Annotated in this window: 59 protein-coding genes, 1 pseudogene and 1 riboswitch; of the genes and pseudogenes, 32 read left to right on the top strand and 28 right to left on the bottom strand. The window is 76.0% G+C overall.

Annotated features, from left to right (window positions below):
• Positions 1-222: 222 nt before the first annotated feature.
• Positions 223-972, bottom strand: coding sequence for a hypothetical protein (locus GSF02_RS03860; RefSeq protein WP_159792925.1), 750 nt, complete (start codon positions 970-972; stop codon positions 223-225).
• A 481-nt stretch (positions 973-1,453) separates the two neighbouring features.
• On the opposite strand from GSF02_RS03860, the gene GSF02_RS03855 reads away from it, so the two are divergent.
• Positions 1,454-1,879: an arsenate reductase ArsC gene (locus GSF02_RS03855; protein ID WP_159792923.1), complete on the top strand. Its 426-nt coding sequence runs from the start codon at positions 1,454-1,456 to the stop codon at positions 1,877-1,879.
• A gap of 89 nt (positions 1,880-1,968) precedes the next feature.
• Here GSF02_RS03855 and GSF02_RS03850 read toward each other — a convergent pair whose 3' ends face one another.
• The 3 genes from GSF02_RS03850 to GSF02_RS03840 are packed head-to-tail and all read right to left on the bottom strand — an operon-like array spanning position 1,969 to position 4,186.
• On the bottom strand, positions 1,969-2,181 hold the full coding sequence (locus tag GSF02_RS03850) for a hypothetical protein (RefSeq protein WP_159792921.1): 213 nt from the start codon (positions 2,179-2,181) through the stop codon (positions 1,969-1,971).
• A gap of 53 nt (positions 2,182-2,234) precedes the next feature.
• A complete protein-coding gene (locus GSF02_RS03845; RefSeq protein WP_159792919.1) occupies positions 2,235-2,735 on the bottom strand; it encodes a GNAT family N-acetyltransferase in 501 nt (166 codons plus the stop codon).
• Positions 2,732-4,186, bottom strand: a complete 1,455-nt coding sequence (locus tag GSF02_RS03840; RefSeq protein ID WP_159792917.1) for an FAD-dependent oxidoreductase — start codon at positions 4,184-4,186, stop codon at positions 2,732-2,734. Before GSF02_RS03840 ends, GSF02_RS03845 begins: the two co-directional genes overlap by 4 nt.
• An 83-nt stretch (positions 4,187-4,269) precedes the next feature.
• On the opposite strand from GSF02_RS03840, the gene GSF02_RS03835 reads away from it, so the two are divergent.
• The 3 genes from GSF02_RS03835 (at position 4,270) to GSF02_RS03825 (ending at position 6,353) form a co-directional block, all read left to right on the top strand.
• Positions 4,270-4,647, top strand: coding sequence for an ArsR/SmtB family transcription factor (locus tag GSF02_RS03835; RefSeq protein ID WP_159792915.1), 378 nt, complete (start codon positions 4,270-4,272; stop codon positions 4,645-4,647).
• A gap of 156 nt (positions 4,648-4,803) precedes the next feature.
• Entirely contained in the window at positions 4,804-5,370 is a 567-nt protein-coding gene (locus GSF02_RS03830) for an RNA polymerase sigma factor (RefSeq protein WP_201308780.1), read from the top strand.
• Entirely contained in the window at positions 5,367-6,353 is a 987-nt protein-coding gene (locus GSF02_RS03825; protein WP_159792913.1) for a CU044_5270 family protein, read from the top strand. The genes GSF02_RS03830 and GSF02_RS03825 overlap by 4 nt, the downstream gene beginning before the upstream one ends.
• A gap of 269 nt (positions 6,354-6,622) precedes the next feature.
• Here GSF02_RS03825 and GSF02_RS03820 read toward each other — a convergent pair whose 3' ends face one another.
• Entirely contained in the window at positions 6,623-7,099 is a 477-nt protein-coding gene (locus tag GSF02_RS03820; RefSeq protein WP_159792912.1) for a MarR family winged helix-turn-helix transcriptional regulator, read from the bottom strand.
• Between the two features lie 81 nt (positions 7,100-7,180).
• Between GSF02_RS03820 and GSF02_RS18515 the strand changes: the two genes are divergently transcribed.
• Positions 7,181-8,428: a Bcr/CflA family efflux MFS transporter gene (locus tag GSF02_RS18515; protein ID WP_201308779.1), complete on the top strand. Its 1,248-nt coding sequence runs from the start codon at positions 7,181-7,183 to the stop codon at positions 8,426-8,428.
• A 36-nt stretch (positions 8,429-8,464) separates the two neighbouring features.
• Here the strand turns inward: GSF02_RS18515 and GSF02_RS18510 are convergent, their stop codons facing one another.
• The 3 genes from GSF02_RS18510 to GSF02_RS03805 form a co-directional block, all read right to left on the bottom strand.
• Positions 8,465-9,007 carry a putative glycolipid-binding domain-containing protein gene (locus tag GSF02_RS18510; RefSeq protein ID WP_201308778.1) on the bottom strand — a complete coding sequence of 181 codons (543 nt, stop codon included), beginning with the start codon at positions 9,005-9,007 and terminating at the stop codon, positions 8,465-8,467.
• A 103-nt stretch (positions 9,008-9,110) separates the two neighbouring features.
• Complete coding sequence (locus GSF02_RS03810; RefSeq protein ID WP_159792911.1) at positions 9,111-9,830, bottom strand: DUF1345 domain-containing protein; 720 nt, start codon at positions 9,828-9,830, stop codon at positions 9,111-9,113.
• A gap of 24 nt (positions 9,831-9,854) precedes the next feature.
• Positions 9,855-10,439, bottom strand: coding sequence for a DUF1269 domain-containing protein (locus GSF02_RS03805; RefSeq protein ID WP_159792910.1), 585 nt, complete (start codon positions 10,437-10,439; stop codon positions 9,855-9,857).
• Positions 10,440-10,584: 145 nt separating this feature from the next.
• On the opposite strand from GSF02_RS03805, the gene GSF02_RS03800 reads away from it, so the two are divergent.
• Together GSF02_RS03800 and GSF02_RS03795 are read left to right on the top strand one after the other, a co-directional pair.
• Positions 10,585-10,992 carry a DUF1232 domain-containing protein gene (locus GSF02_RS03800; RefSeq protein ID WP_235915341.1) on the top strand — a complete coding sequence of 136 codons (408 nt, stop codon included), beginning with the start codon at positions 10,585-10,587 and terminating at the stop codon, positions 10,990-10,992.
• 56 nt (positions 10,993-11,048) lie between these two features.
• Positions 11,049-11,585, top strand: a complete 537-nt coding sequence (locus tag GSF02_RS03795; protein ID WP_159792908.1) for a putative immunity protein — start codon at positions 11,049-11,051, stop codon at positions 11,583-11,585.
• Positions 11,586-11,603: 18 nt separating this feature from the next.
• Here the strand turns inward: GSF02_RS03795 and GSF02_RS03790 are convergent, their stop codons facing one another.
• Positions 11,604-11,993: an SRPBCC family protein gene (locus GSF02_RS03790; protein ID WP_159792907.1), complete on the bottom strand. Its 390-nt coding sequence runs from the start codon at positions 11,991-11,993 to the stop codon at positions 11,604-11,606.
• Positions 11,994-12,079: 86 nt separating this feature from the next.
• Here GSF02_RS03790 and GSF02_RS03785 point away from each other — a divergent pair, with 86 nt between their 5' ends.
• Positions 12,080-13,435, top strand: coding sequence for an L-serine ammonia-lyase (locus GSF02_RS03785; RefSeq protein WP_159792906.1), 1,356 nt, complete (start codon positions 12,080-12,082; stop codon positions 13,433-13,435).
• Between the two features lie 29 nt (positions 13,436-13,464).
• Here GSF02_RS03785 and GSF02_RS03780 read toward each other — a convergent pair whose 3' ends face one another.
• The gene (locus GSF02_RS03780) at positions 13,465-14,397 is read right to left on the bottom strand and encodes an LLM class flavin-dependent oxidoreductase (RefSeq protein WP_159792905.1); all 933 of its coding nucleotides are present in this window, start codon (positions 14,395-14,397) and stop codon (positions 13,465-13,467) included.
• 83 nt (positions 14,398-14,480) lie between these two features.
• Between GSF02_RS03780 and GSF02_RS03775 the strand changes: the two genes are divergently transcribed.
• A complete protein-coding gene (locus tag GSF02_RS03775; protein ID WP_159792904.1) occupies positions 14,481-14,945 on the top strand; it encodes a hypothetical protein in 465 nt (154 codons plus the stop codon).
• Between the two features lie 23 nt (positions 14,946-14,968).
• On the opposite strand, the gene GSF02_RS03770 is transcribed toward GSF02_RS03775, so the two are convergent.
• Positions 14,969-15,967, bottom strand: coding sequence for a DMT family transporter (locus GSF02_RS03770; RefSeq protein WP_201308777.1), 999 nt, complete (start codon positions 15,965-15,967; stop codon positions 14,969-14,971).
• A gap of 32 nt (positions 15,968-15,999) precedes the next feature.
• Here GSF02_RS03770 and GSF02_RS03765 point away from each other — a divergent pair, with 32 nt between their 5' ends.
• Positions 16,000-16,590: a helix-turn-helix domain-containing protein gene (locus GSF02_RS03765; protein WP_159792903.1), complete on the top strand. Its 591-nt coding sequence runs from the start codon at positions 16,000-16,002 to the stop codon at positions 16,588-16,590.
• A 44-nt stretch (positions 16,591-16,634) separates the two neighbouring features.
• Here GSF02_RS03765 and GSF02_RS03760 read toward each other — a convergent pair whose 3' ends face one another.
• From GSF02_RS03760 to GSF02_RS03750, 3 genes are read right to left on the bottom strand one after another with little or no spacing between them, the layout of a single operon-like run.
• Positions 16,635-16,937 carry a putative quinol monooxygenase gene (locus tag GSF02_RS03760; RefSeq protein WP_159792902.1) on the bottom strand — a complete coding sequence of 101 codons (303 nt, stop codon included), beginning with the start codon at positions 16,935-16,937 and terminating at the stop codon, positions 16,635-16,637.
• A 10-nt stretch (positions 16,938-16,947) separates the two neighbouring features.
• Complete coding sequence (locus GSF02_RS03755; protein WP_159792901.1) at positions 16,948-18,681, bottom strand: tetratricopeptide repeat protein; 1,734 nt, start codon at positions 18,679-18,681, stop codon at positions 16,948-16,950.
• A complete protein-coding gene (locus GSF02_RS03750; protein ID WP_159792900.1) occupies positions 18,678-20,144 on the bottom strand; it encodes an ATP-binding protein in 1,467 nt (488 codons plus the stop codon). The genes GSF02_RS03755 and GSF02_RS03750 overlap by 4 nt, the downstream gene beginning before the upstream one ends.
• Positions 20,145-20,382: 238 nt before the next feature.
• On the opposite strand from GSF02_RS03750, the gene GSF02_RS03745 reads away from it, so the two are divergent.
• Complete coding sequence (locus tag GSF02_RS03745; RefSeq protein WP_159792899.1) at positions 20,383-21,960, top strand: helix-turn-helix transcriptional regulator; 1,578 nt, start codon at positions 20,383-20,385, stop codon at positions 21,958-21,960.
• A gap of 70 nt (positions 21,961-22,030) precedes the next feature.
• Here the strand turns inward: GSF02_RS03745 and GSF02_RS03740 are convergent, their stop codons facing one another.
• Complete coding sequence (locus tag GSF02_RS03740; RefSeq protein WP_159792898.1) at positions 22,031-22,516, bottom strand: DUF2000 domain-containing protein; 486 nt, start codon at positions 22,514-22,516, stop codon at positions 22,031-22,033.
• A 142-nt stretch (positions 22,517-22,658) separates the two neighbouring features.
• Between GSF02_RS03740 and GSF02_RS03735 the strand changes: the two genes are divergently transcribed.
• The 4 genes from GSF02_RS03735 to GSF02_RS03720 all read left to right on the top strand — a co-directional run bounded on the left by GSF02_RS03735 (position 22,659) and on the right by GSF02_RS03720 (position 25,841).
• A complete protein-coding gene (locus tag GSF02_RS03735) occupies positions 22,659-23,144 on the top strand; it encodes an Lrp/AsnC family transcriptional regulator (RefSeq protein ID WP_159792897.1) in 486 nt (161 codons plus the stop codon).
• A 79-nt stretch (positions 23,145-23,223) separates the two neighbouring features.
• On the top strand, positions 23,224-23,487 hold the full coding sequence (locus GSF02_RS03730) for a hypothetical protein (RefSeq protein ID WP_159792896.1): 264 nt from the start codon (positions 23,224-23,226) through the stop codon (positions 23,485-23,487).
• A gap of 190 nt (positions 23,488-23,677) precedes the next feature.
• A complete protein-coding gene (locus GSF02_RS03725; RefSeq protein ID WP_235915340.1) occupies positions 23,678-24,982 on the top strand; it encodes an alkaline phosphatase in 1,305 nt (434 codons plus the stop codon).
• Between the two features lie 121 nt (positions 24,983-25,103).
• Positions 25,104-25,841: a response regulator gene (locus tag GSF02_RS03720; RefSeq protein ID WP_159792895.1), complete on the top strand. Its 738-nt coding sequence runs from the start codon at positions 25,104-25,106 to the stop codon at positions 25,839-25,841.
• Here the strand turns inward: GSF02_RS03720 and GSF02_RS03715 are convergent.
• From GSF02_RS03715 to GSF02_RS03705, 3 genes are all read right to left on the bottom strand, one after another.
• Positions 25,838-27,676, bottom strand: a complete 1,839-nt coding sequence (locus GSF02_RS03715; protein ID WP_159792893.1) for a sensor histidine kinase — start codon at positions 27,674-27,676, stop codon at positions 25,838-25,840. The genes GSF02_RS03720 and GSF02_RS03715 overlap by 4 nt on opposite strands.
• Before the next feature lie 280 nt (positions 27,677-27,956).
• Entirely contained in the window at positions 27,957-28,259 is a 303-nt protein-coding gene (locus GSF02_RS03710) for a 2TM domain-containing protein (protein WP_159792891.1), read from the bottom strand.
• A 90-nt stretch (positions 28,260-28,349) separates the two neighbouring features.
• Entirely contained in the window at positions 28,350-29,528 is a 1,179-nt protein-coding gene (locus GSF02_RS03705; RefSeq protein WP_328798993.1) for an alpha/beta fold hydrolase, read from the bottom strand.
• 263 nt (positions 29,529-29,791) lie between these two features.
• Between GSF02_RS03705 and GSF02_RS03700 the strand changes: the two genes are divergently transcribed.
• Both GSF02_RS03700 and GSF02_RS03695 read left to right on the top strand, forming a co-directional pair.
• Entirely contained in the window at positions 29,792-30,121 is a 330-nt protein-coding gene (locus tag GSF02_RS03700; RefSeq protein WP_159792889.1) for a GyrI-like domain-containing protein, read from the top strand.
• 177 nt (positions 30,122-30,298) lie between these two features.
• Entirely contained in the window at positions 30,299-31,171 is an 873-nt protein-coding gene (locus GSF02_RS03695; protein WP_159792887.1) for a universal stress protein, read from the top strand.
• Positions 31,172-31,227: 56 nt separating this feature from the next.
• Here the strand turns inward: GSF02_RS03695 and GSF02_RS03690 are convergent, their stop codons facing one another.
• On the bottom strand, positions 31,228-31,548 hold the full coding sequence (locus GSF02_RS03690; RefSeq protein ID WP_159792885.1) for an STAS domain-containing protein: 321 nt from the start codon (positions 31,546-31,548) through the stop codon (positions 31,228-31,230).
• A gap of 233 nt (positions 31,549-31,781) precedes the next feature.
• Between GSF02_RS03690 and GSF02_RS03685 the strand changes: the two genes are divergently transcribed.
• The 4 genes and pseudogenes from GSF02_RS03685 (at position 31,782) to GSF02_RS03675 (ending at position 34,829) form a co-directional block, all read left to right on the top strand.
• Entirely contained in the window at positions 31,782-32,537 is a 756-nt protein-coding gene (locus tag GSF02_RS03685; protein ID WP_159792883.1) for a ZIP family metal transporter, read from the top strand.
• 198 nt (positions 32,538-32,735) lie between these two features.
• Positions 32,736-33,068 (top strand): annotated as a pseudogene (locus tag GSF02_RS19125) (alcohol dehydrogenase catalytic domain-containing protein); the annotation flags it as partial.
• Between the two features lie 79 nt (positions 33,069-33,147).
• Positions 33,148-33,720, top strand: a complete 573-nt coding sequence (locus tag GSF02_RS18500) for a zinc-binding dehydrogenase (protein WP_201308775.1) — start codon at positions 33,148-33,150, stop codon at positions 33,718-33,720.
• A gap of 122 nt (positions 33,721-33,842) precedes the next feature.
• Positions 33,843-34,829 (top strand): IS481 family transposase, encoded by a 987-nt coding sequence (locus tag GSF02_RS03675; protein ID WP_159792881.1) that lies wholly within the window; start codon positions 33,843-33,845, stop codon positions 34,827-34,829.
• 160 nt (positions 34,830-34,989) lie between these two features.
• On the opposite strand, the gene GSF02_RS03670 is transcribed toward GSF02_RS03675, so the two are convergent.
• Complete coding sequence (locus GSF02_RS03670) at positions 34,990-35,214, bottom strand: hypothetical protein (RefSeq protein WP_159792879.1); 225 nt, start codon at positions 35,212-35,214, stop codon at positions 34,990-34,992.
• A 294-nt stretch (positions 35,215-35,508) separates the two neighbouring features.
• On the opposite strand from GSF02_RS03670, the gene GSF02_RS03665 reads away from it, so the two are divergent.
• The 3 genes from GSF02_RS03665 (at position 35,509) to GSF02_RS03655 (ending at position 41,335) form a co-directional block, all read left to right on the top strand.
• On the top strand, positions 35,509-37,830 hold the full coding sequence (locus GSF02_RS03665; RefSeq protein ID WP_159792877.1) for an aryl-beta-d-glycosidase: 2,322 nt from the start codon (positions 35,509-35,511) through the stop codon (positions 37,828-37,830).
• Positions 37,831-38,105: 275 nt separating this feature from the next.
• The gene (locus tag GSF02_RS03660) at positions 38,106-39,446 is read left to right on the top strand and encodes an MFS transporter (RefSeq protein ID WP_159792875.1); all 1,341 of its coding nucleotides are present in this window, start codon (positions 38,106-38,108) and stop codon (positions 39,444-39,446) included.
• The gene (locus GSF02_RS03655; RefSeq protein WP_408003853.1) at positions 39,443-41,335 is read left to right on the top strand and encodes a glycoside hydrolase family 3 protein; all 1,893 of its coding nucleotides are present in this window, start codon (positions 39,443-39,445) and stop codon (positions 41,333-41,335) included. The genes GSF02_RS03660 and GSF02_RS03655 overlap by 4 nt, the downstream gene beginning before the upstream one ends.
• A 111-nt stretch (positions 41,336-41,446) precedes the next feature.
• Here GSF02_RS03655 and GSF02_RS03650 read toward each other — a convergent pair whose 3' ends face one another.
• Positions 41,447-42,331: a LysR family transcriptional regulator gene (locus GSF02_RS03650; RefSeq protein ID WP_159792873.1), complete on the bottom strand. Its 885-nt coding sequence runs from the start codon at positions 42,329-42,331 to the stop codon at positions 41,447-41,449.
• A 124-nt stretch (positions 42,332-42,455) separates the two neighbouring features.
• Between GSF02_RS03650 and GSF02_RS03645 the strand changes: the two genes are divergently transcribed.
• The 6 genes from GSF02_RS03645 to GSF02_RS03620 all read left to right on the top strand — a co-directional run bounded on the left by GSF02_RS03645 (position 42,456) and on the right by GSF02_RS03620 (position 47,049).
• Positions 42,456-43,169, top strand: a complete 714-nt coding sequence (locus GSF02_RS03645) for an SDR family oxidoreductase (RefSeq protein WP_159792871.1) — start codon at positions 42,456-42,458, stop codon at positions 43,167-43,169.
• Positions 43,166-44,182: an SLAC1 family transporter gene (locus GSF02_RS03640; protein WP_159792869.1), complete on the top strand. Its 1,017-nt coding sequence runs from the start codon at positions 43,166-43,168 to the stop codon at positions 44,180-44,182. The genes GSF02_RS03645 and GSF02_RS03640 overlap by 4 nt, the downstream gene beginning before the upstream one ends.
• Positions 44,183-44,220: 38 nt before the next feature.
• The gene (locus GSF02_RS03635) at positions 44,221-45,237 is read left to right on the top strand and encodes a zinc-binding alcohol dehydrogenase family protein (RefSeq protein ID WP_159792867.1); all 1,017 of its coding nucleotides are present in this window, start codon (positions 44,221-44,223) and stop codon (positions 45,235-45,237) included.
• A gap of 206 nt (positions 45,238-45,443) precedes the next feature.
• Positions 45,444-46,088, top strand: a complete 645-nt coding sequence (locus tag GSF02_RS03630; RefSeq protein WP_159792865.1) for a TetR/AcrR family transcriptional regulator — start codon at positions 45,444-45,446, stop codon at positions 46,086-46,088.
• 171 nt (positions 46,089-46,259) lie between these two features.
• Complete coding sequence (locus tag GSF02_RS03625) at positions 46,260-46,442, top strand: hypothetical protein (protein WP_159792863.1); 183 nt, start codon at positions 46,260-46,262, stop codon at positions 46,440-46,442.
• A 211-nt stretch (positions 46,443-46,653) separates the two neighbouring features.
• A riboswitch (guanidine-III (ykkC-III) riboswitch) is annotated at positions 46,654-46,722 on the top strand.
• 12 nt (positions 46,723-46,734) lie between these two features.
• Positions 46,735-47,049, top strand: coding sequence for a DMT family transporter (locus tag GSF02_RS03620; protein WP_159792861.1), 315 nt, complete (start codon positions 46,735-46,737; stop codon positions 47,047-47,049).
• Between the two features lie 72 nt (positions 47,050-47,121).
• On the opposite strand, the gene GSF02_RS03615 is transcribed toward GSF02_RS03620, so the two are convergent.
• From GSF02_RS03615 to GSF02_RS03585, 7 genes are all read right to left on the bottom strand, one after another.
• Complete coding sequence (locus tag GSF02_RS03615; RefSeq protein WP_159792859.1) at positions 47,122-47,445, bottom strand: DUF5808 domain-containing protein; 324 nt, start codon at positions 47,443-47,445, stop codon at positions 47,122-47,124.
• Positions 47,446-47,527: 82 nt separating this feature from the next.
• Complete coding sequence (locus GSF02_RS03610; RefSeq protein ID WP_159792857.1) at positions 47,528-48,112, bottom strand: hypothetical protein; 585 nt, start codon at positions 48,110-48,112, stop codon at positions 47,528-47,530.
• A gap of 44 nt (positions 48,113-48,156) precedes the next feature.
• On the bottom strand, positions 48,157-49,095 hold the full coding sequence (locus tag GSF02_RS03605; protein ID WP_159792856.1) for a cation diffusion facilitator family transporter: 939 nt from the start codon (positions 49,093-49,095) through the stop codon (positions 48,157-48,159).
• A gap of 99 nt (positions 49,096-49,194) precedes the next feature.
• A complete protein-coding gene (locus GSF02_RS03600; protein ID WP_159792854.1) occupies positions 49,195-49,923 on the bottom strand; it encodes a copper resistance CopC family protein in 729 nt (242 codons plus the stop codon).
• The gene (locus tag GSF02_RS03595) at positions 49,920-50,801 is read right to left on the bottom strand and encodes a YcnI family copper-binding membrane protein (protein WP_159792852.1); all 882 of its coding nucleotides are present in this window, start codon (positions 50,799-50,801) and stop codon (positions 49,920-49,922) included. The genes GSF02_RS03600 and GSF02_RS03595 overlap by 4 nt, the downstream gene beginning before the upstream one ends.
• Positions 50,802-50,860: 59 nt before the next feature.
• Complete coding sequence (locus GSF02_RS03590; RefSeq protein WP_159792850.1) at positions 50,861-51,559, bottom strand: hypothetical protein; 699 nt, start codon at positions 51,557-51,559, stop codon at positions 50,861-50,863.
• Between the two features lie 163 nt (positions 51,560-51,722).
• Complete coding sequence (locus GSF02_RS03585; RefSeq protein ID WP_235915352.1) at positions 51,723-52,103, bottom strand: winged helix-turn-helix transcriptional regulator; 381 nt, start codon at positions 52,101-52,103, stop codon at positions 51,723-51,725.
• Positions 52,104-52,302: 199 nt separating this feature from the next.
• Between GSF02_RS03585 and GSF02_RS03580 the strand changes: the two genes are divergently transcribed.
• Together GSF02_RS03580 and GSF02_RS03575 are read left to right on the top strand one after the other, a co-directional pair.
• On the top strand, positions 52,303-52,944 hold the full coding sequence (locus GSF02_RS03580; RefSeq protein WP_159792846.1) for an NAD(P)-dependent oxidoreductase: 642 nt from the start codon (positions 52,303-52,305) through the stop codon (positions 52,942-52,944).
• 185 nt (positions 52,945-53,129) lie between these two features.
• Positions 53,130-54,298: YibE/F family protein (locus tag GSF02_RS03575; protein WP_159792844.1), on the top strand; the 1,169-nt coding region annotated here is incomplete at its 3' end.

Genomic DNA, 54,298 nt, shown 5'->3' with positions numbered 1-54,298 from the left:
CCTTCGTAGCGAACGACCATGAGGGCGCTGGCGACGTAGCTGGGCGGGTCTGTGCTCACCTGCGTCACGTGATGGCTGACGGATACGACCTCGAAGTGCTGGCTGACTACGCGAGGTTCTCCGGTGCGCAGCTCGATCTCCGAGTGAAGGCTGCGCATTGCGGCCTCGATCGAGTCGCGTGCTTCGCCGGCGGGGGCGAGGACGTCATCCCTCATTGCATCCTCACGCGTCCTGGAACGTGCATGAGTAGTCCACTTTGACGCAATCGAAGCGAGGCGACTGGTGGTGGGTCAGATCCACTACTTGGAACCTCGCTCCTGAGAATGCGTCGACGAGGGTGATGTCGTGAATTTCAGTGAAGAAGGTGCCGAGGGTGCCGTCGGTGCTGAGGGTCATGCTGGCACCCCATCCCCCTTCGGAGTAGGCCCCGCCGCTCGTGAATGCCGCCGTATCTGTCGTGATGTCGGGAGAGAGGGCGACATGCTTTCGCATGCGAACGGGCACGTTGAACTGGGTCAGCCTGGGAATACCATCCTCAGCGAGGATCATGAAATCGAACGCCATGTGGTGGTGTTGGAACTGCAGGCTTAGCGAATGCCGCACGTACCCCTCCTGGGACCAGGCCACTGCATTGGTCGCGGGGTCGACCTGTCCCCACCACAGGCACGTGCGTGAGTCGGCGGTGTACTCCGTTCGGACGATCTGGTAGCTGCTGCACTCCATGGCGTTCGCCATCGTGTAGGTAGCGGGCGCAGGAGTCGGCTCGAGCTCGCTGCGCGCGGCATCTTCGCGCTCAGATGTCTCGCCGTCAGGCGCTTCGTCCTCGTCCATGATGTAGACCACTGTGCTGGAGGCGTCCGTGGCGTAACGGATTTCGTTGGCCTCGTCACCGAAAGCGACTTGGGCGTTGTCCCCGGTGCACGTGGCCCGGCCTTCGCCAGTTTGGCCGTCGTGTGCGGCAGTGGTCATCACTCGCTGACGAGAGCGGTGCACACGTCGGCCAGCCGCGGCGGCTCCTCGCCCGCTGCGGTCGCCGGCGACGCCATCCCAGCGACGACGCCAGCTGTGACTGCGCCGGCAGCTACAAGACGGGCTGTGAACCTCGATGTTCTGAGCATGGTTCCCCCTGTATTCCCCTGTGTGCGCTGGATCGCGCACGGGGAGCGTATAGCTGGCAACCGGTCCCCGTACAGGGTCGAAGCCACCGCGAGAATCTGCGGGGGGTGTTGTCGCCTCTCGTAATCTGTGTGATGCGGTAGTCGCTGCAAGACGCCGGCCTATGCCCCTTGAAGCGCAGTCCGGAAACGGTCGGATTTGAACGCCAGCGTGTACGTGGGGCTGATGTCCCGCTGCGCGGTACCGAAGGTCGGTCAGCGCGAACGGTGGGAGGCCGCCGGTGAGGCCGTAGCCTTCTGGTGTCTACAGCTGTCGTCGCACCACCGCGAGGTTTCCCGTGACCGAGCCCAGTTTTATCCGTGCGTCCGTGTTGTTCGTGTGCGTGCACAACGCCGGCCGGTCCCAGATGGCGGCGGGCTTCCTGCGCGAGTTGTCCGACGGTGAGGTCGAGGTGCGCTCGGCCGGGTCGATGCCTGCCGAGCAGATCAACCCCGTGGCGGTCGAGGCCATGCGTGAGCGGGGCATCGACATCACCGCCGAGCAGCCCAAGGTGCTTACCACCGAGGCCGTCCAGGCCTCCGACGTCGTCATCACCATGGGCTGCGGTGACGCCTGCCCGATCTTCCCCGGCAAGCGCTACGAGGACTGGGCCCTTGATGACCCGGCCGGGCAGGGCATCCAGTCCGTGCGTCCCATCCGTGACGAGATCGAGCAACGGGTGCGTGGGCTGTTGGCTGAGCTGGGCGTGCAGCCCGTCGCCTGAACGCGGTGCCAGGCTCGGCTCCCGGGCATCTCGAGCGCTGACAAGGCCTCCGTCCGGATGGGCGGAGGCCTTGTGCCATCCGCGCCGAGTCAGGCCGGCACGCAGCACGGCTGCGCGACCGCCGGACGGGCCGCGGCGATCCGCGCGAGGGCCCGCGCCCATACCGCGGTCGGCCGGCCCGGGGTGCGGCGCGGCGGCGTGACGTCGCCGCGCCGCTGCAGGACGGCCAGGCGGTAGGCCAGCACCTGCTCGGCCTCGCGGGTGCGCTGATCGAAGACGATCCGCTCCAGCTCGGGGAACATCGCTCCTCCTTCATCGACCAACCCCAAGTGCCAGTCGCTCGTCGTTCGCTGGTTCAGTTGAGGGACTTCTGCAGCAGGGTGGTGCCCAGCCAGCGGTCGAACTTGCGTCCGACCCGTTCGAGCCGCCCGGCCTCGGTAAACCCCGCGCGGCGGTGCAGGACCAGCGACGCGGTCGACTCGGCGTCCGCGATCACGGCGATCACCTCCCGGGCCCCGGCCTCGCGGGCCTGGTCCAGCAGCTCGGCTAGCAGCAGCGCCCCGATGCCCTTGCCCGTGGCCGCCGGGTCGAGGTAGATCGTGTCCTCCACCGTGGCGGCGTACGCCGGGCGCGGCCGCCACGGCCCGACGTACGCGTAGCCGGCGACCTGCCCGTCCTGTTCGGCCACGAGGAACGGCCACCCGGCTTCCTGCAGCCCGGCGAGCTTGTTCGCCCATGCCGCGGTGTCCGGCGCCGTCAGCTCGAAGGTCGCGGTCGAGCCGGCCACGTAGTGGCAGTAGATGCCCGCGACCGCCTCCAGGTCCGCGCCGGTGGCCGCGCGAATCACCGGGGTCATGCGCATCCTCCGTCGCCGGATCGGCCGTGCGCCACGCCGGTGGCGAACCCGACGCCCGCGCCGACACCGACCGGGGCGCCGACGCCGAGCGTGACCGGCCGCGGCCCGGCCGGCACCGCGCAGCAGCCGCCGCCCGCGCCGCCTGCGGTGTCGCCCTCGGCGGCCAGGTCGGTGGAGCAGACCCCGGTCTCGGGCAGGTTCAGCTCGACGGCGTCGGCCGCAGCGCGGTCGCCGGCCAGGGCGGCGGCGATCGAGCGCACCTGCTCGTACCCGGTGGCCAGCAGGAAGGTCGGCGCGCGGCCGTAGGAGTTCACGCCGGCGAGGTAGAACCCGGCGTCGGGGTGGGCCAGCTCGCGCTCGCCGTGCGGCGGCACCGTCCCGCAGGAGTGCAGGTTGGGGTCGACCAGCGGGGCCAGGGCGGACGGGGCCTCGATCACCGGATCGAGGTCGAGGCGCACCTCGCGCAGCATCGCCAGGTCGGGGCGGAAGCCGGTGGCGTCAAAAACCACGTCCACGGTCAGGTCCAGCAGGCCATCGACACCGCCCCGCCGGGCGGAACCGCCGACGCGGACCGCAGCGCCGCCGTCGAGGACTTCGAGGCGCTCGATCGAGGTACGGGTGAGCAGCTCGATGCGGCCGGCCTCGACGGCGTCGCGCAGGCGGCTGCCGAGCAGGCCGCGCGCGGGCAGCTCGTCGGCTGCGCCGCCGCCGTACAGGCGCCGCGGCGAGGCGCCGCGGATCGCCCACGTGATGCGGGTGTCCGACGTGGCCTCGGCGAGCTCGGCCAGGGCGAGCAGGGTGTTCGCGGCGGAGTGGCCCATGCCGACGACCAGGACCCGCCTTCCGGCGAACCGTGCACGATCGGCGCCGAGCACGTCCGGCAGCGGGCCGGCCAGCAGGCCCGCCGCCGCGGCGGCGTCCTCGCCGACGGCCGGGAGCCCGCTGGTGCCGATGGGGTTGCGCTGCCCCCAGGTCCCCGAGGCGTCGACGACGGCCCGGGCGAGCACGTCGATGACTTCGCCGGCGGCGTCCACGGTGCGCACCCGGTAGGGCAGCCGGTCGCGGCCGAGCGAGCGGGTGCGGTCGGCGCCGTCGCGGGCCACGGCGACCACGCGGGTGCCGTACCGGATGCGCGGCGCGAGGGCCGCGGTGGCGGCCAACGGGGCGAGGTAGTCGCGCACCAGCTCCGCGCCGGTCGGCAGCACGTCGGGGTCCGGCGCAGCCCACCCGGAGGCCTCGAGCAGCCGCCGCGCGGCGGCGTCGATGTCGTAACGCCACGGGGAGAACAGCCGCACGTGCCCCCACCGCCCCACCGCGGCGCCCGGGCCGCCGCCGGCCTCCAGCACCAGCGGCTCCAGCCCGCGCTCCAGCAGGTGCGCCGCGGCGGCCAGGCCCACCGGGCCCGCCCCCACCACGACCACCGGCAGCTCCTGCGACGTCGTCGCGCTCATCAACCCACCCCATCCATCGATCGATCTCGATACGTGATGGACGGAACGTATCCACAAACATCGATGCGTGGCAAGATGGGTCCATGGCCGCTATCCCGATCGCCCTCGACCGCGCGACCGCCGACGCCGCTGCCTGCTGCGCGCCCGGCGGCACCGGCCTGGCGCCGGACGCGGCCGTCGACGTTGCGCGGACCTTCAAGGCCCTCGCCGACCCCGCCCGGGTGCGGCTGCTGTCCATCGTGGCCGCCGCCGACGCCGGCGAGACCTGCGTCTGCGACCTCACCGAGCCGGTCGGCCTGGCCCAGCCCACCGTCAGCCACCACATGAAGGTGCTCGTCGAGGCCGGGCTCGTCACCCGCGAGAAGCGCGGCAAGTGGGCCTACTACGCCATCGCGCCGCAGGCGCGCAGCCTCGTGGAGCAGGCCACCCAGGCCGCGCTCACGCCCGCGATGGCGCGCTGACGCCTAGCGCCACCAGTCCCGGGCCTGTGAACCCGGAGCTCATAAACGGTGGTTTACGAACAGCGGGTCGGCGGCCGCCGGGGCGCACGATCAAATCTTGGTGTTGCACTTGGGCGCCTGCGGACGATGTATGGGTGTGAGACAGAGGATGAGGCCGTGACGGCCGGCCCAGATGTGGTGTTCAGCGAGGTGTTCCGCACCACCTACCCGGACGTGCTGGCGTTCATGCGACGGCGGGTGGACGGCGACGTCGCCGAGGACCTCGCCGCCGAGGTGTTCGCGATCGCGTGGAACCGGTGGGCCGACGTGCCGCGCGAGGTGCGCCCCTGGCTGTTCGGCGTGGCTCGCAACGTGCTCGCCGACGACCGCCGCGCCCAAGGGCGGCGGGACCGCCTCACGCTGCGCATCGGCACCGAACGGGTGCCCACCCATGACGACCCCATGGCTGCCGCGACCAGCACCCTGGATCTGCACCTGGCCTGGGCACGGCTGAGCGATGCCGACCGCGAGGTGCTGGCGCTCGTGACCTGGGACGGGCTGACCGGCCGAGAGGCCGCCCAGGTACTGCGGTGCACGCGGGCGGCGTTCTCCGTCCGGCTCAGTCGAGCTCGTCGGCGCCTCAGGCGTCTGGTGGACGACGTCGACGTCGCCCCTGACGCCACCGCCACCGCCACGTCCGCTCTGCGACCGACGGCCACCGCCGTCGAAGGAGGACAGCCGTGAACCGCCTGCTCGACGACCCGATCCTGCGACGCCTCGCCGATGCCAATCCGGTGCCGACGACGGAGCTGACCGCCACTGAGTCCGTGCGGGCGGAGGCGCTGCTGCGCACTATCACCGCGGTCCCTCCGGCCGCCGGTGCCGCGAGGTCACGTCTGCGCCGGCTCGGCATCCGGATCGCGGCCGTCGTGGCCGCGCTGGGTGCCGCGGTGTCGGCCGGGGTGCTCGCCACCGCCCCCGCATCCGCCGAGCACGTGCTGCTGGAGGCCGCGAGCAACGCCGCGGAGCAGCCGGTGGCCGAGGGCCAGTACTGGTATGTCCGGTCGCAGTCGGACGGCCCCGACACCATCCCGTACGAGCGGGAGGTGTGGCTGGCGCCCGACACGTTCCTCATGCGCGACGAATACGTCGCCGCCGAGGAGGCTCAGCGCGAAGGGACTGACCACCTCGACCCGGAGCTGGTCCGGGTTGAGGACCTCTCGAACTCGGGCGAAGACGGAGCAACGGTTCCGACGTTCGGCGAGGAGGCGATGTTCACCTGGCAGGAGCTGATGGACCTGCCCACGGACTCAGACCAGCTGCAGTTGGTGATCGAGGGCCGGCTGGGCCCGACGCATCATGGCCGCGACTACGACATGTGGATGGTGGTGACCGGGATGCTGCGCAACAGCCCCGCGAGCCCCGAGCTGCGGCGGGCGCTGTGGGAGGTGCTCGCCGCCGTCCCCGGCACGCACCTGCTCGGCAGGACCACCGATGCCGCCGGGCGTGAGGGCACAGCGATCGAGCTGGACCTGAGCGACAGGCGCCTGGGGCACGACGTGCTGGTGCTCGACCCGGCGACCGGCGCACTTCTGGAGAGCCGGTTCCTCGTCGAGGGCGTGGAGCCCCTTCGCAGCACCGTGCTGGAGCAGGGCCCGCGCGACACTGCCCCTACACCCCAGCCGCCGATCTGCGGCCCTGGATCGGTCCCCGAACGGTTCTGCTGAGGAATGCAGGCAAAGGACCGCGCCCGGGCATCCGGGTGCGGTCCTTCGTCATGTGCACTTCACCAGTCCCGACTGGTCGGGAACTGCTGCAGTCCCTGCGGCTCGGAGTCCTCGGGCGGCGGGCCGAACCGGAAGTCGCGGTAGCTGCGCTGAGGAACCAGACGACGCCCCGCCTGGGCCTTCCTGAGCCAAACAACCAGCTCGTTGACGTCCTCTTGGCGCACGCCCTCCTTCCGCAGCTTCGCTGCCGGTGGGCTGGAGGTGCCCGTTCAGCCCTCGCGACGCGCTGCCACCAGACCCTCCTCGAGGGCGCGCAGCAGGGTCACCGTGCCCTCGAGGTGCTCGACCTCGCCGCCCAGGGCCGCCTCCACCCGCTCGGCCCACTCCCGCCGTAGGCGCCGGAGGTTCTCCGCCGCCTTCGGCGTCGGGTAGACGTGGACCGCGCGCCCGTCGACGTCGTCGGCCCGGCGCTCCACCAGGCCGCTCGCCTGCAGGCTCCGCAGCGCCGTGCTGAGGTTGCTTCGCTGCAGGCCGGTGGCCTCGGCCACCTCGCCGGCGCTCGCCCCGGGGTGGCTGTCGACGTAGCGCATGACGTTGCCCTCGGCGGAGGTCAGCCGCACCACCGCCGCGTCCCGCGCGCCGTGGTGGCGCACCTCCCGGGCGACGTTGACGACGAGGTCGACCAGGTCGGCCATCGCCTCGGCGCGGGCGGAGGCGGTCTCGTCGGGGCGGTCGTCGCGCTGCACGGGTCCAACTACGCGGCGCCCCCGGATCATGGTAGTTGTACAAATACAACTACTGCCGTCGACCCACCGGAGCCTCCCGTCATGACCGACACCCTGGCGCCACCCGCGTCGCCGCGCGTCGCCGCGCCCATCACCCCCGGCCTTCTGGTGGTGCTGGCGCTGCTGTCCGCGCTCGCCCCCTTCGCCACCGACCTGTACCTGCCGGCGTTCCCGCGCATGACCGTCGACCTGGCCACCGACGCGACCCAGGTGCAGCTGACCCTCACCGCGTTCCTCGTCGGCGTGGCCGCCGGGCAGCTCGTGTTCGGCCCGCTGTCCGACCGGTGGGGGCGGCGCGGCCCGCTCGTCGTGGGCGCGGTGCTGTGCGTCGCGGCGAGCGTGGTCGCCGCGCTCGCCCCGAACGTCACCGTGCTCGTGGCGGCGCGGCTGGTGCAGGGCCTGACGGGCGCCGCCGGCATGGTGGTGGGCCGCGCGATCATCTCCGACCTCGCCACCGGCAAGGCCGCCGCCCGCGCGTTCAGCGTGATGATGATGGTCGGTGGCATCGCGCCGATCCTCGCCCCGTTCGTCGGCAGCCTGCTGGTCGGCGCGGTCGGCTGGCGCGGCATCCTGTGGGTGGTCGCGGCGCTGGCCGCCGTGATGCTCGCGTCCGTCCTCGTCGTCGTGCGCGAGACGCTGCCCGCCGAGCGCCGCAGCCGGGCCGCGGCGTCGGCGTCGACGGCGTCCGACGCCCGGGCGGCCGGATCGCCCGTCCGGGCGCTGCTCTCGCGCGCCTACCTGGGCCACACGCTGGCCTTCGGGTTCGCCTTCGCCGTGATGATGGCCTACATCTCCGCGTCCCCGTTCGTGTACCAGGTGATGATCGGCATGAGCGCGGTGGCCTACGGCATCGTCTTCGGCGCGACGGCGCTCGGCCTGCTCGTGGTCAGCGCCCTCTCCGCCCGGCTCGCGGCCACCCGCCCGGCCCGCCGGCTGCTCGGCGTGGGGCTCGGCCTGGTGCTGGCCGGCGCTCTGGCGCTCGTGGTCCTGGTCCTGACCGGTGCGCCGGCGGCGCTGCTGCCGGTGCCGATCTTCGTCGCCGTCGCGAGCCTGGGGCTGGTGCTGGGCAACGCCACCGCGCTGGCGCTGGCGGCCGTGCCGCGCGCGGCCGGCACGGGTTCCGCCGTCCTGGGCGCGCTGCAGTTCGCGCTCGCGGCGCTCGTGTCGCCGCTGGTCGGCCTGGGCGGCGAGCGCACCGCCGTGCCCCTCGCCGTCGTCATGGTCGCTGCCGCCGTCGTCGCGCTCGGGGCGTTCCTGCTCGCCCGCCCGCGCACGGCGCCCGCCGCCTGAGGCCACCCCCGGGCACCCCGCCGCCCGGGCGGCGTCCTACCCGGGGCTGCGGGCGAACAGCCCCGGGTAGCTGACCACCAGCCCGTGCTCGTCGACAGTGATCACCCGCTCGAAGTCGGAGTCGCGGGACTCGAACCGGTACTGCCGGTCGCCGAGCCGCGAGTACCGCTGGGGGTCGGCCACCACCGTGAGCTCCGGCACCGCGACCCAGGCCGTCGTGATGTCGGCGCTCTGGCCGACCTCCAGCACGAGCCGGCGGATCGGCAGGGTGTTCGTCAGCGGGGAGGCGGCGAGGTCCACCTCGCGGGCGGCGGCCAGGTCGCGGCGCACCTGCCCGTCGACGGTCCACTCCGCACCGTCCGCGGCGCCGTCGACGTCGTACCGGACGTGGACCGAGCGCCCGCCGAGCCGGACGTCCAGCGCGCGGAACCGCCACCGGGCGTCGGCGCTCAGCGTGTACGCGCAGTCACCGGACGGGCCCCGGACCACGGCCTCCACGAGGACGCCGTCGTCGGTGTCGCGGACGGTGCACGTCTCGGTGCTGCCCGACTCCAGGCCGTCCCAGCGCAACGTCACCATGCTCCAGGGTCCCCGCGCGGGGCGGGCCGTCACCACCGGGCGGGCCGGCGCGTCGCGCAGGCACCAGCGCAGGCCCCGGCGCAGGCCCCAGCGCCGCGCGGGCTCAGGCCGCGATGCTGCCGAACAGCAGGGAGACGGTCATCGCGATGATCACCGTGTTGAACACGAACGCGACCAGCACGTTGGCGCGCACCAGCCGCCAGGCGGGGCGCGTGGAGATCTCGGCCGAGACCGTGGCCGCCATCGTCGACATGAGCAGCGTGAGCGTGAGGTAGTCGCCGAACCGCGGGCGGTCGTCGAACGGGAAGCGGATCGGCGCCCCGGCCCCGTCGCCCCGGCCCGCGCGGGCGACCAGCCGGACATAGGCCTGGGCGAACGCGAAGACCATGAGCGCCCAGGCGCTGGCCACGGTGAGCAGGCCGAGCAGCAGGTAGAGCTGCTGCGAGCGGAACGCGGGGCTCTGCGCGATGCCGATGGTCACGACGACGGCCACCACGGCCGCGGTCAGCGTGGTGTTGACGGTGCCCGTCATCCCCAGCGTCCGGTAGAGCGGGCGCTGCTCGGCCCGGTGCTCCGCCGCCGCGACGTCGTGCAGCCGCGCGGCGTCGAGCCGCGAGTAGGCCCAGGTGCTCCAGCCCACGTAGACCACCGCGTAGACCGGGTAGATGAACACGAAGGTGGTCACCACGACCTCGGTCACGGTGGAGATGCCGACGTCGCCCACGCGGGTGAGCAGGAGCATCGCCCCGACGGCAGCCAGGGCGGCGACGACGCTGCTCACCCAGGCGCGGAAGAAGTCCCCTCGGGGGCGGCCTCGTGACACCGCCCCAGTGTGCGGGCGGCGCGGTCACGACGGCGGGAGCACACGCCCCGGGGCGGGGACCGCCGACGCCGCGTCGCCGGGCGCGAACACGGCGCGCAGCCGGGCCTCCTCGGCGCGGGAGAAGCTCCGCTGCGCCAGGGCGACGTGCGTCCTGGCGAACGGGTCCGGCAGGCGGTGCACGACGGCGTCGTGGCTGAGGACGAACAGCGCCGACGTGCCGGCGACGACGGTGTCGCGCACCTCGCGGATGAACCCGTCGTCGATGCCGACCTCCTGGAGCACCACCGGCGGGGCCAGGTCCGCGCCGAGCTCGGTCACGCCGAGCTCCGCCACGCCGGTGTCCGCGCCGAGGCCCGTGCCGGCGGCCGCTGCCGAGAGGGGCAGCAGGAACAGCGCGGCGAACAGCAGGGCCCAGAACCGGCGCGACAGCGTGCCGAGGCTGCCGCCCGACTGCGGCAGCAGCGTCCGCGCGTCCTCGGCGCCCGTCCATGAGACCCAGGCCGCGTCGTCGACGACGAGCAGGCCGTCCGCCTGGGCGTCGGCGATCCGGCGCATGGCGCGCTCGGCGCCGTCGGCGGAGTCGAACTTCCAGACGGTGAGCGTCGACATCGCGTCCTCCTGGGCGGCGGGAGCCGGCGGACGTCGTCATGCTCGGCGAGAATTACACCGGTGTGGTCACCCGAATCGGGTGACAGCGCGGGCCCCGGAGCCCGACGGTGGGACGTGGAGCGCAGGACCGACGAGGGGAGCGGCGGTGCCGGGCTGGGCGTGGACCCTCGTGGGTGCGGTGGGCGGCCTCGTGCTGCTCTGGCTGCTGCTCGTCGCGGCGCTGTGGGCCACCCGCCCGGACGAGCTGCGCCTGCGCGAGCTGCTCCGGCTCCTGCCCGACGTGCTGCGGCTGGTACGCCGCCTGGCCGCCGACCGCACGCTGCCGCGCGGGGTGCGCGTGCGGCTCTGGCTGCTGCTGGGCTACCTCGCGCTGCCGGTCGACCTGGTGCCCGACGTCGTCCCCGTGCTCGGCTACGCCGACGACGCGCTCGTCGTGGCCCTGGTGCTGCGCTCCGTCGTGCGCCGCGCCGGGCCCGACGCCGTCGCCCGGCACTGGCCCGGGACGCCCGACGGTCTCGCGGCGCTGCGTCGCGTCGCCCGGCTGCCCGCCTGAGGGCGCCCGTCCCGCGCGCGCAGCCCGCCGGGGGCGGCCGTCGCTAGGCTCGCACCGTGACCGTCTCGACGGGGGACTTCGAGCTGACCGCCGACGAGCTGCGCGAGGTCGCCCGCTACGCGACCGAGTCCGCCGCGCCCGTGCTGCGGGTGTTCGAGGCCGCCCACCCGAACGACCCTCGGCCGCGTGCGGCGCTCGAGGCCGCGCGGGTGTTCGTCGACGGCGCGCCGCGGTCGGCGCTGCAGCGCACCGCCGCGATGGACGCGCACCGCGCCGCGGGGGCCGCCGCCGACGAGGCCGCGCGGCTGGCGGCCCAGGCCGCCGGGGACGCGGCGTCGGCGGCCTACCTGCACCCGATCGCCCAGGCCACCCAGGTGGGCCACATCCTGCGCGCTGCCGCGAACGCGGCGCGCATCGCGGAGCTCGAGGCGGGCGACGCGGCCGCCGCCGACCGGGCGCTCGAGGCGGCCCGCGCGCGGGCGACGCCGGTGCTGGTCGACGTGCTGCGCCGGTACCCGCCCGCGCCGGCCGGCCGCAGCCGGGCGTCGCAGCTCCTCAGCGTGCTCGACGCGGCGCTGCGCGAGGGCCGCTGAGCGGCGGCCGCCGCGGCGTCAGCCCTCGAGCAGGGACCGCAGGCGCTCCAGGTCCGCGCGGACCATCGCGGCGTCGCGCTCGAACGCGTCCTCGGACAGGTCGAGCTGCCGCAGCGTGAAGACCACCTCGGCACCCTCCGGGTGCGCGAGCACACGCAGGGGGTTGGAGACGACCGCGCCGGAGGGCAGGGTCACGTCGTGGTCGAGCACGCCGTACTCGTTGCGCGGCGTGAACGTGACGGTGACCTCGCCCATCGGCGACCGCGCAACGAGCCGGTCGCCGTCGCGGCGGACCTCGCTCTGCGCCAGGCCGGCGGCCCACCGTGGCAGGTTGTCCGGGTCGGCGGCGAACGCGTAGACCTCGGCGGGGCAGCGAGCGATCACCAGGCTGACGTGGCGGCTGCGCATGCCCGGGACGCTAGCAAGGCGGCCGCCGCGGGGGTAGGGCGGCGGGGGCGGCGGCGACATCGTCGCGGACGGGCCAGGATGAGGGCGTGTACGTCTCCGCGCTCGAGCTGTTCTCCATCGGGATCGGCCCGTCCTCGTCGCACACGGTCGGGCCCATGCGCGCCGGCGCCGACTTCGCGCGCCGCGTGCTGGCCGCGCTGCCGCAGAGCCCGGCCCGGGTCGGCGCCGAGCTGTACGGGTCCCTGGCCGCGACCGGGCTCGGTCACGGGACGCCGGACGCCCTGGTCGCGGGGCTGTCGGGGCTCGAGCCCGAGACGTGCGACCCGGCGGCGGTGCGCGGCGCGTGGTCCGGCCACCCGGCGGGTCGGCCGCTGCTGCTCGGCGGGGTGGTCCCCGTGCCGTTCGACAGCGCCGACGTGGTCCTGGCGCCGCGCGTGCGGCGCCTCGGCCACCCGAACACCCTGCGCCTGCGCGCGTGGGCCGACGGCTCCGACGAGCCCGCCCTCGACGAGACGTACGAGTCGATCGGCGGCGGGTTCGTCCGGCGTGCGGGCGAGGAGCCGCCCGGGACGGCCGGCGGGTCGGAGGGGCCCGTGTTCCGCTCGGCCGCGGAGCTCCTCGCCCTGTGCGGCGACGGGGCGTCGATCGCCGACGTCGCCTGGGCGGCGGAGACCGCGCGCCGCGACCCGGCGGACGTGGTTGCCGGGCTCGACGCGGTGTGGGCCGCCATGCGCGCCTGCGTCGACGCCGGCCTGACGGCCGAGGGCGCGCTGCCCGGCGGCCTGGGCGTGCGCCGGCGCGCGGCCGCCATGCGGGCGAGCCTCGAGGCCGCCGAGGCGCAGGGGCGCCACGTCGAGGGCGACTGGCTGCAGGTGTACGCGCTCGCCGTCAACGAGGAGAACGCGGCCGGCGGCCGCGTCGTGACGGCGCCGACGAACGGCGCGGCCGGCATCCTGCCCGCCGTGCTGCGCCACTACTGGCGTTCCGAGCCGTCCGCCTCGATCGAGGGGGTGCGGAGCTTCCTGCTCACGGCGGCGGCCGTGGGGTCGCTGATCAAGGCGAACGCGTCGATCTCGGGCGCCGAGGGCGGGTGCCAGGCCGAGGTGGGCTCGGCGTGCGCCATGGCCGCCGCCGGCCTGTGCGCGGTGCTCGGGGGCACCCCGGCGCAGGTGGAGAACGCTGCCGAGATCGCGATGGAGCACCACCTGGGGCTCACCTGCGACCCGATCGCCGGGCTCGTGCAGGTGCCGTGCATCGAGCGCAACGCCATCGCCGCGACGACGGCGGTCACCGCGGCGCGCCTGGCGCTGCACGGCGACGGCTCGCACATCGTCTCGCTCGACGCCGTGATCGAGACGATGCGTCAGACCGGGGCCGACATGAGCGACAAGTACAAGGAGACGAGCCGCGGCGGGCTCGCCGTCAACGTCGTCGAGTGCTGAGCGCCGACGCTCGGAGCACCCGCGCCCGCTCAGAGCACCCGCGCCAGCGCCGTGAGCGCCGCGAGCGGGTCCGGCCCCGCGGGGAAGAAGACGCTGGAGGTCACGCCCGCGGCCCCGAGCTCGCCGATCCGCTCGCGCACCCGGTCCGGCGTGCCGGCCAGCGCGAGGGCGCCGACCCACGCGTCGGGCAGCTGCGCGACGAACTCCTCGCGGGTCGCGCAGCGCTCCCGCAGCGCGGCGAGCTCCGCGGCGAAGGGCAGCGGTGCCAGGTGGGGAGCCCAGTCCGGCTCGCCGATCCACTCCAGGCCGGGGCGGGCGGCCGCGAGCGCGGCCCGCGGGTCGTCGTCGACCGCCCCGATGTTGTAGGCCACCAGCCGGTGCTCGGCGGCCGGCGCGATCGCCGCCAGCGCGGCGGCCGCGTACTCGGGCGTGCACGGCTCGGCGAGCACGGTGCCGTCGGCGACCTTCCCGGACGCCGCCAGGGACCGCGGCCCGCGGACCCCGAGCAGCAGGGGCGGCACGGCGGCGGGCACGGCCGAGGGATCGAGGCGCACGCCGTCGGCCTCGGCGCCGCTCAGCAGCGCCCGGACCGTGGTGACGTAGTCCGACAGGAAGGTCAGCGGTCGCTGCGGCCACACCCCGGCCTGGCGCATCCAGCCCGGCATGCCGTGGCCGATGCCGACGTCGGTGCGCCCCGGGAACAGCTGCTCGAGCGTGGCGATCTCCATCGCGGCGAAGACGGCGCTCCGCACGGCGGCGGGCAGGATGCCGATGCCGACCCGGATGCGCGTGGTCGCACCGAGCGCCGCGGTCGCCTGCGCCAGCCCGCCGCGGAAGCCGAGGTCCTCCACCACCCACAGCTCGTCGAAGCCCAGCCGCTCGGCGGTGCGGGCGTACTCGAGGACCCGCGGGGCGGGCAGGTCACGGGGCAGGACGACGCCGATCTGCGGCCGGTGGGTCATGCGGCAGTTCTAGCAGGTGGAGCGGCGGCAGGCCGTGGCGCGCCGCGCCGCCGGGGCCCGACCCGCGCCGCTACCATGCCCGCATGACCCGGGCCACCGTCGCTCCGCGAGCCGCCGCCGTGCTCCTCCTCGCCCTCGGGGCTGCGGCGTGCACCGCCCCGCAGGGAGCGGACCCCGACGAGGTCCAACGCTGGATGAGCGAGCGCGACGCCGCGGCGGACGTCTCGCTCGGGGTCATGAGCGCGCCGGTCGGGCCCGCGGACCCGGAGCCGGGACCGGACGAGGGCATCAGCGTCACCTACCCCCGCCCGGAGCGGGTGGACGGCGTGCGGCTGGCGTGCCTCGGTGAGGGCACCGTGAGCTTCATCGTGGAGGTGACGGGCGTGTCGTCCTCGACGACGGAGGAGCACAGGGACCTGCAGTGCGGGCCGGACGAGCACGAGGTCTCGTTGCCCGTGGCCGACGCGACGAGCGTGCGGGTCGACGGCTTCGGCGCCGACCGCGAGGGCGCGTGGCACGCGGTCGTCGTCGGCCCCGACGCCGGCTGAGCCCGCGGGCGCAGGCCCCGCGCTCAGGCGGGGACCGCCGGCTCCGGCGTCCGAGCCGTGCCGGCAGGGACGTCAGGCCGCGGGTCGGCGGCACCGTCGCCAGGGCCGCCGGCGAGCGGCGCCGGCTCCGCGGTCTCCGGCCCGCTCCGGCGCGGCTTGAGCTCGCTGACCAGCGACCCGGCCACGATGAGCACGGCACCGACGATGGCGACGGCGGGCAGCCGGTCGCCGGCGATGCGGCCGATGATCCCGCCCCACACCGGCTCGCCGGAGTAGATGATCGTGGCGCGGGTGGGGGAGACCGAGCGCTGCGCCCAGTTCATCGTCAGCTGGATGGCGCAGCTCGCGGCCCCGAGGCCGACGGCGGCGGCGAGCCAGACCCAGGAGAACGCCGGCAGACCCTCGCCCGTGGCCGGCATGGTGGCTAGCGACAGCAGGCTGGCGGTCAGCAGCTGCACCACCGTGACGCGCCCGAGGTCGACCTTGCCGGCGAAGAGGCTGATGAGGATGATCTCCGCGGCGATGGGCAGGGTGCTGACCAGCGTCGCGACCTCGCCGGGGCCGAGCCCGAACCCGACGGCGCCGGGGTCGGCCAGCAGCATCAGGCCCACGAACGCCAGCGCCACGCCCACGAGCGTGGTGCGCGAGGGGCGTCGGCGCAGCACGAGCCACTGCAGCAGCGGCACGAGCGGCACGTAGAGCGCGGTGATGAACGCCGACGTGCTGCTGCTGATCGTCTGCAGGCCCACGGTCTGCAGCCCGTACCCGAGCCAGATCATGGCGCCGATCGACGCGCCGGCGCCGACGTCGCGCCAGCGCGTCCCGCGCAGCGCGCGGTGGAAGATCACTGCGCTGATCAGACCCGCCACGGCGAACCGCAGCCCGACGAAGAACCACGGCCCGCTGTGGCCCATGGCCACGTGCACGATGAGGAACGTGGTGCCCCAGACGAACGTGATGAGGACGAGCAGCAGCTCCTCCCGGGAGGGGCGGCCCATCCGCAGGCGACGGTTGTGCAGCATGTTGCACAACTCTACAGTGCAGAATGGTGCACATGGACGACGTCGCCCACCCCGCCGAGCCCGCCCACCCCGCGCACGCCCCGGCGTCCGACGTGCTCGCCCACGTGGGCGCGAACCTGCGGCGGCACCGCGGCGCGGCGGGGCTGAGCCAGGCAGCCCTGGCGGAGCGGTCGGGCGTCAGCCGGCGCACGATCATCAAGCTCGAGGCGGGGGAGGCGAACATCAGCCTGTCCGGCCTGGACCGGCTGGCCGAGGCGCTGGGCGTGACCTTCGTCGACCTCGTCGCGGCGCCGGCGGCGTCGCACCTCGACCTCCACGAGGTGGCCTGGCGCGGGTCGAGCGCCGACAGCGTCGGCGTGCTGCGTGCCTCGGTGCCGGCGCGCCAGGAGGCGCAGCTGTGGGTCTGGACGCTCGGCGCGGGGGACCGGTACGACGCCCAGCCGGACCCGGACGGCTGGCACGAGATGGTGCTGGTCACCGAGGGCAGCGTCCGGATCGAGCAGGAGGGCGGCCACACCGACCTCGAGGCCGGCCAGCACAGCGTCTGCTCGAGCGCGCAGCAGTACGCGTACGTCAACACCGGCACCACGACGGCGCGGTTCGCCCGGATCGTCGTCAGCTAGGGCCGCGACGGCGCGCGACCGCGCCGCTCAGTCGCCGTCGCCGCTCAGTCCCGCAGCGGCGACCCGACGACGTCGAAGCGGAACCCGCCGAACTGGCCGGACAGCAGCGGGCGCGCGGCGGCGATCGACGCCTGCACCTCGGGCAGCGCGAGCGACGCCCGGTGCGCCTCGGCGCTCTCCCACAGCTCGACCACGTAGACGGTGTCCGGGTCGTCGTCGTTGGCGCCGACCTCGTAGGCGAGGCAGCCGGCCTCGCCCAGGGCGGTGCTGCGGCGGGTCAGATGGGCGACGAGCTCGTCCCGCTTCCCGGCGACGGCGCCGAGCGTCCCCACGTTCGCGAAGGTCACGCCGCACACCCTAGCCAACCGGCTCTGCGGTGGGCTGCCCGGCGGGCTCGCCCGCCCCGTCGAGGTCCAGCCCCTCCAGCCCCTCCAGGCCGTCCAGCTCGGGCAGGTCGAGCGTGGGGTAGGGCTGCGGTCCGCGGGTCCGCAGGTCCTCGATGAGCTGCCGCTCCCGGTCGGTGAGCCCCGAGCCGCCCGAGCGCGGGCTGCTGCCGGTCAGCGCGTACGTGCCGTCGGCGTCGTACCGGTTGGGCCCCACGGGCAGGGCGGCCAGCCCGGCGACCACGGCCAGCGCCGCGGCAGCGCCGGCCGCCACGAGCCCGGCGGCGCCGCCCGCGCCGTGGGCACCGGCCGGGCGCCCGCCGCCCGCCGCGCCGTCGGACCGCAGGCGGGCGACCGTGCGCCGCTGCACCCACATCAGCACGACGACGGCGAGGACCGTGCCGCCCGCGCCGACCGCCAGGGGTCCCAGCGCGTCGCCGCGCCCCGTCCGCAGGCCGGAGCCGAGCGCCACCAGGGTCATCGCGGCGGCGACCACGAGCCGCTTGGTGAGCACCGAGCGGGCCAGCACCCGCAGCCGGTCCACGCGCTGCACGCCGACGTCGCCCGCCGGGTACAGCCCGGACGCGCCGGCCGACCGCCACACCGAGCGCAGCACCAGCGCGCTGCCCGCGGCGCCGACCAGCTCGACCACGGTGAGCGCGACGAGCACCCAGCGCACCGCCACGGCGTCGCGCACGAACAGCAGCGCGACGGCAACCGCCACGACCCCCGCCCACGCCGCGCCGACGAGGAGGGGGCGCAGCCACGGCTGGCGGCCGTGCGTCGCGGTCCGCCGCGCATAGCCGGGCGGCATCGTGCGCGTGACCGCGACCGACCGGCGCGCGCCCGTCGCCAGCCGCAGCAGGCACAGGGCGCTGACCAGCGTGACCACCAGCGACCAGCCGTCCGCCATCGCCAGCGTGGTGGCCCACGCCAGCACCACCCCGGTCCACACCGGCGCGTCCGCGATGTGCATGAGCCGTTGCACGGCGCTGACGTGCAGCCAATAGGCGGCCTCGGTGTGCGCCGGGTTGGCCGCGAGCACGTCGCCCAGGCCGCGGGCGCGGGCGGCGTCGTCGGGCCGCAGCTGCGCCTCGGCGTACCGCAGCCCCTCGTGCTCCGGGGCCACCTCCAGGCCCTGCAGCACGTGCTGCAGGGCCTGGAGGCCGTCGCCGAGCCGCATCCGCAGGCGCGCGCACTCCAGCAGCACGTCCGGGTCCTCGGGCGCCAGCTCCCGGGCCGACGCGATGCGCTCGCGCGCCAGCGCCTTGTCCTTGCGGCGGGGCCGGGCGTCGAGGACGACGTCGGCGAGCTGCAGGTGGTAGACCGCGTCGGACGGGTCCAGCTCGAGCGCCGCCGCGATGCTCGCGCGGGCGCCGTCGAGGTCGCCCGTCTCCTGCCGCGCCCGCGACAGGAGGTACAGCGGGCCGGGCAGCTCGGGCGCCACGGCCGTGACCGCCTCGAGGATCTCGCGCGCCTCGCGCGGGCGGCCCGTCTGCAGGCGCAGCGAGGCCGCGGCGATCAGCAGGTACCCGCTGTCGGGCTCCTGCCCGAGCGCCTCGTCGACCAGCTCCACGGCGCGCTCGACGCGCCCGGCCTCGGCCAGCAGGCGGGCGCGGCGGACGACGCCCTCGGCGTCGACGGCGGGGCCGCCGGCCGCGGGAGCGCCCGCGGCACCGCCGACCGCACCGGCGCCGGGGGCGCTCACAGCATGCGGCGGCTGCGCAGGTAGGCCGCCAGGTCGTCGTACCGGCCATCGTTGTTGGCGAACTGCACCACGTTGCGCGCCGACTGCAGCCACGCGGTCGTGGAGGGGCGCACCTCGCGCAGCGCGGCGCGCAGGTCGTCCATCGTGATGGCTCGGACCTCGCCGGTGGCGATCGAGTCCATCATCGCCTTCTCGGCCGCCGACGCCGCCAGGTGCTCCAGGTCCGCGCCGGAGAACCCGTCGGTCCGGTCGACGAGCTCGCCCAGGTCGATGCCGGCCAGGGGGCGGCCGCGCAGGTGGTGGCGCAGGATCGCCTCGCGCGCCGGGGCGTCCGGCGGCAGCACCAGCACGACGCGGTCGAACCGGCCGGGCCGCAGCAGCGCGGTGTCCACGTCCCACGGGTGGTTGGTGGCGCCGAGCACGAACAGCCCGTCGTTGTCCGCTCCCATGCCGTCCATCTCCTGCAGGAGCTGGTTGACCACGGTGCGCATGCCGCCCGAGCCCGAGTACTGCGACCGCTTGCCGCCGATGGCGTCGACCTCGTCGAGGAACAGCACCGCCGGGGCGAGCTGGCGCGCCCGCTGGAACAGCGCGTGCAGGTTCTGCTCGCTCTCGCCGAGGTAGCGGTCGAGGATGTCGGCCAGCGTCACGGTGAGGAACCGCGCGCCGAGCTCGCCGGCCACGGCGCGGGCCAGGAACGTCTTGCCGGTGCCGGGCGGGCCGTACAGCAGCAGGCCGCCGCGCAACGACTTGCCGAACGCCTTGGCGATCGCCGGGTTGCGCATCGGCTCCAGGAACGCCTCGCGGATGCGCTGCTTGACCGGCTCGAGACCGCCGACGTCGTCGAGCGTCACCGTCTCGTGCGCCACGTCGAGCAGGTCCGCGCCGTCGCCGGGCTCGTCGTCGCGCGCCGGGACGAGCGGGGCGTCGTCCGCCCGCTCCGGCGCGACGAACGGGGGCGGCACGTCGATGCCGACCTCCGCCTCGAGGGCCTTCCAGTCGACGGAGGCCTCGATGTCGGCCTCGGTGTCGGTCTCGACGTCGGTCTCGACGTCGGCCTGGTCGGCGGCCTCGACGGCGGCGCCCTCGACCGTGTCCGGGGCGTCGAGCGGCTCGACGGTCGCGAAGGGCTCGAGCGGCTCGGCCAGGTCCTCGACGACCTCGTCGGCGACTTGCTCGGCCACCTGCTCGATGGCCTGCTCGACGACCTCCGTGGGCCCCGCGGGCGCCTCGGTCGGCGCCTCGGTCGGCACGGCTGCCGCCTGCAGCGCCGTCGTCGCGCGGGTGAGCAGCGCGAGCGCGTCGCCGTCGGTGGGGACGAGGCGCAGCGCGGCGCTCGCCTGCTCCACCGCCTCGACGTGGCGGCCGGCGTCGTGCAGCAGGCTGCCGTAGTGGACGCGCAGCGGGGCGCTGTCCGGGGCGGCCGCCACGGCGGCGGCCAGGGCGTCGAGGACGTCGGTCATGCGGGCTCCGGGATGTGATCGGCGGGGTCGGCCCTCAGTGTGTCATCGGGCCCGGGATGTCGCCCGTGGCATACAAGCGGATACAGTGCGGTGCGGGATTGCAGTGGTGTGTGGGGGCTCACTACGAACCGTCTGTCGAGATGGGATCACCGTGCTGTGTGCGTCGACCATTGCCGTCCGCGCCGGTGTCGGCGGGCCCGGGGCTCGACAGGCACGTCGCGGAACCGGGGGACCTGCGATGACGTCGATACCTGTCCGTACCAACCCCGCGTCACCGTACGTCGACGGCGCGGTCCGTGCGGCGCTGAGCAGCGGTGACCTCGACGCGCTGGAGGACCTCAGCGACCGCCTGTGGTACCAGCTGCCCGCCCGGTACGCCCGGCCGCTGCTCGACGCGCTGGCGGAGGTGCCGCCGCGGCGGCTGACCGAGCGCCCGCGGCTGCTGGTGACGGGGCTGCTCGCGCACCGCTTCCTGCACGCCGACGACCCGGCGGAGGTGCGGCGCGTCGAGCGCTCGCACGCCCTGCACGGCTCCCGGACCGAGCGCCGCCTCGGGGCGTACGCGGCGGCGCCCGACGCCGTGACCGCCGGGGTGCTGGCGATGCAGGCCGCGCGGTGGCGCGGCGACCACGAGGCTGCCGAGCGGGTGGCCCGGTTGACCGAGGCGCGTGCCGGGGCCCGGCGCCGGCCGGGGCTGGTGGCGCTGCAGCGGGGGCTGGGCCGGGTGGCGGCCGACGACGCCGCCGGTGCGGTGGAGCACCTGGAGCGCGCCTACGCCCAGGCCGGGCCGGCGCCGTTCCAGCACTTCGCGGGCGCCGCGGCGTGCGGGGTCCTGGCGATGCTCGCGGCCGAGCGCGGCCACCACCGCCTCGCGGCGGCCTGGCTCGACCGGCTCGCGGCGCTGGGCCCGGTCCCGCGGTGGCTGGACCGCTACCTGCTGACCGGCGCGTTCGTCGCCGAGGCGCTGCTGGCGATCGACCGGCTGGACCGGCCGGCGGCCGAGCAGGCCCTCGCCCGCGCGGGCGAGGGCACCGACGCCACCGACCTGTGGCCGCACGTGGCGGCGGCCTGGTTGGCGTACGAGCTGACGTTCCGCGGCCCGACGGACGCGTTCGTGCGGCTGGACGCCGCCGGCTTCGCCCACGGCGTGGGCCGGCGTCCGCAGCAGGGCGATCCCGCCGTGCTGCTGCGGGCGTACGCCGACCTGCTGGTGGTCAGCGGCGAGGGCACCTACGTGCTGGCCGTGCTCGGCGACGTCTCGCGCCGGCCGGACCTCGCCGCCGCGGCGGCGGCCGTGCACCTGCGCGCCGGGCAGCGGCACCAGGCCGTCGCCGTCGCCGCCCGCGCGCTGCGCCACCCGGCCGCGAGCCCGCGGGACCTCCAGGAGCTCCAGCTCGTGCTCGCCGTCGCGCACCTGTTCGACGGAGAGGCGGACAGCGCCGCCCGGTCCTTCCGGTCCGCGTTGGAGCTGTGGGTGCACGGGCTCGGGCGGGCGTTCACGGTGCTGCCGCACGAGACGCTCGCCGAGCTCTGCCGCCTCACCGGCACCGACCCCGCCGAGCTGATCACGCCCACCGGCGCGCGGCCGCGGCCCCGGGCCGGCTTGCCCCTGGCGATCGTCGTCCTCACCGACCGCGAGCGGGAGGTGCTGCGGGCGCTCGCCGACGGCAGCACCACGTCGGACGTCGCCCGCGCCCTGCACGTCAGCACCAACACGGTGCGCACCCACGTGAAGTCGCTGTACCGCAAGCTCGGCGTGCAGAGCCGTGACGCGGCCCTCGCGCGTGGTGCCGCGCTCGGCTTCCTCGTCGGCTGACGCCCCTCGCCGTGCCCTCGGGCGTCCCGACCGCTGCTGATGCCGCGACGGCGGTCGGCCAGGCGAGGGGTCAGGACATCAGCGGCAGCCGGCCGACGATCTTGTCCACCCGGTTGCGCGGGCCCACGAGGCTGACGGCGTACGCCGGCAGGTCGGCGGCCCCGGCGGCGGCCACCGCCTCGAGGTACTCGTCGTAGACGCGGGTGTGCTGGGCGGCGGCCGGCATGTCGGCCACGTACACCCCGAGCGACGCCGCGGCCTTGGCCCGGATGGCGGCGAGCTGCGCGGCCGGTGCGGTCAGCACCGTGCAGCCGGCCCACGGCAGGCCGGGGTGGACGCCGCCCTCGGCGTCCACGGCGTCGGGCCCGCGCAGCCCGTGCACGTCGGTGGCGGTCGCCGCGGCGACGCAGATGGCGGCGTTGGCGGCGCGCCCCGGCGGGAGCGCCTCGTCGACGACCACCACCCACTTGAGGCGGGCGGACCGGGTGGGCTCGGAGGTGCGGATCTCGTCGGGCTCGAACCCGACGGCTGCGGGGGTGCTGACGGGAGTGCTCATGCGGCGAGCGTAGGAGGCGCCCCGTGCGTCGTGCGGCGCGGGCGGACGATCGTCGCCGCCCGCGCCGCAGCCACGTCCTGGCCCAGACGATGTACGACCGCTGGCGTCGACCTCCGTACGGACGACGGCTACGCTCGGACCCGTGGTGGAGCTCGACGCCCTCGACCTGGCGATCCTGCGCGAGCTGCAGAAGGACGCGCGCCGGACCAACCGCGACGTCGCCGCCGTCGTCGGCGTGGCCCCCACGACGGCGCTGGACCGGACCCGCTCCCTGCGCGAGCGCGGCGTGATCCGCGGCGCGCGCCTGGAGGTGGACCTCGGCGCGCTGGGCCGGCCGGTGCAGGCGCTGGTCGCCGTGCGGATCCGGCCGCCGTCGCGGGCGAACATCGAGGGGTTCCGCACCTGGGCGGCCGCGCTGCCGGAGACGCTCGGGCTGTTCGTCACGAGCGGCACCGAGGACTTCCTGGTCCACGTGGCGGTGCCGGACAACGACGCGCTCTACTCGTTCGTCATCGACCGGCTCACCGAGCGGCGCGAGGTCGCCGACGTGCGCACCTCCGTGGTCTACGAGCACCTGCAGGCCCGGTCGGTCGAGCCGCCCGCGCCCGTGCGCCGCCGGCGCGGCTGACCACGTGGGGAACAACCGCACCTGCGCGCAGGGTTGTACCAGGTAGCGCACCCTTCCTCTGCCCCAGGAGATGAGACCCGTGAAGGGCGACCGAGTGGAGATCGTCATCGACGCCGGCGGGTCGACCCGCACCTACGAGGTCGAGGCCACCCGCGCCGGCCGCCGGGTCGAGGTGAGCCACGGCCGCGGCGTCGTCGAGGTCGCCGAGACCACCCGGAGCGGCACCCCTGTGCGCACCGCGCGCTTCATGTCGTCGCGGGTCCTCGCCCTCGTCGAGCACCCGGCCTCGCGCGCCGCGCTGCCCGACGACGCCGCCGTGACGCACCTGCCGCGGCCCGCCTGACGGGCAGCGCCCGGGCGTAGCGCAACCGGTGCGCGCCGTGGCCTCGCGCCCCGCGTGCCGGTGGCCTGTGCCGGTCATACCGTGGCGGAGCCGACGAGGACGTCGGCCGAGCGCTCGACCAGGGTGCCGGGCGCGGTGCGCGCGGCCCCGCAGGGAGCCTCCCGCGGGGTGGGACCGTCGAGGAGGAGTCATGGGCGCACGAGAGACCGCACGACAGGCACTACGGACGACGGGCGTGGCGGGCCTCGCCGCGGCCGCGGTGATCGGGACGGCGATGCTGCCGCTCGACGGCGGCCGCGGCGGCGGGGGAGGCGGAGGCGGCCACGGCGCGTCGGAGCGGGCACGCAACGTCATCTTCATCCAGGGCGACGGCCTCGGGATGTCCCAGCGCGAGCTGATCCGGATCGCGACGGTGGGCCACGAGGGACAGCTCGCGATGGACTCCCTGGAGCACGCCGGCTGGGCGTACACCGACTCGGCCGACCCCGAGGAGGCGGTCACGGACTCCGCCGCGGGCGCCACGGCCTTCGCCAGCGGCGTGCGCACCTACAACGGCGCCGTCGGCGTGGACCTCGACAAGAACCCGGTGCCGACGCTGCTCGAGGAGGCCCGGCGCGCCGGCAAGGCCACGGGCCTGGTCACCACCGCGCAGGTCACCGACGCCACCCCGGGCGCGTTCGGGGCCCACGTGCCCGACCGCGCCGACCAGAGCGAGATCGCACGGCAGTTCCTCGAGTCCTCGAAGCCCGACGTCATCCTGGGCGGCGGCGAGGACTGGTGGTACCCCGCCGGGGACCCGGGCCGCTGGCCCGACGCCCCGGCGACCGACCCGACCGAGGCCAGCAAGGGCACCGAGGGCAACCTCGTGCGGCAGGCGCAGCGGCAGGGGTACACGTACGTCAGCGACGCCGAGGGCCTCGCGGACGCCCGCGGGCGCAAGCTGCTGGGGCTGTTCGCCAACGAGGAGATGTTCGAGCAGCGCAACGAGGGCGACGGCGACCTCTACGACCCGGAGGTGCCCCTGGTCGACATGACCGCCAAGGCGCTGGACGTGCTGTCCCACGACCGCGACGGCTTCTTCCTGCTGGTCGAGGAGGAGGCGGTCGACGAGTTCGCCCACCGCAGCAACGCGACCCGCACCATCCAGGCGGGCCAGGCCCTCGACGAGACGGTGCGGCTGGCCCTGGAGTTCCAGGAGCGCAACCCGCGCACGCTCGTGGTCGTCGTCGGGGACCACGCCACGGGCGGCCTGGCGATCGAGAACGTCGACGACACCGACGAGTCCGGCCAGGACCCGACCACGGAGGACGGGCCGTACGACATCCCGGGCACCGACCTGCAGTTCACCGTCGACTGGACGACCGGCGGCCACACGGGCGACGCCACGCCCGTCACCGCGCAGGGGCCGGGCGCGGCCGGGCTGGCGGGCGCCCAGCGCAACACCGACGTCCACGACGCGGTGCGCGCCGCGATGCTCGGCCGCGGGCGCGGCTGAGCACCGCGCGGGGCCCTCGACTGGCGAGGGCCCCGCGCGGGCGGGGCGTCCTCGCCCCGGGCCGGGGCGGCGCCGGCTCACGCCCCCGCGTGCGTCACCGGCGGCTCCGGCACGAGACTCGATGGTGAGCGGCCCGACGGTGGACGAGGCGGCGGCCGAGGCGGTGAGCGACGTGGCGGGTGCGAGGCCGGTGCGGGTGTTCCTCGTCGACGACCACGAGGTCGTGCGCCGCGGCGTGGCCGAGCTGCTCACGGCGCACGACGACATGGAGATCGTGGGGGAGGCCGCGGACGTGCGCCAGACGCTCGCCCGCGTGCCCGCCGCCGCCCCCGACGTCGTCGTGCTCGACGTGCGCCTGCCGGACGGCGACGGCGTGAGCCTGTGCCGTGAGCTGCGCTCGCGCGAGCACCCGCCCGCGTGCCTGATGCTGACGTCGTTCCCCGACGACGAGGCCCTGTTCGACGCGATCATGGCCGGCGCGGCCGGCTACGTGCTCAAGCAGGTGCGGGGCTCGGACCTGGTGGAGGCCGTCCGCACCGTGGCCGCCGGCGGGTCGACGCTCGACGCCCAGGCCGCCGCGCAGGTGATGGCCCGGATGCGGCGGCCCCCGGCGCCGCGGGAGGACCCGCGGGCGACGCTCACCGACCAGGAGCGGCGCATCTTCGACCTGATCGGCGAGGGGCTGACCAACCGCCAGATCGCCTCCCGCATGGGGCTGGCGGAGAAGACCGTGAAGAACTACGTCTCGAGCCTGCTCACCAAGCTGGGCCTGCGCGGCCGGGTCGAGGCGGCGGTGCTCGCGGTGCGCCTCGCCGGCGAGGAGGGCGGGGGGCGCGCGGCGTACCGCGGGCCGCGCTAGCGGTCGTCGCCGTCGCCGTCGCCGTCGCCGTCGCCGTCGCGAGCGGTCCCCGGCCCCGGGACCGTGGCGCGCGCCGGCTCCCTCGCCAGGGGCACGACCCAGTCCAGCACCGTGCCCCAGGGCGTCCCGGGCGGCCCCGGCGCGACGTCGAGCGTGCCGCCGAGCTCCGCGGCGCGCTGGGCGAGGTTCGCCAGGCCGCTGCGCCGGCCGCCGTCGGCGATGCCGCAGCCGTCGTCGCGCACGCGGACGCGCAGCCGCTCGCCCACGCGCACGTCGACCTCGACGGCGGACGCCGCGGCGTGCCGGGCGACGTTGGCCAGCGCCTCGCGCAGCACCGCGACGACGTGGTCGACGAGCCGCGGCGGCACCGCGGCGTCGACCGGCCCGGCGAACCGGAGGGACGGCGAGAAGCCGAGCACGTCGCCGGCCCGGTCGACCTCGGCGATGACCCGTGCCCGCGCGCCCGTGGGCGGGGTGGAGCGGCGCGGCGCCTGCAGGCCCAGGATCTGGGTGCGGATCAGCGCGATGGTCTCGTCGATGCTCACGACGGCGGCGTCGACGCGGTCGCGGACGTCGTCGGGCACCCGGTCGAGCACCCCCTGCAGCGAGAGCCCGGTGGCGAAGAGGCGCTGGATCGCCAGGTCGTGCAGGTCCCGGGCGATGCGGTCGCGGTCGCGCAGCACCGCCAGGCGCTCGGCGTCCCGGCGCCGCTCCGCCAGCTCCAGCGCCACGGCCGCCTGGTTGGCGTACGCCGCGAGGGCGTCGACGACCGTGCGGGCGATCGCCGCCCGGCCGGCGCGGCGCCCCACGGCCAGCACGCCCCGGGTGCGGCCGGGCTCGCCCAGCGGCAGCACGGCGGCCGGACCGATGGCGCCCGCCGCGTCGACGACGAGCGTCGAGCGCGGGTCGTGGCGCGCGTCGGCGGTGACCACCACGGTCCCGGAGGAGTACGCCTCGGCCGAGAACGTCCCGGTCAGCGGCACCGTCGTGCCGACGACGTCCTGCCCCACCGCGGCCTCGACGACCAGCCGCTCGCCGTCGGGCGCCGGCAGGGAGATCGCGACCAGGTCGGCCTCGGCGACCTCGGCCACCTCCTGCACGAACAGCTCGAGCACCTTGGCCGGGTCCGTCCCGGAGAGCAGCTGCCGGGGGAGCTCCGCGCTCCCGGCCAGCCACCGGGCGCTGCGGCGGGCGTCCTCGAACAGCCGGGCGTTGTCGATCGCGACGCCGACGGCCGCTGCCAGCGCCTCGACGAGCCGCTGGTCGTCGAGCGAGAAGTCGCCGCCGCCGCGCTTGTCCGTCAGGTACAGGTTGCCCCAGACGACGTCGCGCACCCGCACGGGCACCCCGAGGAAGGAGCGCATCGGGGGGTGGTGCGGCGGGAAGCCGTAGGAGGCGGGGTGCGCCGTCAGGTCGTGCAGCCGCAGCGGCTCGGGGTGGCGGATGAGCTCGCCGAGGATGCCGCGACCGTGCGGGTACGGCCCGATGGCGCGGATCTCCTCCTCGCTGAGCCCCACGGTGATGAACTCCGCGATGCCCCCGTCGCCGATCACGCCGATCGCCGCGTACGCGGCGTCCACCAGGTGCGCGGCGGCGGTGGCGATGCGCTCGAGCACCGGGCGCAGCTCCAGGCCCCGTCCGACGTCGACGATCGCCTCGACCAGGACGTCCAGGTTGCGCCGGGCCGCCCGGATGGTGCGCACGCGGGCCTCGAGGTCGTCCAGCAGCTCGTCGAGCGGGAGCTGGGGGAGCAGGTGGCGCTCGCCGCCCGGGTCCTGCTCGCTCACCCCGTCGCCCGGAGGGCCCTCGTCCCGCGCCCCTCCGTCGTGAGCCATGACCGACCGCCTCGTGAGAGAGTCGCCCCCCACATGGTCACGCTAGTCCTCCGGCACACGTGGCGGGAGGCCCGGTCGGGCTGCTGGTCGGGTGGGTGGTCGGGCTGCTGGTCGGGCCCGCCCAGGCACCCTTGCCCGCGACGAGCCCGCTGCACCAGCGTCCGGCGCCCCGCGCCGCCGCGACAGGGACCTCGGGCCCGGGGCCTCGTGGTCCGCCGGCCCGGGGAACGGGGGACCAAGGGCTCCCGGCGCCGGCTCAGCGCGCCGTCTCAGCGCCGTCTCAGCGCCGTCTCAGCGCGTCCATCTCGGCCTGGATGCGGGCCTCCGACGGTCCCGGCGCCAGCACGTCCCAGGCGTGGAAGACCAGACCGATGCCCCAGCCCAGGATCGAGAAGACCGGCCAGAAGAAGCTCGCGCCGGTGATGAACCAGAACACGACCAGCATCGCGTTCACCAGCACGTACGCCACCGCGTGGGTGGCCAGCTCGCGCTTGGCGCGCAGGCACCGCACCGCCAGGGCGCGCAGGTCGTCCGGGCCCGGCGGCGTCGACCGGTCCGCCGACGGGTTCAGCGACGGGTCCATGGCGTCCTCCCGGTCGCAGGCGTCCTCCGCGGCCCCGCCCCCGCCGCGCCGTCGCGGCGGAGCCGGCACCGGGATCCTGCGTCGTCGACGCTAGGCCGGCCGCCCGGACCGGGGCAGGGACCTTCGGCCCTGGACCCGTGCCGCCGGGTGCGCGTCACCGGCCGGGACCTGTGGCCCTGGCCGGCCCTGGACGCGGTGCTCGGCGCCGTGCTGCTGACCCGCCTGCTGGCCGTCCTGCTCGTCGTCCCGCTGGCCGTCCAGGAAGGCGAGGACGTCGCGGGTGAACGTCCGGTGCGACTGCACGCCCGCGTGGCCGGTGCGGGGGTAGACGACCAGCCGCCCGTCGGGCACGCCGGCGGCGGTCGCGGCGAAGATCCCGGGGCCGTAGCAGCCGTCGCAGTCGCCCGCGACGACGAGCACGGGCGCCGTGACCTCCGGCAGCCGGTCGGTGAGGTCGAACGCGTCCTCGGCGGTGATGGTGGTCACCAGGTCGGACCAGTCCCGGCGGAACATCAGCGGGCCGGCCAGCCACCCGAGCGCCACCCACAGCGGGTCGGTGAGCGGGGTGCCCAGGAGGCTGGCCATCGCCGCGCCCGCGGCGCGGCGTCGGCCCGCCGCGAGCGCCGCCGCGACCGCGCGCTGCCCCGCGCGCCCGCCGGGCCCCAGCCGCGCCGCCGACGAGACGAGCACGAGCCGCCGCACGAGCCGCGGGTGGTCGGCGGCGAGCTGCAGCGCCACGCTGCCGCCGGTGGAGACGCCGAGCACGTCGACCGGGCCGGGGAACCGGCGCGGCAGCGCGGCGGCGTAGTCGGCCGCCAGGTCCGCCACAGTCGTGCCCGGGGGCAGCCCGGTCCGCCGGTCGACCCACCACACCTCCCGCCGACGGGCGAGGGCGCGCAGCGAGGCGACGATCATGGCGCGCTCGAGCCGGCTCGACGGCTGGGGGTGGCCCGCGAGCCCCGGCATCACGAGCAGCGGCGGGCCGGCGCCGGTGCGCAGGGAGGCCGTCCCCGGCGCCCAGGGGCCGGGCTCCGCGCGCGGGCCGGCGGGCCCGGCGGCGGGACGGGGTCGTGCGGTCCGGTGGCGGTGCTGCGCGCGGCGTCCATCGACACCTCCTGGTCCCGTCTCGGGTCCTCGACGCCGTGGTCCTCGACGCCGTGGTCCTCGACGCCGTGGTCCTCGACGCCGTGGGGCGGCGGTCGGTCCATCCTCGCGCGCCCGCCGCCCGGGCGACAGGGCGTCCGCCCCGCGCCGCGGTCTCGGGACCATCGGCCCTGGGGGTGGTCGGCGCGCCGGCGCGAGGGTGGGAGCGTGGCCGGTGCCGGGCCGGTGGGTGCCCCGAGGGACGAGACGACGAGCGACGTGCTGGTCATCGAGCGCGCGGAGCAGCCGGCGCTCGGGGTGCGGCAGGTGGTGCGCCGGGACGCCCTGCCGTCGACGGTCGCGCGGGCGGTGCTCGCCGTGGCGGAGCTGCTGCGGCGCACCGGCGCCGCCCCGGCCGGGGCCCGCCGTACGCCCGCTACCGCGGCGTGGTGGGGGACACCGTGGACGTCGAGGTGGGGTTCCCCCTGGTCGACGCCGTGCCGGCCGAGCGGCTGCGGCGGGAGCAGGTGCCGGAGGGCCGGCTCGTGGCCGACGCGCTGCCGGCCGTCCGCGCGGCCGAGACGGTCCACGTCGGGGCGTACGAGGATCTCGGGCGGGCCTACGACCGCCTCGTGGCCTGGCTCGGCCGGCACGGCCTCGAGCCGCTGGACCAGTCCTGGGAGCTCTACGAGTCCGGGCCGTCGTCCGACCCCGACCCGGCGGCCTGGCGCACGCGGCTGGTGATGCCGGTGAGCGCGTCGGGGGCCGCCGCCCCCTGACCCGGCGACGGGACCATCGGCCCGGCCGGGGCGGGTCCGCCGGTCCTACGCCCGGCGTCGGGGCGCCGGTTGGCTGGCCTCGTCGCACGGCGAGCCGCCGGCGGCGTGCCGGCGACGCGCTGGGAGAGCCGGCGTCGGCGAGGCGCCGGCGAGGCGCGGACGAGGGGGGGCGGGGCGATGGAGCGCACCTGGAGCGGCGGCGTCGTCGTCGGCGTCGACGGGTCGGCGGACAGCCGGCGCGCCCTGGAGTGGGCGGTCGGCGCTGCCGCCCGGCACGGCGCCGAGGTGACGGCCGTGTGCGCCTACGACCTGCCGTACGCCCCACCGCCCGCCGGCGGGGACGCCGCGGTCCGCGGCGAGAGCCGCGACGCCGCCCTGCGCGTCGTGCAGCAGGCCTCCGGCGTCGAGGAGATGCGGCCGGACGTCGGCCTGCGGCTCGAGCCGGGCGCACCGGCGCACGTGCTGGTGCAGCACTCGCGCACCGCCGACCTGGTCGTCGTCGGGCGCAGCGGCGTCGCGGGCCTCGAGCGGTTCGTGCTCGGGTCGGTCTCCGCGGCCACCGGCGCGATGGCCTACGGGCCGGTGGCGGTCGTGCCGCGGGGGAGCCGGACCGGCGCGCCCGCCCGCGTCGTCGTCGGCGTGGACCCGGACGACGACCCCAGCGCGGTGCTCGACCTCGCCTTCGCCGAGGCCCGCGGCGCCGGCTGCTGGGTGCAGCTCGTGCACGCCATCCCGGCCGCCGGCTCGGACGAGGCGATCGCCGACGTGCGCAGCTACGCGCGCCTGCGCCGCGAGCTCGCCTACGACCAGATGGGCGACCTGCTCGAACGCTGGTCCGACAAGTACACCGACGTCGACCGGACGGTCGCCGTGCGGCGCGGCGGCGCGGCCGGCGTGCTGCTCGACGCGGTCACCCCGGCCGACGTGCTCGTCGTCGGGGGGCGTCGCCGCCCGGGGGCGGCGGCGCGGGCGCCCGGCTCCGTGCCGGACGTCCTGCTGCGGCGCGCGCCGTGCCCGGTCGTCGTCGTGCACACCCGCACGGAGTCGTGACCCGGGCGCGTGCCGCCCGGACCGCACGTGCCCGGCGAGGGGCGCGCGGGCCCGGGCTAGCTCTCGGGGCGGACCTCGAACATGTCGATCGTCCCGGTGAGCTCCAGCAGGTCGCGTGCGGCCGGGCTGAGCCCGACGATCACCACGCGGCCCACCTGGCCCACGGCGCTCCACAGCAGCCGCAGCCCGGCCGAGTCGAGGAACGTGACCCGGGACGTGTCGACGCGCAGCGTGCCGTGGACGTGCGCGAGGTGCTCGTGCACGCGGCCCTCGACCCGTCGCACCACGGCCTGGTCGACCTCGCCCCACAACGACCACGCGCCCGCGGACACGTCGATCCCGCCCTGCAGCGCCTGGTCCTCCGCGAGCAGCAGCATGGCCCCGGCCTCTCCACCGGCGGTGGTCCGCCGCCGGTTCGCTCGGAGGGTCGACGAGGGCGGGCGCCCCGGTCGCTACCCACTCTTCGCGCTCTGCGCCCCGTTCGCAGCCCGGGCGCGCGGCCCCGCGGACGGTGCTCACGCCGTGGCGAGGGGCGGTGACGTGCGCCGACGCGGCACGGCGGGACCGGTGCGAGGTGCGTGCCCGGGCGGGGCGCCGCACGGTGGAGCCCATGTCGACGTGGTGGGAAGCCGGGGCGTGGGGACTGCTCGGGGGCGCGGCCCTGGTGCTGGGGGCGCTGATCGCGTGGTTCGTGCGGGTGCCGCAGCGGGTCAGCGCCAGCATCATGGCGTTCGGCGCCGGCGTGCTGATCTCGGCGCTGGCGTTCGACCTGACGCTCGAGGCGCAGGAGACCGGCGGCACCGTGGCGACCGTCGTCGGCGTCCTCGGCTGGGCCGCCGCCTACGCGGGCGCCAACGCCGTCGTGTCCCGCTTCGGCGGGCGGCACCGCAAGCGGTCCGGGGGCCAGCAGCCCGCCGAGCAGGACGACGCGGGCAGCGGCGTCGCCATCGCCATCGGCTCGCTGCTGGACGGCATCCCCGAGTCCGTGGTTCTCGGGGTGAGCCTCGTGACCGGCGGCGGCGTGAGCACCACGCTGATCGCGGCGATCTTCATCTCCAACGTGCCCGAGGGGCTGTCCAGCGTCGTCGGGATGAAGCGGGCCGGCCGCAGCGCCGGCTACGTGTTCGGGGTGTGGGGCGCGATCGCCGTCGTCTGCGCGGCGTCGGCCGCGGCGGGGTTCCTGCTGGCGGGCGTGGCGCCGCCGCTGGCCGTCGCCGTCATCACCGCGGTGGCGGCGGGCGCGATCCTCGCGATGATCGCCGACACGATGATCCCCGAGGCGTTCGAGCGGGCCCACCTGGCGACCGGGCTGATCACCGCCGTCGGCTTCCTCGTGGCCTTTGCGCTGAGCCAGGCGGGCGCCTGACCCGCCGCCCCACCCGCGCCGACGGCCAGGGAAGTGGGACGAAACTCGCAGGGTTTCGTCCCACTTCCCTAGCCGTCGACCGTGTCGGCCGTGCTGGCCGTGTCGGCCGTGCCGGCAGTGCCGGCCTCCGGATGCTCCGGTGTTGTCGTCGGGCGGGGCCCGGGGTAGGGATGGTCCGTGACCAGCGCCCCGCCCACCATGCGCGCGGCGTTCGTGCGCGCCCTCGGCGGCACGGAGCTCATCGAGCACGGCGAGCTGCCCACCCCGCGCCCCGGCCCCACCGACGTGCTGGTGCGCATGACGGCCAGCGGCGTCGACCAGGTCGACCTGTTCGTCCGCTCGAGCGCGTACCGCACGCCCACGCCGATGCCGTTCGTGCTCGGCCGCGACCTCGTCGGCGAGGTCGTCGAGACCGGCCCCGGCGCGGTCGGGTTCGACGTCGGCGACCGGGTGTGGTGCAACAGCCTCGGGCACGGCGGGCGGCAGGGCGCGCTCGCCGAGTACGCCGTCGTGCCCGCCGACCGGCTGTACCACCTGCCCGACGGCGTCGACCTGGTCACCGCGGCGGCCGCGCTGCACGGCGCCGCGACCGCCCACCTCGGGCTCGTGCGTGTGGCCGGGCTGCGGCCGGGAGAGACAGTGCTGGTCGGCGGCGGGGCAGGCGCGGTGGGCGCCGCCGCCGTGCGGCTCGCCGCCGAGGCGGGCGCGCGGGTGGTCGCGACGACGTCGCCGCGCGACGCCGAGCGGGCGCGCGCTCGGCGCCCACGCCGTCGTCGACCACACGGGCCCGGACCTGCCCGCGCAGGTCCGGGCCGTGCTGGCCCGGGACGGGGCGTCGGACGGCGTCGACGTCTGGTGGGACACGAGCGGGCGCCAGGACGTGGCCGCCGCCGTGCCGCTGCTGCGCCGCGGCGGCCGGGTCATCCTCTCGGCGGGCCTGCACACGACCGTCAGCCTGCCGGGCGGCGCGCTCTACGCGCGCGACGCGAGCGTGCGCGGGTTCGCGATCAGCAACGCGACGACGGCGGACCTCGCCACGGCCGCGGTCGCCGTCAACCGGCTGCTCGCCGCCGGGCCGCCCACGGCGCGCGTCGCGGCGACGATCCCTCTCGCCGACGCCGCCCGGGCCCACCGCCTGCTGGAGGCCGGAGGCGTGCGCGGCCGGCTCGTCGTCGTGCCCTAGGTGTACTGATCGGGGACGTTGGTCGAGTGGGTGTGATGCGTTGATCTGAGTGTTGGCGCGGGAGGGCCTCCCGCGGTGGAGTGGAACTGCCTAGGAATCCGCTCCGCTGACAGGAGGCCCTCGTGTCCCACGCTAATGCCGCTTTGACCCCTCGGGCCCGGCTGACGGTCGCCCGGCTGGTCGTCGATCAGAAGGTTCCGATCGCCGAGGTCGCCGCCCGGTTCCAGTGCGCCTGGCCCACGGTCAAGCGGTGGGCCGCCCGGTATGCGGCCGGTCAGCCGATGACCGACCGGTCCTCGCGGCCGCACCGGATGCCGGCCAAGACCGACCGGGCCACCACGGGCCGGATCGTGGCGCTGCGGCTACGCAAACGCCTCGGGCCGGTCCAGCTGGCCGCGCTGACCGGGGTGGCGCCCTCGACCGCCCACCGGGTGCTGACCCGTTGCCGGATCAACCGGCTGACGCATGTCGATCGGGCCACTGGCCAGCCGGTGCGCCGCTACGAGCACGCGACCCCCGGGGCGTTGCTGCACGTGGACGTCAAGAAGCTCGGCAACATCCCCGACGGCGGCGGGTGGCGGTTCGTGGGCCGCGCCCAGGGCGACCGCAACCGGGCCGCCACGCCCGGCAAACCGAAGAGCAAGCACCACAACCCCAAGATGGGTCACGCGTTCGTGCACACCGTGATCGATGACCACTCCAGGGTCGCCTACGCCGAGGTCCACGACGACGAGACCGCCACCACCGCCACCGGGGTGCTGCGCCGGGCCGTGACGTGGTTCGCCGCCCGCGGTATCACCACCCAACGAGTCCTGTCCGACAACGGCTCGGCCTACCGCTCCCACCTGTGGCGTGACGCCTGCACCGACCTGGCGATCAAGCACTCACGCACCCGGCCGCGGCGCCCGCAGACCAACGGCAAGATCGAACGCTTCCACCGCACCCTGGCCGACGGCTGGGGCTACGCCCGCTGCTACACCTGCGAAGCCGAACGCCGCGCCGCCCTGGCAGCATGGATCCACCAGTACAACTACCACCGGCCCCACACCGCCTGCGGGAACAAGCCCCCCATCACCCGATTGACCAACCTGCCGGGTCAGTACACCTAGGCGTCCTGCGCAGCCCTGCGGCCCTGCCGCCGTGCCCTGCGGCCCTGCCGCCGTGCCCTGCGGCCCTGCCGCCGTGCCCTGCGGCCCTGCCGCCGTGCCCTGCGGCCCTGCCGCCGTGCCCTCGGCGCGTCGTCGTGCCCTCGGGCCGGCTGCCGCCGGCTCACCCCTCCTTGTCCTGCTCCTCCAGGCGCAGCGCCGTGCCGATGGCGAAGAACGTGGGAGCCCACTCGCCGACGAACAGTCCCCAGCGGTCGGACTGCGCGCGGGAGTCGCTCGGCTTGCCGCGGGACACGAGCCAGGAGACCCAGGTGAACGCGACTGACGCGAACCCGGCCATGTAGGCGTACTCGGACTTCACGCCCATCTCTGCGAGCTTCTTGATCACGGTGGTGCCCTCTCGTCGTCGTGGTGCTGTGCGGTGTGGTCCGCGCGTGGTGCGGTGCGGGTCGTGCGTGTGACCCACGCCACCACGCGTGCGCGGCGCCCGCACCTCGCGACGGCCGCGGCGTCGGGCGCACGTCCGTCACCTGCGGCGACGTCGCGGCGCCCGGACGACGCGCCGCCGTCGCCGCCCGGCCGGTGGGCATCCGCCGCGCCGCGGTGTACCTTGACTCCTACCGCACGGTAGGGATTCCTCCGCCGGCGGGCACCTCACCCTTCGACGACGAGGAGCGTCCCCATGACCACCACCGACGCGGCTCCGGCGACCGCCTCCGGCAAGCCCTTCGACACCGAGCGCGTGCTCGCCGAGCTCACCCTCGAGGAGAAGGCGTCGCTGCTCTCGGGCGTCGACTTCTGGCACACCCAGCCGGTCGAGCGCGACGGCGAGAGGCTCGTGCCGAGCGTCATGGTCACCGACGGCCCGCACGGCCTGCGCAAGCAGGCGGAGTCGGCCGACCACCTGGGCATCGGCAACTCCGTGCCCGCCACCTGCTTCCCGACGGCGGCCGCGCTCGGCTCCACCTGGGACACCGCGCTGCTGCGCCGCGTCGGCGAGGCCCTGGGCCGCGAGACCCGTGCCAACGACGTGGCCGTGCTCCTCGGCCCGGGCATCAACATCAAGCGGTCCCCGCTGTGCGGCCGCAACTTCGAGTACCTCTCGGAGGACCCGCTGGTCGCCGGCGAGCTCGGCGCCGCGCTCGTGCAGGGCATCCAGTCGCAGGGCGTGGGCACGTCGCTCAAGCACTACGCGGCGAACAACCAGGAGGCCGACCGCATGCGCGTGTCGTCCGACGTCGACGAGCGCACCCTGCGCGAGATCTACCTGCCGGCCTTCGAGCGCGTCGTGAAGCAGGCGCAGCCGTGGACCGTCATGTGCTCGTACAACAAGGTCAACGACGTCTACGCCTCGCAGAACCACTGGCTGCTGACCGAGGTGCTGCGTGACGAGTGGGGCTTCGAGGGCCTGGTCGTCTCCGACTGGGGCGCCGTGCGCGACCGCGTCGCCGCCGTCGCCGCCGGCCTGGACCTGGAGATGCCGTCCAGCGGCGGGCGCACCGACGCCGAGGTCGTCGCCGCCGTCCGCGAGGGCCGCCTCGACGAGGCCGACGTCGACGCCGCCGTGCGCAACGTGCTGCACCTCGTCTCGCGCGCCCAGCCGGCGCTCGCCGAGCCCGGCACCTTCGACGTCGCCGAGCACCACGCGCTGGCCCGCGAGGCCGCGGCTGCCGGCACGGTGCTGCTGAAGAACGACGCCGTGGCGTCCGACGACGGCGCCGCCGCGCCGCTGCTGCCGCTGGCGGGCGGCGAGGGCCTGGCCGTCATCGGCGAGCTCGCCCGCACCCCGCGCTACCAGGGCGCCGGCTCCTCCCAGGTCAACCCGACCCGGCTCGACGACGCGCTGACCGCGCTGCGCGCCGCCACCGGTGTCGACGTCCCGTTCGCCGCCGGCTACGCCGTCGACGGCAAGGACAACGGCTCCGGCACCGACGCGGAGGCGCTGCGCGCCGAGGCGGTGGCGGTCGCCGAGGCCGCCCGCACCGTCGTCGTCCACCTGGGCCTGCCGGCGTCGTACGAGTCCGAGGGCTACGACCGCGAGCACATGGACCTGCCCGCCGACCAGGTCGCGCTGCTCGAGGCGGTCGCCGCGGCCAACCCGCGGGTCGTCGTCGTGCTGTCCAACGGCTCGGCGGTCACCGTGGCCCCGTGGCAGCACCTGGCCCCGGCGATCGTCGAGGGCTGGCTCGGCGGCCAGGCCTCCGGCGCCGCCGTCGCGGACGTGCTGCTCGGGGCGGCGAACCCGTCCGGCCGCCTCGCCGAGACCATCCCGGTGCGCCTCGAGGACAACCCGTCCTACGGCAACTTCCCGGGCGAGCTCGGCCACGTGCGCTACGGCGAGGGCATCTTCGTCGGCTACCGCTGGTACGACGCCCGCAAGATCGACGTCGCCTTCCCGTTCGGCCACGGCCTGTCGTACACGACGTTCGCGTACGACGCCGTCGCGGCCGAGGTCACCGGCTCGGGCGCCGCGGCGGGCGTGCGCGTCACCGCCCGCGTGACCAACACCGGCGACCGGGCCGGCGCCGAGGTGGTCCAGGTCTACGTGGCCGACCCGAAGTCGCAGGTGCAGCGCCCCGAGCGCGAGCTCAAGGCGTTCGCCAAGGTGGCGCTCGAGCCGGGCGAGTCCCGCGAGGTCGCCTTCGACCTCGACGCCCGCGCGCTGTCGTACTGGCACCCGGTGCTGCGCCGCTGGGTCGTCGAGGGCGGCGAGTTCGTGATCGCCGTCGGCGCCTCGTCGCGCGACCTGCGCGGCGCGGTGACCGTCGAGGTCGAGGGCGAGGACGTGCGCCTGCCGCTGCACGAGCTGTCCACGGTCACCGAGGCGCTCGCCGACCCGCGCGTCGGCCAGCAGGTGCGCGACGTCGTCTACGGCTCCGGCGCCTTCGCCGACGACCTGCTGGCGATGGTCGGCGACATGCCGCTGGCCGTCATCGCCGACTTCGGCATGGCCGGCTTCGACCGCGCCCGCCTCGGCGAGCTCCTGGCGGCCGCCAACGCCTGACCAGCGCGCGGCCGCCTGGACGCCGCCTGGGCGCCCGGTCGGCGCCCGGTCGGCGCCCGGTCGGCGCCACCTCCGAAGGCCCCGTCCCGCACCGTGCGGGACGGGGCCTTCGCGCGTCGCGAGCGCGCACGTCAGCGGCGTCTTCGCAGGTCAGAGGCTGTGGCGCTGAATGTCACCGGGTGGTAGCGTTCCGGCTTACCACCCGGTAGGGGTTCGGCGGCCACGGCGGTCGCCGATCTGGAACGGGGCCCGATGCCCCGGACGAAGGAGTCACCATGGCATCCATCTCTCCCGAGCCCGCGGTCGCCGACGCGACGTCCACCGCGGGGAGCATCCCCGCGGCCACCGTCGGCGCCCCGGCCCCCGAGGTCCGCGCCGGCAACGGGCTCGTCATCGCCTACGTCGCCGCGTTCTTCGCGCTGTACATCGCGCTGCTGACCCCGGTGATGAGCACGCTGGCCGTCAAGGTCAACGCGCTGTCGGGCCCCGACACCCGCGCCGCCGACCTGGCCCTCGTCACGGGCGTCGGCGCCTTCTTCGCCTTCGTCGCCAACCCGCTCGCCGGCGCGCTGTCCGACCGCACGACGTCGCGCCTGGGCATGCGCCGCCCGTGGCTGCTGTGGGGCGTGCTCGCGGGCGCCGTCGGCCTCGCGATCATCGCGTTCGCGCCGAGCATCGCCGTCGTCGTCGTCGGCTGGGCGATCACGCAGACCGCCTTCAACGGCACGCAGGCCGCGCTGCAGGCGGTGCTGCCGGACCAGGTGGGCGAGAGCCAGCGTGCCAAGGTCTCCGGCTGGCTGGGCATCGCGCAGAACGTCGCCCCGCTCGTCGGCGTCGCGATCGCCTCTGTCCTGGCCGGCGCCGGCACCGCCCCGTCGCTGATGATCCTGCTGCCCACCGCCCTGGCGATCGTGGGCGTCGTCGCCCTGGTGGCCGTCCTGAAGGACCGCCGGCTCACCAAGGAGGAGGCCGGCAGCTTCCACCTGGGCCGGTTCGTCAAGGGCTTCTGGATCTCGCCGCGCAAGCACCCCGACTTCGGCTGGGCGTTCGCGGGCCGCTTCATGATGCTGTTCGGCTTCGCGCTCTACAACAACTACCAGCTGTACTTCATGCTCGACCGCTTCGGCTTCGACGAGCCGACCGCGCTGAGCTGGCAGCTGCGCCTCATGGTCGTGCAGGCCGTGGTCCTGCTCGTGGCCGCGTCGCTCGGCGGGTACCTGTCCGACCGCACCGGCCGCCGCAAGATCTTCGTCATCGTCTCCACGGTGCTCGCCGGCGCCGGCCTGGTGGTCTTCGCGTTCGCCGGCGCGCCGAGCGTGCTCTACCTGGGCGCGGGCCTCTTCGGCGCCGGCCTGGGCGCCTACTTCGCCGTCGACCTGGCCCTGGTCACCGACGTGCTGCCGAACCGCGAGACCGAGGCCGCCAAGAACATGGGCGTGTTCAACATCGCGAACGCGCTGCCGCAGTCGCTCGCCCCGGCCTTCGCGCCGATGCTCCTCGCCGTCGGCGCCGCCGCCGGCGACAACGGCAACAACTACGTGGCCCTGTTCGGGATCGGCGCGGTCATCGTGATCCTCGGCGCGGTCAGCACCATGTTCATCAAGGGGACCAAGTGACGACGACCGACGCCGCCGCGAGCGGCACCACGGCCGGCGCCGACCTGCCGCCCGTGCCCGACGACGCGGCCTACCGCGACCCGTCGCTCCCGGTCGCCGAGCGCGTCGCCGACCTGCTCGGGCGCATGACGCTCGAGGAGAAGGCCGGCCAGCTGTTCCAGACCATGGTGGAGATCGGCCCCGGCGGCGAGCTCGCCGAGGGCGGCTCGCCCATGGGCGTGGAGGCCACCAGCAGCATGGTGGTGGGCAAGCACATGACCCACCTCAACGTGCTGGCGGCCCCGCGCACGGCCCGCGAGTTCGCGGCGTGGCACAACCGCCTGCAGCGGCTGGCGGCGTCGACCCGCCTGGGCATCCCGGTCACCGTCTCGACCGACCCGCGCAACGCGTTCACCGACAACCCGGGCACCGCCCTGCTGTCGGGGCCGTTCTCGCAGTGGCCCGAGACGCTCGGCCTGGCGGCCGTGCGCGACGAGCGGCTGGTCGAGGAGCACGCGGACGCCGCCCGGCGGGAGTACCTCGCCGTCGGCATCCGCACGGCGCTGCACCCGCAGGTGGACCTCGCCACGGAGCCCCGCTGGGCGCGCGCCAGCGGCACCTTCGGGGAGGACGCCGACCTCGCCGCCCGCCTCGGCGCCGCCTACGTGCGCGGCTTCCAGGCCACCGGCGAGGTGGCCCGCGCCGCGGGCCTGGACGGCGGCTTCGGCCCCGAGTCGGTGTCCACGATGACCAAGCACTTCCCGGGCGGCGGCCCGCAGCAGGACGGCGAGGACCCGCACTTCCCGTACGGGCGCGAGCAGGTCTACCCCGGCGGCGCCTTCGGCACCCACCTGCTGCCGTTCCCGGCGCTCATCGCCGCCGGGACGCGCCAGATGATGCCGTACTACGGGATGCCGGTCGGGCTCGAGGTCGACCTCGGCGACGGCCCGGAGCCGATCGAGCAGGTCGGGTTCGGCTTCAACAAGCAGATCCTCACGCGTCTGCTGCGCGAGCGGCTCGGCTTCGACGGGATCATCTGCACCGACTGGGGCCTGGTCACCGACGTCGAGATGTTCGGCCGGCCGTTCCCCGCCCGAGCCTGGGGCGTGGAGCACCTGACGCCGCTGGAGCGGGTGGCCAAGATCCTCGACGCCGGCGCCGACCAGCTCGGCGGCGAGGCCTGCCCCGAGCTGGTGGTGGAGCTGGTCCGCTCGGGCCGCGTCAGCGAGGAGCGCCTGGACGTCTCCGTGCGCCGGCTGCTGGCCGAGAAGTTCGTGCTCGGGCTGTTCGACGAGCGCCGTTACGTGGACGAGGACGCCGCCGAGCGCGTCGTCGGGCACCCCGACCTCGTGGCCGCCGGGCGCCGGGCGCAGTCGCGTGCGGTGACCGTGCTGCAGAACGCCGCCGACGGCGCGGCCCGGCTGCCGCTCGCCGCGGGCCTGCGGGTCTACGTCGAGGGGCTGGCCGAGGGCGAGTCGCTCGGGGCGGGCGACACCCTCGTGGCCGCCCCCAAGGAGGCCGACGTCGCGCTGCTGCGCCTCAAGGCGCCGTTCGAGGAGCGCGGGCCGGGCTTCGAGAGCTTCTTCCACGCCGGGTCGCTGGAGTTCCCGGCCGACGTCGTGGCGCACGTGCGCGACGTCGCCTCCCGGGTGCCGACGATCGTCGACGTCTACCTCGACCGGCCGGCGATCCTCGCCCCGCTCGTGGAGGCGGCCGCGACCGTCGTCGTGAACTTCGGGGCCGGGCTGCCCGCGCTGCTCGACGCGCTCACCGGCACCGTGCCGCCCGAGGGGCGGCTGCCGTTCGACCTGCCGCGCTCCATGGCCGCGGTCGAGGCGTCGCGCGAGGACGTCCCGTTCGACACGGCCGACCCGCTGTTCCGGTTCGGCGACGGGCTCTCGATCGCCTGACCCCTGGTCGGGGGTACAGGACGCGCCGGGCGATCCACGGATCGCCCGGCGTGTCCTGTACCCCCGACGAGGTGACGGGGACGGGGACGGGGGCGCGCTGCCCGCGGCCGGTCAGGCCTCGCCGCCCGGCATCCCGCGCGCGGCGAGCCCGCGGGCGAACGCCTGCGCCAGCGCGTCCTGCGGCCGTGCCACCTGGACCACCACCCGGCGCACGAGCGGCGGGTCGAGCCGCCGCACGACGGCGTCCAGCCCGTCCGGCAGCGCGGTGCGCGGCACGAGCGCCGCGCCGAGCCCCGCCGCCGCCAGCTGCGCGGCCGACGTCGCGTGCCGCACCCGGGTCACGGGGTGCAGCACCGCGCCCTCCCGCGCCGCCAGCGCGTCCAGCCAGGCGGCCAGCCCGTTCTCCGGCGCGTAGTGCACCACCGGGTGCCCGGCGAGCGTCGCGAACCCCACCGCGCCGGCCGCGGCGAGCGGGTGCGCCGGCGGGCACACCAGCAGCACGTCCTCCTCGCCGACCAGGTGCACCTCGCCCACGGGGTCCGACGGCGGCGGCCCCACCGCGACGTCGAGCTCCCCGGCGCGCAGCGCGGCAGCGAGGGTGTCGGCGCTCGGCGCCTCGACGATGTCGAGCGACACCTCCGGCCGCTCGGCCAGCCAGCGCCGGGCGTACGGGGCGACGAGCGGCCCGGTCATGCTCTCCGCGCACCCGAGGCGCACGTGCCCGGCCCGGCCCGCGGCGGCCGCCCGCCCGGTGCTGACCACGCGCCGCGCCGCGTCCACCGCCTGCCGCGCGGCCGGCTCCACGGCGCGGCCCGCCGCCGTCGGGCGCGCCCCGGCGGGGTGGCGCTCCAGCAGCGTGGTGCCCACCTCGCGCTCGAGCGCGGCGAGGTGGTGGGACAGCGCGGGCTGCGACAGGAACAGCCGGCGCGCGGCGCGGGAGAACGACCCGTCGTCGAGCACCGCGACGAAGCACTCGAGGGCGCGGAGCGAGGGCATAAGCAGAAGTTATCGCAACGCCCTCGGACTTCGATGGCGTCGAGGGACTGTCGGCACAGGCGAGGCGGTTGCACCGGGCGACGGCGGGGGACGCCCGCCGGACATCCTGGAAGGACGAGGGATCGTGGATCTCGAGGGAACGACAGTCCTGGTGGTGGGCGGCACGTCCGGCGTGGGCCGGCAGGTCGCCGCCGACGCCGCCGCAGCCGGGGCCCGGGTGGTGCTGACCAGCCGCCGGCCCGAGGCGGCGCAGCGCGCGGCGGCCGAGCTCGGCGCCGGCGTGACGCCCGAGACGCTGGACGTCGGCGTGGAGGACTCCGTGGCGGCGCTGGCCGCGCGCCTCGGCGCGGTGGACCACGTCGTCTCGGTGGCCGCCGACCACGCGAACGGCCCGCTCGGGCGGCTCGACGCCGAGGCGGTCACCGATGCGTTCCGGGCCAAGGTGATCGGCCCCCTGCTGCTCGCCAAGCACCTCGCCCCGCGCATGCCGGCCGGGGGAGCGCTCGTGCTGTTCTCCGGGTACGTGTCCGCGCGGCCGGCGCCGGGGCTGACGGTCATGGCGACGACCAACGGCGCGGTGGACGCCCTGGCCCCGGCGCTCGCCGTCGAGGTGGCGCCGGTGCGCGTCGTCGCGGTGTCGCCCGGCGTGGTGGACTCCGGGTCGTGGGACGGCATGGGTGCCGACAAGGAGCCGTTCTTCGCGCGCACCGCGGCCGGCAACCCGGCACGGCGCGTCGGCAGCCCCGCCGACCTCTCCGACGCGGTGCTGTTCGCCCTGCGCAACCCGTTCGTCACGGCCACCACGCTGCACGTCGACGGTGGGGAGCGGGTGGCATGAGCGCCGTCCAGGAGCTGTCCGCCCTTCCGGCCGCCGAGCCCCGGGAGACGCCCGCGGGCCGCCCCGCGCGGCCGCGCCTGCCGCTCAACACGTTCGGCATCGCCTTCGGCCTGTCCGGCCTGGCCGGCACGTGGACCGCCGCGGCGGCGCAGCTCGGCGCGCCCCGGGCGGTCGGCGAGGCGCTGTGGGCGCTCGCGGCCGTCGTCTGGATGACCACCGTGGTGCGCTACGCGGCGCGGCTGCGCTCGCCCCGGGACCTGGGCGAGGACCTACGCCACCCGGTGCTCGGCCCGTTCGCGGCGCTCGTGCCGACGACGGCGTCGCTGCTCGCCGCCCACGCCGCCGGGGTCGGGCCCCTCAGGGTCGCCGCCACCGTCGCGGTGGACCTCGCCGCCGCGGCCGCCCTGGCCTTCCTCGCCTGGTTCGTGGCCGACCTGCTCACCCGGCCCCGCGACCTCGCGGCGCTGCACGGCGGGTACCTGCTGCCGTCGGTGGCCGCGTCCCTGGTGGCGGCGCAGTCCCTGGCGACCGTCGGGCAGCGCGCCGCCGCCGTCGCGGCGCTCGGCGTCGGCCTGCTGTTCTGGGTGTTGATCGGTGCGGCGCTGCTCGCGCGGCTGGCCACCGGCCCGCAGGTGCCGGGCGGGCTGCTGCCCACCCTCGCGATCTTCTCGGCCCCGCCCGCCGTGGCGGGCAACGCCTGGTGGGCGATCGACGGCGCGGCGACGCCGGTGGTGCACCAGCTGCTGCTCGGCACCATGGTCGCCCTGCTCGCGCCGCAGCTGTTCCTGGTGCGGCGCTACCTGCGCCAGCCGTTCGCGATCGGGTTCTGGGCGCTGACCTTCACCGCCGCCGCGAGCGCCACGTACGCCCTGCGGCTGGCGACCCAGGCGCCGGGGTCCGCCTCCGGCGCCGTCGTCGGCTGGCTCGTCGTCGCGGCCGCCACCGCCGTCGTCGGGACCGTCGGCGTCCGCTCGCTCGCCCTGCTCCGCCCGCGGCCCCGCGCCGCACGATGACCCCTCGTCACCACCCCTCGATCCCGGAAGGACCCCCCATGTCGCAGCACACCACCCCGGCCACCACGACCGCCTACCTCGCGCAGGCCGGCCGCACCCTGCAGGACCCCGAGGCGTTCGTCGCCCGCGAGGTCCCCGTCCCCGAGCTGCGCCCGCACGACCTGCTGGTGCGGGTGGAGGCCGTGTCGGTCAACCCGGTGGACACCAAGTCGCGCGGCTCGCTGCGCAGCGGCACCCGCCAGCTCGGCTGGGACGCGTCGGGCGTCGTCGAGGCGGTGGGCGACCGGGTGACGCGCTTCGCCGTCGGCGACGAGGTCTGGTACGCCGGCGACATCGGCCGCCCGGGCACGAACGCCGACCTGCACGCCGTCGACGAGCGGATCGTGGGCCACAAGCCCGCGAGCCTCGACCACGCGGCGGCGGCTGCCCTGCCGCTGACGGCCATCACCGCCTGGGAGACGCTGTTCGACCGGTTCGGGGTCACCGCCGACAGCGAGGGCACGCTGCTGGTGGTCGGCGCGCCGGGCGGCGTCGGCTCGATCCTGGTCCAGCTCGCCAAGCGGCTCACCCGCCTGACGGTGATCGCCACGGCCGGGCGGCCGGAGAGCCGCGCGTGGGTGGAGTCGCTGGGCGCCGACCACGTGGTCGACCACCGCGACCTCGTCGCGCAGGTGCGCGCGGTCGCGCCGCAGGGCGTGGACCTGCTGTTCACGGCGCACTCGGCAGGCAACGTGGAGGCGTTCGCCGAGGTGGTGCGGCCGTTCGGGCACATCACCGCCATCGACGACCCGCAGCGCCTCGACCTCATGCCGCTCAAGCGCAAGTCGATCGCCTGGCACTGGGAGCTGATGTTCACCCGCGCCGCGTTCGGCACGCCGGACATGGCCGAGCAGGGCCGGCTGCTGGACGAGGTGGCCCGGCTGGTCGACGCCGGCGAGCTGCGCACGACGGTCCGCACCCGGATCGCGGGGCTGGACGCCGAGGGGCTGCGCCGGGCGCACGAGATCGTCGCGTCCGGCGGCGCGATCGGCAAGGTCGTGGTGCACCGGTCCTGACCGCCCCACCCCCTCCCGTCGTGGGTACAGGACACGCCGGCAGATCCGCGGATCCGCCGGCGTGTCCCGTACCCACCACGGGGTGCACGACGACGTCCGGCGGGGTCGCCCGGGGCGGGTGTCCCGACGGAAACCGTCTGCACGGTAGGGTTTTCCTCTGGCGGCGCCGCCTCGGCGCCGTCGAGGGACGACGGATCGGAGACGGCATGTCCGCGAGCACCACGGCGGAGACGGCGAGCGCTCCGACCCCCGGCGGCCGCGGGCGCGGCTACGCCAAGGGCCGCGCCAAGCGCGCGGAGATCATCCAGACGGCGATCCTCGCGTTCGCCGAGGTGGGGTACCACGGCGCCTCGCTGCGCGACATCGCCGCGCGCGCCGACATCTCCCACCCCGGCCTGCTGCACCACTTCCCGACCAAGGCCGCCCTGCTGGAGGCCGTGCTCGAGTACCGCGACGCCGTCGACGACGCGGCGTTCGCCGAGGACCTGGCGCGCGGCACCGACTTCTTCGAGGCGCTCGTGCGGATCGTCGAGCGCAACCAGGTGCGCCGGCCGCTGGTGGAGCTGTTCGCCGGGCTGTCCACCGAGGCCACGACGCCGGACCACCCCGCGCACGAGTACTTCCGGCGCCGGTACGAGCGGCTCGTCGAGCAGTCCACCGAGGTGTTCGAGGACCGGGCCGCCCGGGGCGGGCTCGCGCCCGGCGTCGCGCCGGCGCAGGCTGCGCGCTCCATCATCGCGCTCATGGACGGGCTGCAGGTGCAGTGGCTCATGTCGCTGGACGGGCCCAAGGCCCAGCGGGTCGACATGGCCGCCCACCTGCGCGCATACCTGGCGCTCGTGCTGCGCTGAGCGCCGCCGCGGCGGTCGTCACCGCCGCGTGGGATCCTTCGGGCTCGCGCAGTACCGTGAGCGAGCCGGGAACGCGGCCCGACGTCGGTGTCGACGTCGGTGCAGGTGGTGACGCGTAGGGGAGCGATGCGCAGGTCGGCAAGGGCGGCGCTGGTCGCAGGTGGCGCCTGCTTGGTCGCCTATCTGGTGGCCGTGATGCAGGGCAACATGGTGTACGAGGCGCACGCGGTCGAGGCCCCGTACTCCCCGACGCCGCTCGAGGTCGGGCTGATGATCGCCGCCCCGACACTCCTCCTCGTCGCCGGCGCGCTGGCCGTGGCGGCCCGCGTCCGGGGCAGCGGACAGCAGCCGTGACTCGTCGCCCGCGCGACCGGTCCGCACGCTCGGAGCGCTCCTCGCGACGGGCGCGCAGCCGTCGGCGTCTCGTCCGGGCGCGCCGGACGGTGTCGGACGATCGCTTCCGACCGGAGGGTCCGGGTCGGCCGCCGGGCGAGGGGCGGACCGGGCGACTCGCGGACCCCGCGACCTTTGACCCCCGCACCCCGGTGTGACACCCTCCCGGGCAGAGCCCCCGCGAGGTCGGCGGGCTCCCGGACGAGGGCGCCGTACCCGGTGTGCGACAAGACGGCGCGGTGGAGTGATCACCATGTCCTGGATCGTCCTCGTCCTCTCCGGCGCCCTCGAGGCCGTGTGGGCCACCGCGCTGGACCGCTCGGAGGGCTTCTCGAGACTCTGGCCGTCCGTCGTGTTCGGCGTCTCCGTCGTGGCCAGCATGGGCGGCCTCGCCTACGCGATGCGCGACCTGCCCGTGGGCACCGCCTACGCCGTCTGGGTGGGCATCGGCGCGGCGCTGACCGTGATCTACGGGATGCTGACCGGCGCCGAGCCGGTCTCCGTGGTGCGGCTGCTGCTCATCGCCGGGCTCGTCGGCTGCGTCATCGGGCTCAAGCTCACGCACTGAGCTGCGCGCGACGGCCGGCGCGTCACCGCGCCGGCCGCCTGATCAGCGGCCCGTCCTGCAGCCGCGAGGGGCTCAGCTCGCGGTCTTGCGCCGCGCCAGCGCGACCAGCCGGCCGACGTTGACGTCCCAGCCGACGCCGAACGCCCGCGGGGGCAGCACCTGCGGGTTCTCCGGGGCCCACATGTGCTCGCGCATCTTGGCGACGGACGGCATGCGGAAGTCGTACGGCACGAAGCCGGCGACGGTGCCGTGCCAGCTGCGCTGCTCCTTCGGCTGGCGCAGCTCCTTGACGACGGCGGTCGCGGCGAGCGCGGCCGTCGTGAGCATGACGACCCGGCGCAGCCCGCCCTTGCGGCGCCCGCCCTGCTTCGTGGACTTCGTCATGGCCTTGCCCATGGTGACCTCCTCGCGTCGGGGGACTCCATCGTCTCTGTTGGCGGCCGCTCCCGCAGCGCGTCGCGCCGTCGCCACCTCCGCGTCAGTGCGCCAGCATCTTGAGCACGAGCACCAAAGTGCCCAGCGCCGCCAGCACCACGAGGGCCAGGAGCTTCTGCCACCACGGCAGGCGGGCGCGCCGCAGGCCGAACCAGCCGATCAGCACGAGCGTCGCGACGAGTGTCACCGACCCGGCCACCAGCGCCGTGCCGACCTCCCACCAGCCCAGCGCGGCCGCACCGAGCAGCAGCAGCGGCACCACCGCCGTCGTCACGGCGCCGAGGCTCACCCAGGCCATCCGGCGCAGCAGCAGTCGGCCGGGCAGCTCGGCGTGCACGGCCACGTGGGCGATCAGCTCGGCCACGTACGCGGCCACCACCGTGCCGACCGCGGTGATGACCAGGCTCGCGGCCGCCGGCGCCGCCCGCAGCCCGTGGCTGTGGGCGCCCAGGGTGAGCAGCACCGCGAGCGTGGCGAACGTGACGTAGACCCGCTCGCGCACGCGGTCCGCCACGGCCTCGGCGAGCGCCTCGGGCGGCAGGTCGGGCAGCTCGCGCCCGCGGCGGCGTCGCCTCCGGGGAGGCGTGGCGGGGGAGTCCGGGGTGGCGTGGGGGCCGGCGTCCTGCACGGGACCATCCTCGTTCACGTCACCGGGGGGCCGACGTCGCCCGCTCAGCAGGACTCGTGGTGCTCGTGCGCGGCGTGCCCCGCCGGCTCGAGCTGGAACGTCGAGTGCTCGACGCTCACCGGGAAGTGCCGGGCCACGCAGTCCTGCAGCTGGTCGAGCACCTGCGGGGCGTGCCCGTCGCGGAAGCAGGAGTCGTCGACCACCACGTGCGCGCTGAGCACCGGCAGGGTGGTGGAGATCCGCCCCGCGTGCAGGTCGTGCACCTCCCGCACGTGCGGCAGCGCCAGCAGGTGGGCCCGCACGGCGTCCAGGTCGAGCCCGGTGGGCGTGGTCTCGAGCAGCACGTCGCCGGACTCGCGCAGGATCACCACGGAGCGGGGCACGATCCACAGCGCGACCAGCATGCCGGCGACGGCGTCGGCCCGTTCCCAGCCGGTGGTGGCCACGACGACGGCGCCGGCGATGACGGCCACCGAGCCGAGGGCGTCGGCGGCGACCTCGAGGAACGCGGCGCGCAGGTTGAGGTTGGCGGTGCGGCCGCCGGCCAGCACGGCGAGGCACACGACGTTCGCCACGAGGCCGACGGCGCCGATGACCAGCATCCCGGCCGGCTGCACCTCCGGCGGCGCGGCGAGCCGCCGCGCGCCCTCGACCAGCGCGTACACCCCGACGGCGAGCAGGATCGCGGCCTGGACCCCGGCGGCCACCACCTCGGCGCGCCGCCAGCCCCAGGTGCGGCGCGACGTCGCGGGGCGGGCCATGAGCGACGCGGCCACCAGCGCGAGCAGCAGGCCCCCGGCGTCGGTGAGCATGTGGCCGGCGTCGACCAGCAGCGCGAGGGAGCCGGTGACCGCCGCGCCGACGACCTCGGCGACGAGCACCGTGACGGTGATGCCGAGCGCGACCGCGAGCCGCCGCCGCTGCGCGGGCGCGGAGCCCGCGCCGGCCGCGCCGGCCGCGCCGTGGTCGTGACCGTGCGTCATGCCTCCTCCTTCGGGATCCACGGTAGCCGCGGACGGGCCGCGCGGACCGGCCGGTGCCGCGGGTCACCCGCCCCGGTGCGGGGCGGGCGACCCGCGGTGTCAGCGGCGGCGGGCGAGCCGCAGCGCGACGAGGACGGCGGCGGCGCCGACGACGGCGGTGCCCGCCGCGATGCCGATCGCCGCGCCCGGGCTGACGTCCCAGGTCGTGCCGGTGACCGTCGCGGCGGTCCCGGTGTCGGCGGTGCCGGCGTCGGTTCCGGTCTCGGGCGCGGCGGTGCCGGCGTCGGACGCGCCGCCCGCGTCTCCTGCGGACCGGCCGGCCGACCCGTCGTCGGACGCGGCGCCGTCGGACGCCCCGCACGCCGCCGCGGCCGTGCCCGCGGTGGCCGGCGTGCCCTCCGGCGGCGCGTAGTCGAACTGGTACCGGCCGCTGATCGGGTGGCCGTCGGCGGACACCACCCGGTAGGCCACCGTGTAGGTGCCGGCCTCTCCGAGCGCCACCGGCGCGCTGACAGTGGTGTCCACGACGGACGGGCAGGCCGTCGCGTGGTGGGTGCCGTCGGGCCCCGTCACGTCCAGCGCCGTGCCGCCGCCGCCCTCGCCGCCCCCGCCGCCCAGGTCGAGCACGACGTCGTCGAACGTCAGCGTCACCTGGTCGAGCGGCTCGGCGAGCGTCTGGTCGGCCGGCGGGTTCGTGCCGACCAGCACGTTGTGCGCCGACGCCGGGGCGGCGGCGAGGGTGAGCAGGCCGGGCGCGGCGAGGGCAGCGGCCACGGCGACGACGGCGGCGCGCCGGGCGCCCGCGCGGAGGGTGCGGAGCGCGGTCATCGGGCCTCCCCGGTGGTCTGCGCGGCGGCCTGCGCTGCGGCCTGTGCGGCGGCCTGCGCTGCGGCCTGCGCTGCGGTCTGGGCTGGGGCCTGCGCGGCGTCGGCCGAGCCCGCGGCGCCGGGCCCTGCGGCCCTGCGCTGGGTGCGGGCGACGGCGACCGTGCCGGTCACGGCGCCCACGAGGCCGAGGCCGAGCCCCGCCGCGCCCAGGGCGGTCCCGAGGCCGGGGCCGCCGTCGTCGGCAGTGGCCGACGTGCCGGCGGCCGCCGCGCCGTCCTCCTCGGTCCCGGCTCCGGCTCCTGCGACGGCGTCCGACGTCCCGGCGTCGGACGCCGCCGACACCTGCAGCACCGGGGCAGGGTGCTCCGGTTCCTCGCCGGACGCGGGCGTGGGCTCGTCCCACGCGACGACGCTGCCGTCGGTGTAGGTCTGCGTCGTGGGCAGCAGGAGCTCGTCGACCTCGGGCAGCGGCCCGGCCGAGATCGTGAAGCGCTGGAACTCGCCGTCGCTCAAGGCGGCGGTGTCGGAGTCGGCGGTCCACGTGACGCGCACGGGCGCCTCGGTGACCTCGGTGCCGTGCAGCTCGACGGGCTCGGGCAGCGGGGCCCGCTCGACCTCGGCGGTCCAGCCGGGCACCGGCTCCACGGAGACGCTGGCCAGCGGGGTTTCGGTGGGCAGCGCCACCTCGACCTTGGTGGTCGCGGCCGTGGCCGACTCGTTGGGGACGCGGAAGGTCAGGACGGCGTAGCCGCCGGCCGCGGCCTCGCCGTCGGGGGTGACGCGGACGTGCGCCGATGCCGGTGCGGCGGCGAGCGCGGTGAGGGTCAGGGCCGCGCCGGCCGTGACGAGGGCGCGGCGCAGGGTCGGACGTGCGTGCATGGGACAGCTCCTGGGGCTCAGGCGTACGAGGGGCACCCGCCCCTCGGCCGAGGAGCGGGTCAGCAGGCGGCCGCGAGGCCCGCGAGCGCGGTTTGCGTGGCGCGGGCGGCCGGGATCCCGCGCGGGGGGCCGCGGAACCGCAGCCCTCCGGCGCCCAGCCGGTCGAGGGTGCGGCGCGGCTGCAGGGGGTCGACGACGACGCCGCGGCGCCGGGCGCGAGGCGCGGGTTGCGCGGCCGCGCGCACCAGCAGCGCGACGGCGGTCAGCCAGGTGAGCAGCCAGGTGGCCGTGCGGTCGCCGGTGGCCAGGAGGACGCACGTCAGCAGCACCGCCGCGGCGTGGGCGGCGAGCATCGGCGCCGAGGGGAGCAGCGCGTGGGCGCCGCCGCCGGTGAGCGCGGACTGCTGCTGCAGCAGCTCCTGCAGCGCCGTCGGGTCGAGGTGCGCGGCGTGTCCGGCGTGCAGGCCGGCGCCCGCGGCACCCGTCGCGGCGTGGCCGGCGTGCGCGCCGTGGGCGAGCACGCTCAGCTCGACGTGCAGCGCGACCTGCAGCGCCGCGGCGACCGGCAGCACGCGCGGCAGGCTCAGCGGCCGCCGGGCGAGCCAGACGGCGGGCGGCAGCACGGTGGCGACCAGCGCGGCGAGCGCGATGCCCGCCGTCGGGACGCCGTCGCCGGCCAGCACGTGGGCGCCGACGGCGAGGCTGAGCGCGGTGCTGCCGACCAGCAGCCCGCGCACCCACCGCACCAGACGATCCACGGGGACCACCCTAGGCGGCCGAGCACCCGCGCTCCGCCCGCGCCGTGCCCCCTCCGTGCCCGCGCCGTGCCCCCGCTCGCTGCCGCGCCCCGACGCCGAGACCTGACTTGTGGTCGCCTCGGCGTCGTGCGAGGCGACCACAGCTCAGGTCTCGGCGAGCGGGTCAGGCGGCGCGGCCGTCGTCGTACGCCTGGCGGGCCGTGAGCACGGCGCCGAGGTGCGCCACCGACCAGTCCTCGAGCGCCTTGAGCGGCCCGGTGAGGCTGCGCCCGGCGGCGGTGAGGGAGTACTCGACCCGCACCGGCACCTCGGCGTGCACGGTGCGCGCGACCAGGCCGTCGCGCTCCAGCTCGCGCAGCGTCTGGGTGAGCATCTTCTGGGAGATGCCGTCGACGCGGCGGCGCAGCTCGCTGAACCGGGCGGTGCCCTCGGAGAGCACGCCCACCACCAGCACCGTCCAGCGGTCGCCGATGCGGTCGAGGATGTGCCGGGTGGGGCAGCCGGCCAGGTAGGGGTTGCCCTCGGGGCGGTCGCCGAGGCGCACGGCGTCGTCCGGGCGGGCGGCGCCATCTGCTCCGGCAGTGCTGCCTCGGGGTGCGGGCGAGGTGGTTACCACGAAGTGCCTTCTTCCCATCGGGGAGTTGGTCTCCTACGGTAACCAAGACGGTTGCGCGGGGAAAGGGCCCGGGCCGTCGATCCACCCGCCGGGAGCACCGGCACACCGATCAGGAAGGTTGCGTGGCATGAACATCACCGTCGTCGGAGGCACCGGGTACGCGGGCGCCGCGATCGTCGCCGAGGCCGCGGGCCGCGGACACGAGGTCACCAGCCTCAGCCGCTCCGTCCCGGCCACGCCGGTGGACGGCGTGCGCTACGTCCAGGGCGAGGTGCTCGAGGGCGACGCGCTGGTCACGGCGGTCCGCGGGGCGGACGTCGTCGTCGGCGCACTGTCGCCGCGCGGCGCCCTCGAGGGTCACCTCGCCGAGGCGTACGGCCGCATCATCGAGCTCGCGCAGGCCGAGGGCGCCCGCTTCGTCCTCGTGGGCGGCTGGAGCACGCTGCGCCTGGAGGAGGGCGGCCCGCGCGTCGCGGACACCGACCAGGTCCCCGCCGAGTTCGCCGGCGAGGCCCGCGAGGTCGCCGCGCTCGTGCCGGCGCTGCAGGGCACGCCGGAGTCGTTCGACTGGCTGCTCGTCAGCCCGGCCGCCACGTTCGGCGCCTTCAACCCGGGTGAGCGCCGCGGCGAGTACCGCGTGGGCGGGGAGGTGGCGATCTTCGACGCCGAGGGCGGCTCGCACGTCTCGGGCGCCGACTTCGCGCTCGCGGTCGTCGACGAGATCGAGAAGGGCGCCCACCGCCGCGAGCAGATCGGCATCGCGTACTGATCGCGCCGTACTGATCCCGCAGCCGCGTCTGTACGCCAGGGCCGCCGCGTCTGTTCGGTGATTCGTTGGCTGATCGGCGATCCGGATCGCCGATCAGCCAACGAATCGCCGAACAGACGCGGGAGGCCGGCGGCGCGCCCGGCCACCTCGGCCGCCCCGGCGTCGGCCCGTGCCACCCTGCCCGCATGCCCCACGGTCACGCGCACCCGCCTGCCGCCCGGCCCGCGCCGGCGTCCACCCGGACGCGGATCGTCCTCGTCGCCACCCTGCTGCCGGCCCTCCTCGCGACCGTCTGGGGGCTGCTGAGCCTGTGGCCCGACGACGGCGAGATCCCCGAGCGCGCGCCGCTGGCCGCGGAGGGCTCCCGGCTCGTGGACGCCACGGTCACCGGCCCGCTCGACGAGGCCACCGGCACGTACCCGATCGAGACCGCCGACGGCACCGCCTCACGCATGCAGGGGCAGGACGGCGTCGCCGCGCCCGAGCCGGGCGACGAGGTCGTCACGCTCTACATCGACGTGCTGGCGGACGAGCCCGCGCCGTACGCGTTCATCGACTTCCAGCGCGAGGTGCCGCTGGCGCTGCTCGCCGTCCTGTTCGTGCTGGTCGTGCTGCTGGTCGCCCGATGGCGCGGTCTCGCGGCACTGGCCGGGCTCGGCTTCGCCTTCGCCGTCTTCGTGCTGTTCACCATCCCGGCGCTGCTCGCGGGGCACTCGGCCATGGGCGTGGCGCTCGTGACGTCCTCGGCGGTGATGTTCGTGGTGCTCTACCTGGCTCACGGGTTCACGGTGCGCACGTCGACCGCGCTGCTCGGCACGCTGGTGGGGCTGGCGCTCACGGCGGGGATCGGGGCGTGGGCATCCGGCGCCGCCCGCGTCACCGGCGCCTCCAGCGAGGAGGCGATGTGGCTGCCCCAGCTCGCGCCCGGGCTCGACCTGCGCGGGATCGCCCTGTGCGGCCTGGTGCTGGCCGGCATGGGCGTGCTCAACGACGTCACCATCACCCAGGCCTCCGCCGTGTGGGAGCTGCGCGAGGTGGCCCCGCACGCCCCGCGCCGCGTGCTGTTCGCCCGGGCGATGCGCATCGGGCGCGACCACATCGCCTCGACCGTCTACACCATGGCCTTCGCCTACGTCGGGGCGGCGCTGGCGATCCTCATGAACCTGTGGCTGATCGACCAGCCGCTGGCCAACGCGCTGAGCTCCGGCGAGATCGCCGAGGAGGTGGTGCGCACGCTGGTCGGCTCGATCGGGCTGGTGCTGGCGATCCCGGCGACGACGGCGATCGCGGCGCTCGCGGTGCCGCGCCCCGAGCCGGTGGCCCAGGCGGGCGGGGCGGCGGGCGGGGCGCCGGC

The organism is Puerhibacterium puerhi, from assembly GCF_009846865.1.
Taxonomy (GTDB): domain Bacteria; phylum Actinomycetota; class Actinomycetes; order Actinomycetales; family Cellulomonadaceae; genus Puerhibacterium; species Puerhibacterium puerhi.
The sequence above is the reverse complement of the archived record's forward strand: the minus strand, read 5'-3'. Positions and strand labels throughout refer to the sequence as shown.

Excerpts from the sequence above, each read along its gene's own strand:
- GSF02_RS03850 (WP_159792921.1), bottom strand. The coding sequence starts at position 2,181 with ATGTTCCCCGAGCTGGAGCGGATCGTCTTCGATCAGCGCACCCGCGAG.
- GSF02_RS03845 (WP_159792919.1), bottom strand. The coding sequence starts at position 2,735 with ATGACCCCGGTGATTCGCGCGGCCACCGGCGCGGACCTGGAGGCGGTC.
- GSF02_RS03840 (WP_159792917.1), bottom strand. The coding sequence starts at position 4,186 with ATGAGCGCGACGACGTCGCAGGAGCTGCCGGTGGTCGTGGTGGGGGCG.
- GSF02_RS03835 (WP_159792915.1), top strand. The coding sequence starts at position 4,270 with ATGGCCGCTATCCCGATCGCCCTCGACCGCGCGACCGCCGACGCCGCT.
- GSF02_RS18515 (WP_201308779.1), top strand. The coding sequence starts at position 7,181 with ATGACCGACACCCTGGCGCCACCCGCGTCGCCGCGCGTCGCCGCGCCC.
- GSF02_RS18510 (WP_201308778.1), bottom strand. The coding sequence starts at position 9,007 with ATGGTGACGTTGCGCTGGGACGGCCTGGAGTCGGGCAGCACCGAGACG.
- GSF02_RS03805 (WP_159792910.1), bottom strand. The coding sequence starts at position 10,439 with ATGTCGACGCTCACCGTCTGGAAGTTCGACTCCGCCGACGGCGCCGAG.
- GSF02_RS03790 (WP_159792907.1), bottom strand. The coding sequence starts at position 11,993 with ATGCGCAGCCGCCACGTCAGCCTGGTGATCGCTCGCTGCCCCGCCGAG.
- GSF02_RS03780 (WP_159792905.1), bottom strand. The coding sequence starts at position 14,397 with ATGACCCACCGGCCGCAGATCGGCGTCGTCCTGCCCCGTGACCTGCCC.
- GSF02_RS03775 (WP_159792904.1), top strand. The coding sequence starts at position 14,481 with ATGACCCGGGCCACCGTCGCTCCGCGAGCCGCCGCCGTGCTCCTCCTC.
- GSF02_RS03770 (WP_201308777.1), bottom strand. The coding sequence starts at position 15,967 with ATGCTGCACAACCGTCGCCTGCGGATGGGCCGCCCCTCCCGGGAGGAG.
- GSF02_RS03765 (WP_159792903.1), top strand. The coding sequence starts at position 16,000 with ATGGACGACGTCGCCCACCCCGCCGAGCCCGCCCACCCCGCGCACGCC.
- GSF02_RS03750 (WP_159792900.1), bottom strand. The coding sequence starts at position 20,144 with ATGACCGACGTCCTCGACGCCCTGGCCGCCGCCGTGGCGGCCGCCCCG.
- GSF02_RS03745 (WP_159792899.1), top strand. The coding sequence starts at position 20,383 with ATGACGTCGATACCTGTCCGTACCAACCCCGCGTCACCGTACGTCGAC.
- GSF02_RS03740 (WP_159792898.1), bottom strand. The coding sequence starts at position 22,516 with ATGAGCACTCCCGTCAGCACCCCCGCAGCCGTCGGGTTCGAGCCCGAC.
- GSF02_RS03725 (WP_235915340.1), top strand. The coding sequence starts at position 23,678 with ATGGGCGCACGAGAGACCGCACGACAGGCACTACGGACGACGGGCGTG.
- GSF02_RS03720 (WP_159792895.1), top strand. The coding sequence starts at position 25,104 with ATGGTGAGCGGCCCGACGGTGGACGAGGCGGCGGCCGAGGCGGTGAGC.
- GSF02_RS03715 (WP_159792893.1), bottom strand. The coding sequence starts at position 27,676 with ATGGCTCACGACGGAGGGGCGCGGGACGAGGGCCCTCCGGGCGACGGG.
- GSF02_RS03710 (WP_159792891.1), bottom strand. The coding sequence starts at position 28,259 with ATGGACCCGTCGCTGAACCCGTCGGCGGACCGGTCGACGCCGCCGGGC.
- GSF02_RS03705 (WP_328798993.1), bottom strand. The coding sequence starts at position 29,528 with ATGGTCCCGAGACCGCGGCGCGGGGCGGACGCCCTGTCGCCCGGGCGG.
- GSF02_RS03695 (WP_159792887.1), top strand. The coding sequence starts at position 30,299 with ATGGAGCGCACCTGGAGCGGCGGCGTCGTCGTCGGCGTCGACGGGTCG.
- GSF02_RS03690 (WP_159792885.1), bottom strand. The coding sequence starts at position 31,548 with ATGCTGCTGCTCGCGGAGGACCAGGCGCTGCAGGGCGGGATCGACGTG.
- GSF02_RS03685 (WP_159792883.1), top strand. The coding sequence starts at position 31,782 with ATGTCGACGTGGTGGGAAGCCGGGGCGTGGGGACTGCTCGGGGGCGCG.
- GSF02_RS03665 (WP_159792877.1), top strand. The coding sequence starts at position 35,509 with ATGACCACCACCGACGCGGCTCCGGCGACCGCCTCCGGCAAGCCCTTC.
- GSF02_RS03660 (WP_159792875.1), top strand. The coding sequence starts at position 38,106 with ATGGCATCCATCTCTCCCGAGCCCGCGGTCGCCGACGCGACGTCCACC.
- GSF02_RS03650 (WP_159792873.1), bottom strand. The coding sequence starts at position 42,331 with ATGCCCTCGCTCCGCGCCCTCGAGTGCTTCGTCGCGGTGCTCGACGAC.
- GSF02_RS03640 (WP_159792869.1), top strand. The coding sequence starts at position 43,166 with ATGAGCGCCGTCCAGGAGCTGTCCGCCCTTCCGGCCGCCGAGCCCCGG.
- GSF02_RS03635 (WP_159792867.1), top strand. The coding sequence starts at position 44,221 with ATGTCGCAGCACACCACCCCGGCCACCACGACCGCCTACCTCGCGCAG.
- GSF02_RS03630 (WP_159792865.1), top strand. The coding sequence starts at position 45,444 with ATGTCCGCGAGCACCACGGCGGAGACGGCGAGCGCTCCGACCCCCGGC.
- GSF02_RS03620 (WP_159792861.1), top strand. The coding sequence starts at position 46,735 with ATGTCCTGGATCGTCCTCGTCCTCTCCGGCGCCCTCGAGGCCGTGTGG.
- GSF02_RS03615 (WP_159792859.1), bottom strand. The coding sequence starts at position 47,445 with ATGGGCAAGGCCATGACGAAGTCCACGAAGCAGGGCGGGCGCCGCAAG.
- GSF02_RS03605 (WP_159792856.1), bottom strand. The coding sequence starts at position 49,095 with ATGACGCACGGTCACGACCACGGCGCGGCCGGCGCGGCCGGCGCGGGC.
- GSF02_RS03600 (WP_159792854.1), bottom strand. The coding sequence starts at position 49,923 with ATGACCGCGCTCCGCACCCTCCGCGCGGGCGCCCGGCGCGCCGCCGTC.
- GSF02_RS03595 (WP_159792852.1), bottom strand. The coding sequence starts at position 50,801 with ATGCACGCACGTCCGACCCTGCGCCGCGCCCTCGTCACGGCCGGCGCG.
- GSF02_RS03580 (WP_159792846.1), top strand. The coding sequence starts at position 52,303 with ATGAACATCACCGTCGTCGGAGGCACCGGGTACGCGGGCGCCGCGATC.